Here is a 57,230-nt window from a genome sequence, read left to right as displayed (position 1 = left end):
GGTGGAGACAAAGATTCTCAGGAAATCTTCGGGCATGATCAAGTACTGAAAACCGGTCAGGAATGCTGCGGCAAACAAAGTGATATAGAGCGGCAGTCTCATCGCGAGTAGCACAATGAACAGAAGCAGGATTAATCCGATTTTCAGCATTACCACGGGTATGAGTTTATTAGAATTACCAGGTTTATTCAAACTTGACCATGTGTCTCTTTATGATTATCATGTCCATATGTGCAGAAAATGCATTTATTACGAGCGGCTTGATGAACAATACGGTCATTGCAACTGCGAAAAAGCGGGTGGATTCAAACCCATAGTCGAAGCTGCTTCGGTTTGTGAATTTTACAAAGCAAGAGATGATAAGGATGACGGGAAAAAGTAGAAAAAAAGGTGCAGCCTTACGGACTGCACCTCCAAAGAGAGGGTAAAACTTAGAGTTTTACAATAAAGTTATCGGATCTCCGGAGAAATAAATTTAATGGATGGAGACGGGAAAAACAAAAAACTAGGGCAGATCCTCCTGGAGTCAGGGGCGATCAATTCCGAAGTTCTGGCCAAGGTGTTGAAATTGCAGCCCGGCTCGGACGAACTGATCGGGCAACTCCTGGTGCAGGAAGGAGCGATCAATTTAGATGACCTGGCTAAAGGGCTCGCCACCCAGTTTCACATGCCTTTTTTCGACATCACCAGTTATCCACCCCCTGAATCGCTGCTTTCAGAAACCCCGCCTGAACTTATGGTTACCTATAATTTTCTCCCGCTCAAAAAGCTTCCGGATAAAATCATTGTGATCATAGATGACCCGACAGACCAGTCAATGCTCGCGGATCTCAAACTGCATTATGCCGACAAGGTGGAATTCTTTCTTGGGAACAGGGAAAAAATTTCCGCCAAACGCAAAAAATACCTTTCCAGGATCGGAAAAATAGAAGAAACCGGAACAGAAGCCGATGAAAACCTCAGTTTTCTCAAGCGCTTTCTGAAAACCGGATCTCTCGAAGCCGCGCTTTCGGATGGCAGGGGGGAAATCCGCCTGCCAGAGGCTCCTCGTGCCGATGTGGCCAGAATGGGAAAAGAAGCAGGCATCCAGGAATTCCTGGAAATGCTTAAAGATCCCGACAGGCATTTCATAGTTGCCATGCAGAACGGCGAAAAATTTGCGGGATCTGTGCTGGATAGTTCTGAAAAATTCATCCTGATCTCCACCTCCACCGGGAAAAAACTTTTAAATTTTACACAAATCAGCTATATTGAAGAAAAAGAAATCAAGAGAGGAGGTGAAGTATGAAAAAGTTGATCGTTCTGCTTATCAAGACCGTGGTCACTTTGATCCTCGCATTCCTTGGCGTGATCGGCATCATCATCGCCGCCGCCTTCATCATGGAAAAATTCGAAGATGATGATGATTTTGATTTCGACGAAGACGATTTCGAAGAAGATAATTCTTCGGAAGAAAAGAAGAGTTGAAATCGATCAGGAAAACATTAATCGTCAGTGTAGAGGGCAGGGGGTAACCCTGCCCTCTACTTTTGATCATCACCTTCAATTCATCAACTGCGAAATAAATTAAACCTATCCGAAAAAAAAAACGATATGTTTTGAAAACCAGTCGCGTGTCTGTGGAAGGATCGAATCCGAAACAGGAGATTTCTGATTAAAGGAATATGGAAAACAAAGAAATAGTTTTTTACCTCAAAGAAATCTCCAGATTCAGTTTTCTGGATAAGGTTGAGGAGCGTCAATATCTTGCCAAAGCAAAAAACGGCGATAAGGAAGCACGGAGGATTCTTGTCTGTGCCCACCTGCCTCTGGTCGTGAACATTGCTAAAAACTACCTGAATCATGGGATCGGACTTTCAGACCTGATTCAGGAAGGAAACCTGGCTCTGCTCCAGGCCATTAAGAAATTCGATCTCAAGTGGAAGAATCGATTCAACACTTATGCCACTTATTGTGTGCGGCAGAATATCCTGCGTGCCATATACAACCAGAGCAGAACAATCCGCCTGCCAGTGCACTTGTATGAGAAATTCCTGAAAATCAGGAAGTTCTCAGAACAATTCTATCAGAAGTACCAAACCTGGCCCACTGACAGGGAAATTTCCGAAAAAACCGGAATCTCTTTTCAGAGAGTGGAACGGATCAATGGATATTTCGAAAAAGTTCTGTCGCTGGAAAATTATCATGCTGCACTTGAAGGAGACTGCACTCCGGAAGAGACTGCAGTAAACAATTCCTATCAGAATGAGCTGACTTCAGTAATCAATGACGCCCTCTGCGACCTATCAGAAAAGGAACGGGAAATCATCAAGTCATATTTCGGGATCGGCAGCGATCAGCCCAAGACGTTGAGGGAACTTTCCGGCATCTACCGCCTCACTAAGGAAAGAATCAGACAGATCAAGAACTTTGCGCTGCAGAAGCTTGCCAATTCATCGCTGCTTTCTTTTTACTCAAGCGTAGAATGAACTGAGATAGGTTTTTTAAGTTTATAAGATCGTAAGAGGGTAAGTTTCAAGAGGTGTCGAAAACTTACAAACTTATAATCTTACCAACTTACAAACTTCATTCTGATTTCAAGCGATTAAATGAATATCGTTTATGATGTACGGTTTTGATTACAATCCCGAAATCAACTCATGAATCAGCTTTGGGACAGTGCTGATTTCCTTGACCCTGTAAACATTTGAACCACAGAAAGCGAATCCTTCCTCCAGCTTGCCCAGATTGGCATTGATCAGGGCAAAGGCGATGCAGTATGGAGATTGTGTTGGATTGCAGGTTTTGATGCAGTGATATGGGCAGCGGAAAGGTTTTTTTTCACCTCTTCCCACGGCATTCAGGAACTCATTCCTGATCGCCCGGCCAGGCATCCCTACCGGACTCTTGATGATGATCACGTCTTCCTTTTTTGTCCTTACATACAATTCCTTGACTGCCTGCGAAACATCAGCCTCTTCGGTGGCTACAAAGCGGGTTCCTATCTGCGCCGCTACAGCACCCAGATCAAGGTATTCTTTTATATCCTTGCCTGTGAAAATACCGCCCGCTGCAATCACTGGTATTGTTTTCTTGAATTGCTGTCTGATCTTCTCAGCCGAAGCTTTCACGTCCAGGAAAATATCTTTCAGTTTGGGCGGTGTTCCGGTGAGTTCCTCGTATTTGTAACCCAGGTGGCCGCCTGCCTTTGGTCCTTCTACGACTGTGGCGTCAGGAAAATAGTTATAGTTTTTGACCCAGGTCTTGGTGATCAGTTCAAGGGCGCGCCCGGAACTGACAATCGGGACCAGTTTGGTCTTTGCATTGGGGACTTTATGCAGCAGGGCAGGCAGGTGCAGCGGCAGACCTGCTCCGGAAAAAATGAAATCAATGCCTTCCTCGATCGCAGCGGATACCATGTCGTCGTAATTGGTAAGGGCGACCATGATGTTGGTGCCCAGCAGTCCGCCCCTGGCCAATTCCCTGGCTTTGCGTATTTCCTGGCGCAAAGCGCGGTTGTTGGCATCAGGGTAATGGGTGGCGAAATCCGGTTCCGCAAAGCCTACTCCGGCGGTTGCGATGATCCCGATCCCACCTTCGCGTGCCACGGCTGAAGCTAGTTTATGTAGAGAGTAGCCTACTCCCATCCCGCCCTGAATAATCGGCAGCTCGACTTTGGCATCCCCGATTTTGAACTGATATTTCGGCATAGACTCGATTGCCCCTGTGGCTTAATTAATGGCCTAACACATACTAAGTGCCAACCCGGTTTCCTGTCAAGATAATTTTACCAGAAAAGGTCACTTCCTGGAAACGGTGAGTGGTATTTTAGCGTAAATTATCCCTGCTCTTGAAAAATGGGATCTGATTTTTTAACATTGGTAATTGACACCAGAGGTTCCTGAGTAGCTCAGTTGGCAGAGCAAGTGGCTGTTAACCACTGGGTCGGGGGTTCGAGTCCCTCCTCAGGAGCCAGAAAATCCAAGGGGCTGCCCAATAAGGCAACCCCTTTTTTATTGATCACAATTGTTACTGAAAAATCTTCAGTGTTTGTCGATTTTACTGCCCAGCGGCGCTTTCAGTCCGTCCTTTTTAGCGTGTTTCGATTTCAGCCCGGTTTTTTTCAGCTGCTTCTGCTGGAATTTTGGATTCGGCTTGATCTTGGTTTCGCCGACTTTTTTCAGTCTGGCGTCGAATTTCACCAGCCTGTTGCCGGTGAGGATCACAATTCCTCCGTCCTTCAGGGAAACAACTTTCCTCCCGGGGTTCTGCTGACCGAGAAACGGCGGTCGAATTCCCGCGCCTGGGGTAAAGGCAGTCTTGTTCACAAACTGGGGGTTCCTTTTCTCCTGCATCAGGAGCCGGTCGTGTCCGACTGCTTTCTGCTGATTCTTAAAAAGCTTATCCAGCGGCTTCTGGCGGTCGAGATTGGCAAGGTACAGTTTCTTCCAGGTGTCGTTTTTTCCGGGAACCTTTCTTTGCAGGCTTTTACCGGCTGCCAGGGCTTTCCGGTTTTCCCGCTGCTGTGCGAAAAATTTCGGATTCTGCTTTCCTGCAGGCCGTTCACGATTCAGGTTATTGAGATGGTTCTGTTTCCAGGCGGCAGCCTGCACCTGTCGGAAATGCTGGTCTTTAAGAATCTTCCGGCGTTCCGGAGCGTTTTTTTTCAGGCCGGCTGACTGCAGATTCTTCCCATGCCTGGCGATCTTCTGCATATCTCCGCGACACTGGCGTGAAAGCCTTTCACAGCATGCCTGGAATGCATCTCTTTTTATCGGTTTATCAGCTGTTACTTTCTGATTCTTTGCTTTCACTTTCCTGTTCAGAAGACCTGGCTTGATATCGGTCTGGGCGACAGGTTTCAGGTTTTTATCGAATTTGAAAAGCAGGTTACCCTGCAGCACCACTATCCCGCCATCATTTGTTTCGATAATCTGGCGGTCCATCTGAACCTTCTCCCGCATTCCAGCAGCCTTATCCTGACCGGCAAAGCAGACTGTACCCATTAACAGAAACAAAACCGCCAAAACCAGACCCGTGATTTTTCTCATGCGCTTCCTCCAGAAATGAATTTTACGACGGTTTTGTTATTGCAATTTTCATGCCAGTAATTATAATTCTGGTAAAAGCCTGCTGTTGAAAGCTTTCTCTTTTCGCTTCCTGGGGAAACCGGAGGATGGTACGTCACTTTTCTGGCAGCATTGTCAGATTTTTTACATCAGTTCGGATCCGGTGTTTTATCCGGCTTTTCTCCCCGTTTCCGCCGTTCCACAGCCATTTTCAGCAGATATTCGATCTGGCCGTTGATGCTCCTGAATTCAGCCTGAGCCCAAGCTTCAAGGTCAGCATAAAGCACAGGGTCGATCCGCAGGGCAAATGATTTTTTTTCACTCATGTCAGCCACCATAAATATAAGGGCGAACAGCCGTTCGCCCTTACGAAGAGATTATTGATACAATGTCCCGGTATTAATCACAGGCTTTGTTTCGGACTCGCCGCAAAGGACGACAAGCAGATTGCTGACCATTGCCGCTTTCCGCTCCTCATCCAGGATCAGCACCTTCTTTTCTGACAATTCACGCAGAGCCATCTCCACCATGCTCACAGCTCCGTGCACTATTTTCTGCCGGGCTGCAATCACAGCTTCCGCCTGCTGACGCCGCAACATGGTCTGGGCGATTTCAGGGGAGTAAGCAAGATGGGTAAGCCTGGCTTCCTCTACATGCACTCCAGCTTTACTCAGACGATCCTGCAATTCTTTCTGAAGTGCATTAGCGATTTCGTCCCCTCCGCCACGCAGGGTTACTTCCTCACCATCGTCCATGTGATCGTATGGATATGAATTAGCCAGATGCCTGACTGCAGATTCGCTCTGCACCCGCACATAGTTCTCGTAATCGTCCACATCGAACACAGCCATGGCAGTGTCCTCGATCTTCCAGACGACTACAGCCGCGATCTCGATCGGATTGCCGCGCTTGTCATTGACCTTCAGTCGTTCACACTCGAAGTTGCGGGTCCTTAGCGAGAGCTTCATGCTTTTCGAAGTGGTAAACCCGGTGTAAGTCGCTCCGTGTGAGCTTCTGAGGGTTTCAGGCTGATTTAGCGGGACTTCCCTTCTGGTCAGTTTGAAAGGATTGACCCAGTGAAAACCTGATTCCCTCACTGTTCCACAGTAAGAACCGAACAGAATCAGAATCTGCGCCTCATTGGGCTGAAGGGTGAAAAAACCTGTGCAGAAAAACAGTGCGGCCACCAGACTGAGTACCAAAACAGCGACCAGCATCCCGGAATCGGTTTGAGAGGCATAATAACCCCAGAGCGGAACACTTAAAAACAGAGCCAGAGTGAGCAGGAGCATACCCCAGCCGCTCAATGCCTGTACATTTTTCTCTCTTGTCATGACACACCTCCTTGACATCTTCTAATTTAATATTACAGTGATATCATCTTAATGTCAAGATGGCATCTCCAGTTACCAGTGACCAGAAAAAAGGCCGGGATTTCCCGGCCTTTCCGCGTACAGTTCGTGATTTTGTTTTACTTCACTTCGATCAATTTGGCCTCTTTTTTGGGAATCTCTTTGAGCGGAACCAGCACTTTCAAGATACCGTTGTCGAATTTAGCCTGGATTCCGGTTTCATCGACTCCATCGCCCAGTGTGAATGTGCGTTTGAATGTGCCGTATCTGCGCTCAGTCCTGAAATAGTTCTTGTCTTTCTCTTCAGTTTCCGCTTTCGTTTCCCCTGAGATCGAGAGAATTCCTTCTTCCAGTTCAACTTTGATGTCTTCTTTGTCAAGTCCCGGGACTTCGGCATCAATGTGCACGATTTTGTCCTTTTCATAGATGTCCACAGCCGGATACCTGTAACCTGTCTCCCAGAGATCTGTGTTGAAAAATTCCCTGGCCAGCTGATCAAAGGCAGGCAGATCGTTCTTTTTTTCTCTCCTGATGATTCCAAACATTTTGCACCTCCGTTTTGAATTTATTTCTGTAAATTAATTTAACAACGTTCATGCCAATATCTGGTCTCAGGATAAAATTCCTTGATTTTCAGGGTTTTTAAGGCATACCGGCATTTTTCAGGCTGGCTTTTCTGTGGATATTTTCCCTGGAGATTGCCGAAAAAAACCACAAAGCTGTTTAAAAAATCTGAGCTGTTAAGCGCACGAGCCTGCGCAAGGCGAAACGTATTTAATCATACGGTGAGCCGCGCATGGTGAGGGCAACAAAGCAGATCAGAGTTTTTCAACAGCTTTAACCTTTTTTCTCGATCTTGGCCCATGTATCTGTCAGCTGTACTGTTCTGTTGAACACCAGTTTCCCGTCCGCGCGCTCAGGATCCACGCAGAAATAGCCCTGCCTCATGAACTGGAAGCGATCTCCCGGTTTAGCATCCTTCAAGCCCGGCTCCAGCATGCATTGTTTAAGCCTGATCAGTGATTCGGGATTCAGACTGGCTTTATATTCACCTGCGTCCGGATCAGGCACCAGGAAAAGGTTGTCATAGAGATTGACTTCAGCAGAGATGGCATGGCCGGCAGAGACCCAGTGCAGTGTGCCTTTGACCCTGCGGCCATCCGGCGTGCCGCCTCCGCGCGATTCCGGGTCATATGTGCAGCGCAGTTCAGTGATCATGCCGCTGCCGTCTTTGATTACGCTTACGCATTTGATGTAATAGGCATGCTTGAGCCGCACTTCAGCACCCGGAGAAAGCCGGAAATATTTCTTAGGCGGATCTTCCCTGAAATCATCTTCTTCGATATAGATCACTCTGGAAAACGGTACTTTCCTGGTACCTGCGGACGGATCTTCAGGATTATTCTCTGCGTCCAGCATTTCCATCTTGTCTTCGGGATAGTTTTCAATTACTACCTTGATGGGTTTGAGCACAGCCATCACACGGGGGGCACTCTTATTCAGGTCCTCCCGCAGACAGTGCTCGAGCAGGGCATAATCCACTACACTGTTGTTCTTGGCCACACCGATGCGGTCCAGAAAATCACGGATGGCGGCTGGAGTATAACCGCGGCGGCGCAATCCGCAGAGAGTCGGCATGCGCGGGTCGTCCCAGCCGTCCACTATCTTTTCGCGCACCAGTTCCAGAAGTTTTCTCTTGCTCATCACTGTGTAATTGAGATTCAGCCTGGCAAACTCGATCTGCCTGGGATGGTAGATTCCCAGTTCATCCAGGAACCAGTCGTAAAGCGGCCTGTGATCCTCGTATTCCAGCGAACAGAGAGAATGGGTGACTCCCTCGATGGAGTCTTCCAGTCCGTGTGCCCAGTCGTACATGGGATAGATGCACCACTTGCCGCCTGTACGATGATGTTCCTTGTGCAGAATGCGGTACATTACCGGATCGCGCATGTTCAGATTGGGATGCGCCATGTCTATCTTGGCCCGCAGGGTACGGGTTCCATCCTGGAATTCCCCTTCGCGCATGCGGCGGAACAGGTCCAGATTTTCTTCCACAGGCCTGTTGCGCCAAGGGCTGTCTTTGCCCGGCTGGGTCAATGTACCTCGATTCGCGCAGTCTTTGAGTTCCTCAGCGGATAGATCGCAGACATAGGCTTTCCCTTTTTGGATCATCTGCAGAGCCCATTCATACATCTGCTCAAAATAACCGGAAGCGAAATACAGCCTGTCTCCCCAGTCAAATCCCATCCAGCGGATGTCCTGCTGAATGGCATCTACATATTCGGTTTCTTCTTTGGCAGGATTTGTATCGTCAAAGCGCAGGCTGCAGACACCGCCGAATTCTTCGGCAACACCGAAATCGATGCTGAGGGCCTTGGCATGTCCGATGTGGAGGTAACCGTTAGGTTCTGGAGGGAATCTGGTGATTATCTTCTTGTGTTTCCCTGACTCCATGTCCTGCGTCACAATCTCCCGGATAAAATCCTTGGCTCTTTCCCTCTCCATCTCCGCCATGAAAGCCTCCTGCAGCGAAAAACAGCGATTTTTCCATTAATATACCATAACCTTCAAGATCTTCCCAGACCGGTAGTTGCCCTGGAAGAAGAAATGGGCAATATGTAATTGGAAATCGGGGGAGAGAATAAAAGGGGGTTATTAACATGAGCGAGGGGATTCCAAAAGCCTGTCAGTTGAGTGAAGCCGGAAAATTCCTGGGAATACCGGGAAAAACAGTTTCAACTATTATCAAAGCCCATTTCAGGGAATTCTTAGGTAAAATCCTGCAAGATAAAAAAGGACATCAGCTTCTGACTGCTGACGGCATCCGGCTCCTGCGGAAACTACTCCATCACTGCAACCATGCCTGCAATCCGAAATTTTTCAAGCATTACCCAAGGCTCACACCGGCATATTATAAATAACAAAAGCAAAATTTCCCTTGCTCGAATATAATGGAATGATGCCTGTGTTCCTGTTTTTTTTTCTGATTTTCTCCAGCCTGGTCTCAGCCAATGCGGTTATTTCTGATAAATTGACTTCAGTAGAGATCGATTACTTCGGTACAGCAGATTTTGTCCTGTCTCAAACTCCTGTCCCTCATTGGACGGTGTTAAAAAAGGGCTTTTTCAAGCGCGAACTGGGAATACTCCTGGAGAGCAGTGAGTTATGCCCTGAAATCAAGGGCTTTGCCGGACATGTCCCACTGATTGTATTAATAGCCGACAACAGGGTGGAACGTGTTTTTGTTCTGCCTAACAATGAGACTCCTGAATATTTTTCCCGGTTGCTGGCTGAGAGTTATCCGAGTAAATTTTCGGGGAAAACGACTGATTCATTGGAAATGGGGGACCTCGACACTGTAGCAGGAGCAACATTTTCCTCAAAAGGGGTCAGAGACGAAATCGCTGCAGTCTGCAGGATTTATCGTGAAAAATTCGCAGGCGGCGCTTTCAGGCCGCTGAGACATCCCAAAATGAAATGGGCTGATCTCAAGCCAATACTTACCTGGATTGTCCTCTGGATCAGCCTTTATTCGTTTTTTAAAAGGCCTGGTCCGGACAGACGGCTGCTTCTCGCTGCCAACACCCTGGTCCTTGGTTTATGGGGTAATCTTCAGCTTTCAATGCCCGGCATCCTGCTGCTGATCCCGCTTCTGAAGCAAGGCCCGGGTTTTCCCTGGATTTTTTTCCTGCTGAGCCTGCTCGCCTCAATTCCGGCCGGCAGATTTTACTGCGGGTATCTCTGCCCGTTTGGCATGACCCAGGAACTTATTTTCAATTTCAGCCCCTTTAAAACAGCTGTTAAGATTCCAGCCGGAATTGATCGTCAGGCAAGATTGATCCGTTTCGGCCTGCTGATTGCCTCAATCTTAGCTTATTTCAGACTGGCAAATCCGTTTTTTCTCAACTGGGAGCCGCTTAACTTTTTCTTCACCTTCAATTTTCCCGGCAGACTGTCTCTGGCCCTGAGCCTGCTGCTCCTCTGCTGCGGGCTTTTTATCAGCAGGGTTTACTGTCGATGGCTGTGCCCTACCGGCGCTTTAATCTCGCTGCTCAAGTTATTCTGCATCAACAAAATCCGGATTACTTCTCCCTGCAGAACATGCAATGCCTGCAGCAAGACCTGCCCCACGAATGCGATAGAGTGCGGGATGGATTATAAAATTCATCAGCTGGACTGCATAGACTGCAACCAGTGCCTTGATAAATGCGGAAAATTATCCAGAAGATTTCAGGAAACCATTTCCCCGTCTTTGAGTGTAATCGTCCTGTCAGCCAGTTCCCTGATTTTGTCGTCTCTGTGACTGATGTAGATGATTGTTTTGTGCTGTTCTCTTTTCAGGTGGGCCACAATCCTGTTAAGCACGGCTACGCTGTCGTTATCCAGCATATGAGTGGGTTCGTCGAAAAAAAGTATCTCCGGGTCAACTGCAAGGGTTCTCGCCAGTGCCAGTTTCTGACGCTCCCCTCCAGACAGGAGAGCAACATTCGTCCGTGACAGGAGATCCCGAAGCTCGATCAGATTATCGAGGAATGCAATTTTTTCATCGATTTCCCGTTTCCCTTTATGCTGAATCCTCAACCCGTAACAGATATTTTCCCTGGCCGAGAGATGGGGGAAAAGCCAGAGATCCTGGTAAACAAATCCGATTCCCCGCATTTCCGGTTGCTGATCAAGCATATCCCTGCCATTGATGCAAATTCTTCCCTCATCCGGTTTCCAGAATCCGGCAATCGTTTCCAGAAGCAGGGTCTTCCCGGCACCATTATGACCGGACAGAAGCAGAAATTCCCCGCTCTGGAGTTCGAAATTTATCCTCTTCAGGCTGAATTTGCCGAAACTGCGGGAAAGATTCTCGATTCTGATCAAAAGCAGGCACCTCCGCTAATACCAGCTGTTCTTTTCAAAATATTCACTCAAGTCTTTTTTGAGCTGCACTTTCATCTTTTCTTTCCATTCGATGAATTCTTTCCGGTGAGTATCGTCGAAATTGTTGTAAAGTTCACTGATCCGCTTCTGAAATTCCTGTACAGAGGGAGGCAGATTTTTCAGCCAGGTGATGTCTGAGATGGTTTCTTTCAGTAACGCCTTGTCACCATTCACGGCTGAGTTTTTAGCGGCATCCAGGAAATTGTAGTGGAAAAACAGCAGAAGTTCAATCTTGATCTCAGCCATGTCTGAAAGGGCCACTTCAACACTTCCCGAGCGGATCTGTTTCCTCACATCGCTGATCCGTCTTTGAAAATCGTTCAATGCCTTGATCCATTCTTCCCTGCCGAGGTTCGCAGGAATCATGTTCAGCCAATTCTCCAGCCTGGTCTGGAACTGGACCCAGATCAGTGAAATACCGTCCCAGCGGGTTTTCAGAGTTTCTGTTTCCCCTGTGCCGGTATCCTCGAACTTGTTGATCTCAGCCACGAGCCCGAAAAAGAGTTTTGACGAGGCCCGTTTGATATCATTGTATGTGGAATCCTTGAGAGTAAAGGCCGGACAGGCGAAAACTGCACTGAATCCTAAAAGGCAGATCAGGACCGATAATTTCATCAATACCTCCTGAGTATCTATTACCCGGCATCCTGCCTTTTGTTGCACAACCGGATGAGCGGACCTTCAGCTGGATCCGAAGTGTCAGATAAAATGAATCGCTTCATCCGGGAACTGCACGAAAACCTTGCCTGAACAATATTCAGCAGGGTCATGGTACAGTCTGACTGTCAATTCCATCCCAAGATCGATCTTGACTATCCATTGCTTGCCGCTTTTTCTGATTGCTTTTACAGTTCCCGGATATCTGGATCCGTCAGTACTCTGCTCCCGATAGAGCCTCGGCAATTCTGAATGAATGCAGCAATACTTGAAGTTTCTGTCCGGGAAATCAACCAAAAAGGCAAATCCCTCACTGAGAGCTACCCCGCCTCCTCCTTTTCCTGTGACCCGGTAGATGTTTTCAATGCCGAAAAACTGAGCTGCCTCAATGGTGGCAGGTTTGAGAACCACTGCACCGGTTTCGCCTGTCTGGACCAGTTTCCCGTTCAGCAGGAGTCCGATCCTGTCGCCAAGATACAAAGCTTCTTCCAGATCGTGACTGACGTGAAGCGTCACATGATTGAACTCACTCTTCAGCGAAAGCAGCAGGTCCATCATTCCACGCTTGGACATGATATCCAGCGAATTCAGCGGTTCATCCATGATCAGCAACTTTGGTTTCACCGCGACTGCCCTGGCCAGGGCCACTCTCTGGCGCTCACCTCCGGAAAGCTCTTCCATCCTGCGCCTGGCTAATTGCGGGATCCCGATTTTTTCCAGTATCCCGTTGACGGTCCTGTTAATTTCCGCTTGAGAGACTCTTCTGCAGCGGAGTCCGTAAGCCACATTTTCAAAAACATCCAGATGGCGGAACAGGCAGTGTTCCTGATGGACTAGAGAAATTCCTCTTTCTTCGGGCTTCAGGCAGGTGATTTCACGCTGATACAGTTCAACCCTGCCGGCATCCATTGCCCTGAATCCTGTCAGGCATTCGCAGAGCAGAGTTTTTCCGGCTCCGGACGGACCCATCAGCACAAAATATGTGGAGCCCTGGATTTCAAGCTCATCCACTGCCAGGCTGAAATCAGAGAGAGAAGAAGTCAGGCCGCTTACTCTAAGCATATCATTTCCCGCCGATCGTCAATCTTCTCATCGCATAGAACACGAAAGAGAGCAGGACCAGGATGACGGCAGGAGTCTTGGCTGATTCCATGCCTGAGGAGAGAAAACGGTCGTAAGCCAGAACCGGAATTGTTTTAGGATTATACGCTATCAATACCACTGTCCCGAAGATCCCGATGCTCCTGCCCAGCATCAGTATGAATCCTGTAAACACCTGTGGTGCGGAAAGCGGAAGTATTACGGTCATGAATGCTCTAAAACCTGACGCTCCAAGGCATCTCGCAGTTTTAACCACTCTGGAGTCGATCTCCTGGAAGGCAGCCAGACTTGTTTTTACGATGAAAGGCACACCGACGAAGTACATGCCTGCGATGATGCCGTAAATCGAACTGATGAAATGGATCCCGATTCTGGAAAAGGCATTTCCGACAACGAAGTCTGGAGAAAGAAAACAGACCAGAGAAATTCCTGCAATCACTGGCGGAAGTATGATTGGAATTTCAATCAAAGGTTCAACGATCGTCCTGACTTTCCGGGAGGATATCGAGAGGACATAAGCCATGGGAATGCCAGTCAGCACTCCAAAAATCGACGAAACAAACCCTGAAAACAAGGTGAGTCTCAAGGACTCCCAGATTTCAGGATCAAAGGCGTCCTGATAGAAAAAAGCAGGTTTTAAGGAGACAAACAGAGCCATCACCGGACCGGCCAGAAAAAAAATCGCCAGAAAGGTGAAAAACCAGCAGAAAACTTCAAAACGGTCCAGATCTGAGATTGCCTTCATATCTTATATATCGCAGATCTGTAATGAAATGACAAGGTAAAAGGAAAAGAGATCAGCTTGAATTTACTGGGGATAATATTTGACAGCAGTTGCCTTGATGCTTACCCAGACTTTCGCCCCATTGGAAAGATGCATTTCTTCTCTGGCGCTCCTTGTGATCAGAGCAGAAATCCTGAATCCCGCCTCCACCATCACTTCGATTCCTGACAGAACCGGAGCGATGTCGATGATCACACCTTCAAAGACATTTCTGGCGCTGGAGTCAGGTCTGTTACTGGAAAGCGTGACCTCACTGGAAGCGATCATGATAAAACCAGGCCCATCACATTCCACTGTGGTAAGATGAATTGTCTTTCCGCAGGTCTGGAATTCCCTTATTTCACTGCTTTGGCCCTTAAGCTCCCCGTGATAAAAATTCCTGATTCCCACGAATCTGGCTACAAAGGCGGATCTGGGATGCAGGAAAACCTCTTCCGGCAGATCGGTCTGGATGATTCTCCCTTCATCCATCACTGCGATCCTCTGAGCCAGAGAAACTGCTTCCTCATAATCATGTGTGACATGCACGATTGTATTACCAGCCTGATGAATTTTCCGCAGAATCCGCCGCAGCTCGCTGCGGGAGCCGGGGTCAAGCGCTGACAGGGGTTCATCCAGCAGCAGGCAGCGGGGCTTTATCGCCAGGACTCTCGCTAAAGCCACTCTCTGGCGTTCGCCGCCTGATAATGACTCAGGCAGGCGGTCCAGCAGAGTTGAAACACCCAGCTGATCAGCGAGTTCTGCCACTGTTCTGCCTGTCTCTTCACGGGGCTGGTGACGGCTGTTCAAACCATAGGCAATATTCTGCTTCACAGTCAGATGCGGAAACAGCATCTGATCCTGATATACCATTCCGATCCTGCGCTCCTGGATTCCAGTGTTTGTGATTTCGCAATCATCCAGGAAAATCCGTCCGGAATCAGGGGTGCTGAGTCCTGTGATCAATTCCAGCAGGACAGTTTTTCCTACCCCTGACGGTCCGAGAAGAATGAAATATTCACCTTCCTGTATTTCAAAGGAAACATTGTCCAGAAAAAAATCCGGGAATTTTTTAGAAAGCTTTTCAACCTTCAGCAGGGCGCATTTTGCACAATGATTTGGATTAAGTGTCTCCATCTTTTTCCCTCGAAATCAGTCTCAGCAGTATGAAGAATACCAGGCAGATCATGATAAAAAGCACAGCCACAGGCCGGGCGTATTTCAGGCCGAAAGCTCCAAATCTTTCGTAGATCAGGATCGGAGTGATCATGGGGTGATAGGTGATGATCACTACCGCGCCGAATTCGCTCATGCCGCGGCCGAACATCAGAATCAGGCCGGAAATGATGGACCTCAGCGCCAGTGGCAGTGCGATGGTAAAAAACACTCGAAGCCTCGATGCGCCAAGGTTTAGAGCAGCTTTTTCCAGCCGCTCCGGAACAGCCGCAAAACCGTCGCGTGCCGCATTGATTAGAAAAGGAAGGCTCACAAAAGCCATCGCCATCATAATTCCAAGCGCTCCGCCCACGAACTGCAGGCCGAAAAACCCGGCGGTTTTCCCAAGCAGAGTGTCCCGCGTGAGCATGCCGAGCAGGGCGATACCTGCAGCTGAATGGGGTATCACTACAGGCATTTCAATGATTCCAGTCACCAGCCGTTTCAACGGAAATTTGAATCTGGCCAGCAGATAGGCGAGCGGGATCGCCGGAATCGCAAAGATCAGGGTAGCTGCCATGGATGAAAATACCGTCAGAAAGATGCTGCTCTGCACTTCAGAATCGATCAGCGCTCCATTTAAATCTGCAGGAGATACATTCCAGAACATCCCTGCGAGCGGTGCCACGACGAACAGCAGTACAATCCCTCCCAGCAGGGAAAACATCAGGTAAAAAGGATCGATTGTTTTAGGCCGCATTTCGTTTTTCTCCATGCTAATTATAGCACTTCAGGTTTTAGGTCTTCACGGTGTATAGGTAAAGTGAGCGATTGGGGGAAGCTTATCCCAGCCAAGAGTCAGAGCAGAGAGATTCACTGCCAGCAGGAACAGGATCAGAGTCAGATTCCATTTGTCAGGTGTAAGCGGTTTTCGCTTGATCGGAAAACCATGCTGAAATCCGCGGGCATAGGCTGATTTATAAATATCCTCGGCATGGACAAGGCTGTAGGTCAAAAGAACATAGGGAAATCGAACAATCATTCTCATGATCTCAAATTTACCGAAAGCATTGGTCTTCAGATACCAGTAAAATTCCTCGAATGTGGATTGCAGCACAGGCAGCAGGTTGAATGCGACTCCGAACATCAGCCCGGATTTCTGAGGCCCGAATTTCAGCATCAGATTCATCCAGTCAGTGCGGTCGCTTTTTTGAATCATGGTCAGCACCATCACCAGAAATGTCAGCATCCTCACTGTCATCATGAAAGCCTGAACAATTGCTGTCCGTCCGACTCTGAGCCAGCCGGACTGAAACAAATAGGGCGGTTCAGATGTCAGCAGAATATAGAACAGGGAAAAAATCAACAATGGAATAATCAGACCTTTATTGAGCACTTTCCAGATTCTTTCCCTGATCAGGTACCAGGAAAAAAACCAGTAAATGCCTGACAGGCAGAGAGCGTGCATGACATTCTCAAATCTTCCCAGCAGGATCAGGGAAAAAATCAGAGCCAGAGAGCTAAATGGATGCAGCTTTTTCATGAGAGCCTCTTACAAAATGTTGATATCATGCTCTGTCTCGGGTGAACATTTTGTTAGAGGCACACCTGAGAACCTCGTAAAGCGTTTGATCAGCCGGTCGCTTGAGCGCACGGCTATGCTTACAAAAACCAGAGCCAGCATCGATTCAAAGATCAGATAGACCACCACAGGGTCCATGCCTTGAGGCATGTAGGAGGTAAAAAATTCAGCCTGACTTCTGTACATTTTATACACCTGTTCCCACTTCATGCCTGAAAACAGCATCATCCCTATAATAAAAAAAGAGGAACAGACAAAGCCAGTGTAAATTCCTCCGAAAATAGTTAACAGCAAGCTCCGCTTCCGCAGAAAATGGCAGATGAATTCCCAGCCGATGGCTTCCAGATAAATCGCCAGCATGATGTTGGCGATCATGGCATTGGCTGCCAGCAGCTTGATGGCTACTGCTATCAGACCGGCCAGCAGAATGCTGCCAAAGCGAGGCACCAGGCGCTTCAGAGTCAGCATCACGAAAAATCCCAGCGAAGCGAGGAGAATCCCCCGGTAAGGGACCCGGAAATTATGCAACACCATGCCCAGGGTCAGTTCCAGAAAACCCCAGACTCCGCCCATTACACCGATCAGGACAGTTTCTCTCAGCGTGAATCTGAACATATTTTTTTCTCCTTTATCTCCCAGACCGTATCCGCGTATGAACCAAGCCAGTCTTCATGGCTCACCAGTATCAGCGCCATTCCTTGGGCTACCATTCTATCCAGAACGCCCATCATGGCGGTCAGGCTTTGAAAATCCTGGCCTGAGGCAGGCTCATCCAGGATCAGCACATCAGGCCGCGAAAGCAGCGCCAGAAATAGAAAAACCCTTTGAGATTCACCCCTTGACAGGTACAAGGGATCCCGCTCAAGCAGATGTTTCAGCCCGAGCGTTTCAATCAGATCATCACTGTTCAGGCTGTTGATGTTCCTTTTTTTTATAAACTCAATTTCCTCAGCGAATGTGTCACACTGAGCGAAATAACGGAAATTCTGCGGAAGATAACCGAATTTTAATCCGGGTTTCCTGCAAATCGTGCCGGCGGATTGCTTTATCCGACCCAGAATCAGGTTGATCAGGGTAGTCTTGCCTGTCCCATTCAGTCCGGAGAGATGAATCCATTGTCCCCTTTTCAGCTCAAGATTGACATCCTGAAAAAGCTGATTGCCGTTTTCAAAACAGATCCCGAAAGACTCAAGCTTGATTACAGATTCTCCCTGCTCACGATTGCCAGCCGAACCCGCATGCTGATCAGGATAAAGCCCGAATCGCTCAATCAGAGCGGAATTGATCGTATTTCCATTCCAGACGCAAGAAGATACTACCCCACCTTTTTCCAGTCCCAGAAAATGACCTTGCTGACCCTTGATTTCGCGTGTTTTATGGTCTGTGATCATCATCGTTCCGCCCTGGATTTGGAATTCCCTGAAAATTCCGAGCGCCAGATCGCTGCCCAGCGAATCCAGATGAGCGGTAGGTTCATCCAGCAGTAAAAGGTCAGGCCGTGAAATAAGAGCAATGCCAAGGATCAGTCTCTGTTTTTCACCAGCCGAGAGTGTGCGCACCGGAAGCTCCAGTTTATCTTTCAGTCCGATTTTCTCAGCCCAAGTCGTGAGAGCCTGAGTGGAATCTTCACCGCCCTGCTGGATCAGGCTGTGGGAAAGTTCATTGGCAACTGTGTCATAGAAAAAAGGAGAATCAATGTTCTGCAATACTACAAAGCTCTTTTTATAGCTGTTTTCCGTTGATTCCGCTTCAAAGCGTGCCTGTGGATAGCAAGTCGAAAGGCCACCCAGATATTCCAGCAACGTGGTTTTGCCGCTGCCGTTCCTGCCTGCCAGATACCAGAAATCACCTGGTTGGACTTCCAGTTCAGAAATCTCCAGATTCCTGGTTTTTCCATCAAGATAAAGAGATAAATTTTTTAACTTGATCATCTTTGTCCATTTCAGATTATTAAGTATTCAAACCGGATTTTCATTTCTAATTAAGGCTGCTCAATGGTTTTCCTGCTGAATTTCAGCTGTCCTGTGGATCACGCCCATGCACCCTTGATTGTAAAGATTGCGGGCAAAGCATTCCACGCAGATGTCAGCTCCAAATACCATATGCGTATGCATGCTGTGATTTCCCACAGCAATGCTTCTGAAGCCGGAGTCTTCAGCAATCGTGCCGGCCGGGATTTTCTTGAAGTAGCCGGAAAATGGAAATTCCTTGTTATCGTTTTCTTCCAGATAATTGTATCCATTGGGAAAAGCAAAGACCTGCTGTGTGCCTGTAGACATTGTGAGCAGCTGATTTTCACCTGGTTCATAATAATACCAGCCCATCGAGTTTTTAGATGCTGAATATGGCGTCCTGAAATCCTGCTCCCCGATTCCCTCCAGAATGATCAAAGCTATTTTATGGTCTTTCAGATTGTCCCTTACCAGTTTGCGCAGACCGGTAATTGTTTCAACATTTCCAAGCGGGGTTGCCACAGGAATCTGATAAGAGATGCCCGGTACTCGGTAAATTTTACGTCCAGGAGTGCCTGAAGTTCTGAAAGTAAAACCTTCTTTTGCCACCAGAAGATACTCAGGAATACGCTCCAGAATGCATTCGGCTCCGGGGAAAAGATCAATCAATTCCTGTCTGGCTGCAATGCGTTCAATCTCAGGTAGAGTTGACAAGTATGCCAGATCTTTTGGAGTCGGTTTATGCAGGCCTGCATAACGCGCAGACCAGTTGCCGGAAATAGCCAGCCCATCCAGTCCGTTGAGGTCCAGTTCGGCTATGTGCTCAGTCAGATTGCCTGTGCCGACTATGACAGGTGTGTATCCGGATTGTGCGAGCATAAATTCAACTTCACTGAAAACTTCTTCCAGCAGGCGGATTCTTTCCGTTTCAGACAAGGGATTGAAGCGGCTGATAAAATACTGCCTGCTGTACATCAGGCAGACCAGCTGCGGATGATATTGTCCGATCAGGTCCAGAGCAGTTTCGCTGACCCAGCGGTTGCTCAATTGATCCACATCCCCTGGATAATGGTGCCTCTGCAGCACCCCGCGCAATATTTCCGTAGAATAGTTTTCCACCTGAATTTTTTCCCCTGTCTTCAGGTCAAGCATGTTCTGCCATTCTCTTGCATCAACAATCACTATGCTCATGTTGCCTCCTTAACATCAGTTTGATACGGCCTGCCGTGAATTTTTATCCTGCGTCCGCAGGATGGGCATTGATTGCCTTCTTTGCACAAAAACTTGTCCATCCTGTCGCCTCCGCAACCCAAACTGAAGCGTTCAATCACTCTGGTGCCACAATCCGGACAAACCGTATTGACCCAGTCCGAACCTACAAAATTGTGGAAATACACATATGACAGTTTTTTACGTGCTGTCTGAAGCAACTGATTGATCCTTTCAATACTGGGATATGCAACACTTTTCATCTCATGTTCAGGCAGGAGTCGGAAAACATGCCATGGAATATCCGGATCAATGCCTGCTATAAATTCTGAAATTGCACCCAGCTCAGAATCATTGACACCCTCAATCACGGGTGTAGTTACTTCAATGTGCCTGATTTTTGCAAGCCTGCTGATGTTTCGCAGGATGGGATCAATGCTTCCAATTCCAATGTAATTGCGATGAAATTCCGCAGAAAAGCCTTTAAGGCCTATATTGAGAAAGGAAAAAATCGCTGCCAGTATCTCAGTCGACTCCTCAGTGGTATAGGCATTGGTGAGGCAACCCATCGGCAGGCCGGCCTGGTCTGCATTTTGTTTCAGCTTCAACAAGCTCTGCAGCGACATTGCCGGCTCATTCACATTAAAGACGATGTTCTGGCACCCGTGTTTCAAGGCCATGCGGATCAGTTCTTCAGGAGCCATTCCGTTCATTTCAGCTTTGAATTCTAAAGGGTCACGACGGGCGACATGGGCATTTGAACAATAACGGCAGCTGAAATTGCAGCCATATGTTCCGATGGTCAGAGTCCGGCTGTCAGGATGGGCGTGATAAAAAGGCATGGACTCCATCCTTGAAACCGAACAAGCGCTCCACTGCATGGGAAAACGCTCTTTGACTGCTCCCTGTTCTTCGCGGTACATCCTGCACACGCCGGCTTGCCCTGCGCTGAGATCACAACGCCATTCGCAATAATTACATCTCATCCATTCACTCCGTTCAGCGGCTGTTCCATGAACATCTTAAATTTATCGTTATCGAGTTTCACAGCAAACCGTTCTATAATATATTATATAACGAAGGGCCGATAATTGTTACAATGACTTATTCCCTCAGCGAGCATGGTTGCTGTAACAGATAATTTCCGAGCGCAGTATAATAGGATATAATAAGAGGCTCAGACAAAACGAATGAAACATCTGCACACCCGTTTTTTGACTTTCCTGATTCTTGCGCTGCTCACCGGCTGCGGCAGTCCAGAACCGTCTCTGACCATTTTCTATGCCGGAAGTCTGGCCAGGCCGATGAAAGACCTTGTCGAGAAGTTCCAGCTGGAAAACCCAGGTCTCAAAGTCAACACTGAAGCTTCCGGCAGCCGCGCCTGCTGCTGGAAAGTGCTTCAACTCAAAAGGAAGGCAGATCTCATCCTCTCCGCCGATTACCTGGTGATCGAAGATCTGCTGATGCCGAACGAATCTGACTGGTACGTTATTTTTGCCGGCAACCGGATGGTGATCGCATATACCGAACATTCAAAATTCGGTTCAGAGATAACTGAGCAAAACTGGCTGTCAGTTCTCACATCTGCGGAAATCAAAGTCGGACACTCGGATCAGAATCTTGACCCTGACGGATATAGAGCTATTCTCTGCTGGAAGCTTGCGGACAATTACTATAAAGAACAGGTCAAAGGAAAACTATCAGAAGCGCTTTCCCGGAACTGTCCTGCCGCCAATATCAGACCGATGAGTATCGAACTTGTAGCGCTTCTTCAGAATTACGCATTGGATTATGCCTTCTTGTATGAATCAATAGCCATGCAGCACAAGCTGAAATATCTGAATCTGCCGGATGAGATCAATCTTGGTTCTTCTAAATTCAATGAATTCTATGCCTGCGCAACGATTGAAATCACCGGAAAAACTCCAGACACAATTTCAATCATGAAAGGTACTGAGATCAGCTATGCCGCCACAATTCCCAAAAGTGCCTCCAACCCAAAACTGGCCCTGATGTTCATGGAATTTTTATTGTCTGATGAGGGAAAACAGATCATCGAACGCAATCATCAGAACCCTTTCAGACCCTGCATTCCAAGCGATAAAACGAAAATCCCGGCTGAACTTCTGAAATACTGCGGAGACTGATGGAACCGGAAGGGGCCGTCCGGATCATTCCCCGAATGCATAAACCTTTCCGTCATACCAGGGAACTACCAGCAGACCCCTGCCGTTAGTTCTGCAGACAAGAGGTGATGGCCAGAGAGTCTGCCCCCTGGTATCGTATGACCAGAGCTTGCCCCCGAGGCTGAATTCCCATAGTTTATCTCCTGTTTTCAGGTCCAGCAGGTAGAGCAGGTTGTCTAAAGATGCGACCAGCACAACCTGCCTGTTTTTGTATTTGAAAATCACCGGGGAAGAGGAATTGTACTTTCCGCAGCGGAATTTCCAGAGAATTTTTCCGCCGTCCGTCTCGATGGCATAGATGTTTCTGTCGAAATCAGGAACTATCACTGTTTTGCTGCTTTGATCCAGACTGCCGGGATAGACGATGTTCATGCCCAGCTTGTCTTTCCACTTTTCCTTCCCTTTGACTGCGTCGATCGCATAATAAACCCCGAACATTGTGCCGAAATAAACCTTAGTCCCCAGTTCCGAAACTACCGGTGCAGAGGTTATCTGCAATGATGTAGTGAATTTCCAGAGGACTTCTCCGGAATCCTGCGACAGGCAGAAAAGGTTTCCATCCGCTGAAGTCACAAAAAGTTTGTCCTGTCCATTGATTACAGCTGAAACAGGGGAAAAAACATTCATCATTCCCAGAGTCTTTCTCCAGATTATTACACCTGTTGAAGGTTCCAGGCTGAGAACTTCGCTTTTCTGCACTGGTTTGAACATCTTTTTGTCCGAATACCAGATAGTCAGGATGATTCTTTGCATTCCTCCGGACTCCGCCAATACCGGTGAAGATGTCACTGCGTCATATACTGTAAAACTCCAGGGATAAATCTCGCGAGTCCAGGCCGGTTTTCCGCTTAAAGCATCCAGGCAGTAAACCACCCTGTCTGTAGACACGGCCAGCACAAAAGCTTTGCCGTTTAACCTGAAATAAAGCGGACTGGAATTGATCGCAGCTCCGGTAGTATAGCGCCAGATTTCCCTGCCGTCTTTTGCATCAATGCAATAGAGATTATGATCATAGGAGCCGATGAATATCCGCAGGTTTCCATCCGGATTGCCTGCAACTGCCGACTCGGACCAGACGCTCATTTTCTGCCTGTATTCCCAGACATGGGAATCGAGGGTGAAAGTCCAGAGCTGATTGAGGCTGTTCAAATTGAGGTCTGAACAATAGCTCCGCCCTGAGTCTCCGCCGGCCATCACCCATTCCAGATTGGTCTCTGAAGTCGCAAAGGCGGTGTGATCTGCCGTGATCAAAAAGAAAAGCAATGAAAAAAGACAGCAAAGCGGCTTCATCGCGAAGCACCAAAAGAAGATCCGCAGGTAGCCTTGCAAGTGCCGCAGTTGATGCAGAGTAATCGGTCGATACAGTCTCTGCTGATCGCGGCTTCCGGGCAGGAACTGCGACCGGCAGCTGAAAGCCCGGCTGGATTCAATTCAATCTGAAATAAGGCCTGGCGGCCGATCAGGGCCAGAAACAGTCCGGTCGGGCACATGAATCTGCACCAGGGGGCTGTCACCAGGAAAGAGCTGAAAATCACGATGTTGATGGAAATGATCGAAGAAGCATCAATTTCAAATCCATAAAGAGGGCACCAGGCATCGCTGAAATAAACGCTGGAAGCGCTTAAAAGTCCGTATATGATCAGGGATACGAATCTGAATTTCAAAAGTGCCGGCTCCCATTCAGGTTTCAGCAAAGCCAGGAGAATGTTGAAGAGCATGATCAGTGCAAAGATAGCTGTTACATATTCCACAGCGAATTCATTGCTGGGCAAAGTTTTGTACAGGATGCAAAGAGCTGAAACAAGAAGCAGTCCCAGCAGACAGCGCTTTGCCCGATTCGTTTTTACCGGTGTGATCCGGTTGCCGATCTCCTGAAGAAATCCAAGCGGGCAGACGAAGCTGCAGAAAAGCCGTCCGGATAAAAAGGCGAAACCGCCGACAACTGCGAATATACTGAGATGCGCGAATGAAAGCAGATCATCACGTCCGATCTCAGTCAACCCGAACATGGCGAGACGCATCACGCAGAGGCACTCGTAGACAAAAAAAACGAACACCAGTAGAGACGCAGCCTGAATGTACCTCCTCATGCGCAGGAGTTTGGAAGGCTTAAGCTGAAGAAGACATTGCATTCCGATCAGCATGATCAGAAAAACAAGCACTACAGGCAGGCCGTCGATCCAGCTTCCCATCACAGGCAGGAAAGGTTCGTTAAATAATTTGTGAAACAAAGTGTCCTCCAGAATCAAGCTCTGGAAAGCCTTTTTTTATGGCTCTCGTAAAACCATTTCAAAGAAATGAACCCCCAGAAGCAGATGCCCACAAACACTACTGTGATCGGGGCTGCCTCCCGCATGCCGAACTGATTGAATGTGTCATCGATCATGATCGGGATCGTGCTCGGCCTGTAAGCTACTATCATCAGGCTGCCTGCTTCGGAGAGAGCCCTGGAAAAACTCAGGATGCAGCCGTTGAAAATCCCAGGCGCGGCAAGCGGCAGGGTGATCCGGAAAAAAGTCAGGGCTGCAGATGCACCCAGCGAGCGGCTGGCATTTTCGAATTTCACGTCCACCGCTTCAAAGGCATTGATCGCAGACCGAACCAGAAACGGGAAACTGACAAAGATCTGGCAGCAGATAATGCCGATGGCTGTTCCGGCAAAAGACACTCCGAATTGCTGAGCTAAAAAGTCTCCCAGAGGTGTTTTAGGACCGACCAGGACCAGAATGGCGATTCCTGCCGCTGTCTGGGGAACCATGATCGGCAGGTCGATCAAAGCATCGACTGCGGCTTTCAGCCTGAAATCGTTCCTGGCCATGATATAGCCAAGCGGGACACCCATCACGAAAATCATCAGGGTTGAGACCAGCGCTGTGACTGCACTCAGCTGCATGGCATTCCATATTTCCGGACCGCAGGCATTGATCAGGGTCTGGGGCTGGTACTGGAAAAGCAGGTTAAGCAGCGGGAAAATCACCAGCAGCAGAATCAGTCCGCCCGACAAGGCCAGCACTTTTTCAAACCCGCTGCTCAGGCGTTCCCATAACCCGCTTAAAACAGCGTAGATGAAAGCCAGGATCAGGAATCCTGAAATCCAGTATGCACTCACCGCAATCAGCGAAAACAGGAAAAGATAGAGATAGACAGTAAGCCTTTTATTGTGGTACATCCCTGCATACAGAAAAATGGCCATCAGGAAAAGCAATTCTCTTTTGTTGATCAGATATACGAATAAAAGAAGAAGCAGATACCCTGCCAGATAATTTTTCCAGCTGAATGCAGGAAGGGCTTGCTTGTATTTCAGACCACAGAAAACCAGCCAGAAATTTCCGCAGAGGAACATGAGATTAGTAGGCCAGTCATAGCTGGAAACACCGTTAAGACTTGGAACTTTTTTAAGAAGCATGGAAAAAATGAGCAGATGTGCAGCGCAGAAGATCATAAACATTAAAGTCCGCTTGACAGCCGAAGAACCCAAATTGTCACCCGTTTTCGTTTTATATATTAATATATAGCGCACAACTGGGAAATTGTTACAAAAATCATCCAAACAGCTCTGTACTCAGATAACGCTCCCCTGAATCCGGGAGAATGGCCACAACGCATTTCCCCTTATGAACAGAAGATCCGGCGATGCGCATGGCTGCTGCTACAGCCGCTCCGCTCGAGATGCCGCAAGTAACCCCTTCTTCACGGTGCAGTCTCTTGGCGAATTCGAGGGCTTCATCATCGGAAACAGTCTGAATCTCATCCACCAGGCTCAGGTCGAGAATCTCAGGTTTGAAGCCGGCACCGATCCCCTGGATTTTATGAGGGCCAGGTTTGGGGATTTTTCCGTTTCTGATTGCCGTCAGTACCGGTGAATTCAATGGTTCCACAGCTACGGAGAGGATCGCTTTGTTCTGAATCTGCTTGATGTATCGGCTGACTCCTGTGATAGTGCCGCCTGTCCCTATACCGGCCACGAAAATATCGATCTGCCCGTCTGTATCGTTCCAGATTTCAGGGCCAGTGGTCTTGAAATGGATCTCAGGATTGGCTGGATTTTTGAATTGCTGCGGCAGGAAATATCGGTCAGGTTCCAGTGCGCAAATTTCCTCGGCCCTGTCGATTGCTCCCTTCATCCCTTTCGTTCCTTCAGTAAGTATCAGTCTGGCGCCAAAGGCCTGCAGCATCTTACGCCGTTCCATGGACATGGTTTCAGGCATTGTGAGCATCAGCGGATATCCCCTGGCCGCGCAGACGTAAGCCAGGCCGATTCCCGTATTGCCGCTGGTGGGTTCGATCACAGTGACATCGCTTTTTCCAGGCTTCAGGATTCCTCTTTTCTCAGCGTCCCAGATCATGGAAGCTCCAACCCTGCATTTAACAGAATACGAAGGGTTGCGGCCTTCGATTTTGACCAGCAGGAATGCTCCAAGGCCTTTTGCAATCCGGTTGAGCCTGATCAGCGGTGTATTTCCAATGCTCATGCTGTTGTCTTCAAAAATCCTGGACATTCAGTCCTCCACTTTAAGTTACTTCCAAAGATATGATATGCTTTGCCAAGAAGGTTTGCATCAATTCAACATGCATGGCTTATATTGGAGGTATGGCATGTGGCTTTCCAGACTCAACCACTGGCTGTCAGAAAAAATTCCCTGCGCGCTCGTGACGATCATCAGCATTGAAGGCTCGACTCCCAGGGAACCCGGCGCTAAAATGACTGTGAACGTAAAGGGAGAAATTGCAGGCACTGTGGGCGGTGGCGCGCTGGAACACGACTGCATCGCCAGGGCAATCGAGTCGATCAAAAGCGGCAAAACCCTGATCCATGAATACAAACTTGACGGCGGAGAATGGGTCAGCACGGCAGACGGAAAGGAAAAGAAGGCCCTCTGCGGCGGCAGAACCACTGTCTTCATCGAGCCCGTGTATCCTGATAAAGCTCTGGAAGTGCTGATCTTCGGTGCAGGCCACATAGGCGAGCAGCTTGCCAAGTACTGCGCTATCCTCTCCTGGCCCTGTAAGGTCTTTGACGACAGGCCGGAGTTTCTCACAAAAGAAAAATACCCCGAAGCTGAACTGATTCTGGGAGAATTTACTAAGATTTCCGATAAGATCAAGCCTGAAGCCCAGTCCTATTGCGTGATCATGACATACGGCCATGTCCATGATCAGGAGGTACTGGAGCAGCTTTTGAGAATCCCGGAAATTCCTTACATCGGCATGATCGGCAGCAGAGCCAAGGTAGCAGTATCCTTACAGATGATGGAGAAAAAAGGTCTGAAAATCGGTCCCCGCGTATACACCCCGATCGGCTTCAATCTTGGAGTGAGGGAGCCTGCGGAGATTGCCCTGGCCATCAGCGCCGAGATCAAGGCTGTGCAGGAAGGCGTGCAGATCAGACACATGCGGGACCCTGAATAATAACTAAGGAATTATTCCTGCTCCGGTCGTTCCGCTGGCACTTCTTGTGCCAGCTACACTTATCGGCGGCTGTGACCACCTCAGCAACTTGCTTCGGTGTGATTCTACCAATAGCAAGGCTTCAGCGACGCCTTGAACTCCTCCGCAGGAACAATTCCTTAGTTTAATTGAATCATCATATGGCCAGTTGGCTTAACCGGTCACTTAAACGCTTTTTCCAGCACTGTCCCTGCATTAAAACTCTGTTTACAGTCCACTGGCTTTGTGATATAAATCATTATATAACGCTAAATGGAGAATATCATGGACAGTAAATTGCGCGACGCCCTGCTCAGCCGGATCGACCCTAAAATCAAACTCAAGGAATTTTATACATTCGTAAATGCAGTGCTCGCAAAGTCGAAACGCCTGGGCATGGCGATCATGATCACAGGCATGCCCGGACTGGATGATGACTCGCAGACACATCACCGCTGTTATCTGAAGGAACTGGTGGGAAGGAAAGTGCGGGATGTGGCAGTGGAAATGCTTGAGAGCAGAAATTGCCTGAAGGCCTCACTGGGCATGGCCTGCATCAGCAGCGCGCTTCCTCTGCCGGATCTCTACTTTGAAGGCGATGCCATCGATGCCTTTGAAAAGCTTGCCGCAAGCCATAAAACCGCTTTTATCGGCCACTTTCCCCTGGCTGAGCGCTGGCGCGACCAGGGCCTGCCTGTCGACATAGTCGAACTGTCTCCAGGCCCAGGCGACATTCTGTGGAGCGATTCGCATCAACTGCTTTCCAAAACCGAACTGCTCTTTTTGACCGGCCTGACCCTGGTCAACGGTACTTTCGAAGAAGTGATCAGGCGGACTCCGAATGCAAAGTACCGGATCCTGCTTGGTCCGACTGTTCCTTTTTCCGATGTTTTTTTTGATTTCGGGATTGACTTGGTCGGCTCAGTGCTGCTTCCCGACGAGCGCCAGGTGCTGGATTATTATCAGCACGGGGGCGGCGGCCTGCCCGGAGCTCCGGCAGGCACATTTCAGACAGTCTGCCTGACCCGGACTCCGCAACTGCAGAAATTCCTGAAAAAAATTTAGGGGATAATTCAATGCAGATGACATTCCTTGATTATCTGAAAATGGGGGCTGTTTTCATGTACCCCATGCTCGCGCTCTCGGTTTTAACAGTCTGTGTAATGATCGAGCGCTATTTCTATTTCAGGGGACTGGAAACCAGTTACCACGATCTTGACGAGTCCCTTAAAAAAGGACATCTAGAAACAAGGCAGAAGAGATATCAGGATTTCGCTGCAGGAGGATGTAAGAACAGTGAACAGGAGGAGATTTTCTGGGAAGATGAATACCGCCAGAATACCCGTTATTTCGGAGTGCTTTATTTTGCGGCCAGTACCGCTCCCTTGATCGGTCTTCTGGGCACCATCTCCGGAATCATCAAAATGTTCCGCGCCATTTCAGTCACAGGCTATCATACTGATCCGTCCTTTCTTGCCACAGGCATCTGGGAAGCACTGGTCACCACCTTCACCGGCATCCTGATCGCAATCCCTGCTACAGCCATGCTGCAGTATTTTGACCTGAAAAACAGGGATGCTCTGCTCAGACTCCGAAAAATTTTCTCTAACCGGAACTGAAATGAAAAGACTCAGCTACCTGGACCGACATCCGCTTTTAACCATGTACCTCACCCCTTTGATTGATGTGCTGCTTGTGCTGATCATTTTTCTGGTACTCTCCACCTCATTCGCCAAATTTAATTACCTGGACATTGTCCCGCCCGCAGCAGCCGAAAAGCGGGACCAGATCAGCGGTCCTCCCCAGAAGCTCGTCGAACTGGGTGCTGACGGATCGATCCTGGTAGACAAACAACCAGCATCACTTGAAGATCTGAAGACAATCCCGCTTCCGGACGATACTGTGACACTGGCTGTGGACAGGAAATGCAGATTCAACGATTTTGCCCGCGTTTTTGATGTTTTGAGTTATCGTAACCCGAAGATAAATCTGGTTTATAACCTTGAGTGACCTGATATACAATGAATTTTAAAGCGGCAATGGCTATCTCTTTATCCCTGCATGCCCTGGCCCTGCAGTATCCAATCTGCGAAGGATCATCCAGTCTTCCGCTGCAATCCAGAATCTCCCTGATGGTGGCAAGAGTTCCAGTTCCCGCGCCACTTCCGGCAGTGATTGCACCTCCTCCACCCCCGCCACTTCCGAAACCCGAACTTAAGCCCGAGCCGAAACCACCTGAACCAAAACCGGTGATCCATGAACCTGAAAAACTGCCAGTCAGGAAAAAATCTGATGCACAGGTCAGAAAACCTGAGAAGCACTCAGAGCCTGCCACTCCTGTTGCATCAATTTTCAGCTCAGTCCCGCCTCCTGCTGATAAACCGGCGCAGGCAGGTATCGCTATTCTTTCAACTACCCCTCAGGCCGATCGTCACGATTCAAATGCTGAATACTTGAGCTTCAAGGAAAGTTACCTCACCTATGTGCAGGGGGAGATAGCCAGGACAGTGCAGGAACTCAACTATGAGTTTTCAGTACGCAGCGACCAGCGCCTGGAAGTTGAATTCGAAGTCCGTTCAGACGGAACGCTCGGTAACCTGCATTTCATCAGAAATTCAAGCCGGTCCGAACTGGATCAGGCAGTAGCTGATAAGATCAGATCGCTGTCAGGCAGACTTCGAAAATTCGAAGGAAAGCCACTGGATTTTCTTACGCTCAGACTGCCGGTTTTGATCAAAAAAATCGAATGAGGATAGACAATGAAGCGGAAAACGGATCATGAAATCTCTCTTAAGACATCTCTGCAGCTGAAAAAAGATAATCATGAATTTCTGGGTAATCCCTCTGTACTGCTCCTGGAAAAAATCGCAGAATGTGGCTCGATTACCAAGGCAGCTAAAGCTGCCGGCATCAGTTATAAAACCGCCTGGGACACCATCGACAGGGTCAATAATCTATCAGACGAACCACTGGTGGAAAGTTCCAGCGGAGGTTCAGGCGGTGGTGGAACCAGGCTCACGGGAAAGGGGCTTAAAATGGTCACCATGTTCCGCCAGATTGAAACCGAACAGCAGAAACTACTGGATTTTCTGCGCCTCGCTCTCGACGATTTCGACGAATCTTATCAGTTTTTCAGAAAAATGCTTTTAAAGACCAGTGCGCGGAATCTTTTTTACGGCACTGTTTCCCTGATCAAGCAGGGCACTTTGAATGCAGAGGTAGTCCTCTCACTCAAGGGCGGGGACAGCATCGCAGCCACTATCACCAATCAGAGCCTGGAAAATCTGAGGCTTAAAATCGGAGATGAGGCCTGCGGCCTGGTGAAAGCATCCTGGGTGATCCTGACTGTTGAAGAAGACTTCCAAACCAGTGCCAGAAATATCTATCGGGGCATAGTAGAGAAAATCATGTCAGACGGGGTCAATTCAGAGGTGATTTTAAAGCTGCCTGGTGGAAATACACTCACCGCAGCGATCACTGACGAGAGCGTAAAAAACCTTGGGATCAGGACCGGCTCTGCCGTAACCGCCATGTTCAAGGCTTCCAGCGTGATAATAGGAAGCTTCTAACAATATTAATTGTAAGAAGCTCGAAGGATTAGGAGCCTATACTAATTCACCATTTCCTGAAAATGAAAAAAGCAGCCACTACCAGGAAGAAAAAACCCACCAGATAGTTCCAGCGGAACTGTTCTTTCAGATATAACACTGAAAAGATCGAAAATACCACCAGAGTGATCACTTCCTGGATCGTCTTGAGCTGGGCAGTAGTGAACTTTGCTGAACCGTATCGATTCGCAGGCACCTGGAAGCAGTATTCCACAAAAGCGATCAGCCAGCTCACCAGAATCGCCAGCCAGAGCGCGGAACTTTTGTAACGCAGATGCCCGTACCAGGCAAAAGTCATGAAAACATTGGAAATGATCAAGAGAACTATGGTCAGCATGAAGGAATTGTATTACCGTGACCGAAATGATTCAAGTAGGGGTGAACGGCCGTTCACCCCTACTTAAGAATAGGTTGTGCCAGCACCAGCACATTCCCGTCAGGGTCTGCGAAATATGCTGCCTCATCACCCCAGTCGCGTGTCTTTCTCTCTGAAAGAATCCTGGCCCCGGCCTTTTTCAGATTCCGGATGGCCTGATCCAGATCGTCACAATGAAAATAAATCTCGCAGCCGGAAATAGCGCTTGAAGGGGGCAGAAAAGGTTTTTCACCGGTGTTGATTGCAAACGAATCCTTCTTGTAGATCCCGAAGCTGATTCCGTTGGGCAGCTCGTATTCAATGTAAACCGGTACATTCACCCTGGTTTTGAATCCAAAGGCTTCGTTGTAAAATTTCTCAGCACGTTTAAGGTCTGAAACAGCCAATATTGTAAGGACATGACGGATTTCAGCCATTGCTTTTCTCCAGCAGTTCACCGTTGATTCCGATCTTGATCAAAGTGATGGAGATTCTCTGACCAGACTGCTCAAGCGCCTGCCTCACCAGCCTTGCCAGTCCATGGCAGCAGGGGACTTCCATGAAGGCGATCGTGATGGAATGAATATCATTGGCATTGAAAATTTCCGATAACTTCATCATGTAATGCTGGGCGTCATCCAGTTTGGGACATCCGATCAATAATATTTTTCCGGCCAGCAGCTGGGAATGGAATGAGGCATAGGCAAAAGGAACACAGTCAGCCGCGATCAGAAGGCCCGCTTGCTTGAAGTAGGGAGCGTTCACTGGCATCAGATTCAACTGCACAGGCCAGTTTTTGAGTTGGGATGGGCCGCATTTTTCAGCCGGAGTTTTTCTGGGAGCAGGCTTCAATTCCCGGGCTGCTGAAGAGGGACAGCCGCAAGCCAACTTCTTCTCCTTCTTAATTACAGCCAGCTCATCAAAGGGCTTAGCTTCCCTCTCTTCAATAAAAATAGCACCCTGAGGGCACTCTGCGAGACATGTTCCAAGACCGTCGCAATATGTTTCAGACAGCAGCTTGGCTTTTCCCTTCACGATCCCGATCGCACCCTCATTGCAGGCTTCGACGCAAAGCCCGCAGCCGTTGCATTTATTTTTGTCTATCTTGACTATTTTTCTTTGCACTTTGGTCCTCCTATTTAAGCAGGTTCCGGATGAATTCCACCACTTTATTCAGCCAAATCCGCCAGTGTGGTTTTTTTCAGAAATTTCTGGAAGTTTTTAGCCAGTCTGGTCATGGCAGCACCAAGCAGACAATTTCCAAATGGACATTCGGACTTGCCGAACGGGCAATCTTCAGGAGTGAGTTTTCCTTCAATCATTTCATAGACTGAAAGCAGAGTTATTTGTTGGGGTTCCACAGACAGGGTAAAACCACCTTTCGGACCGCGCACCGACTTAACAAGACGTCCTTTTTCCAACAACTGCATTACTTTGGAGAGATGGAATTCAGATGATCCGGTCATTTCCGCCATTTTTTTAACATTCAGCAATTGCCTGCTGCGGACAAGTAATGCCAGTGAGTGGATAGCGAGATACGTTGCTTCTGACAACTGGATAAATTTAGCCATGCTGTCTCCTCAATGCTAATTTTAGTACCTAAATACTTGTTTGTCAAGGAGCAGTGAAAATTGTGCACTGCAAAAAGAACTTATCTTCATAATAGAAGTTGGTAAGATTGTATGAGTGTAAGTTTGTAAGTCGGAAAAAGATTTTCTTCTCCTCTTACAAACTTATAAACTTATTAACTCAATCACCTGTTGTCTTGAAAAACCCGACCAGATCCTGATAGACCTGGAATCTCAGCGGCAGTCCGGCGATGATCGTGACATGCCCGCCGTCATAAATTGTTTCCCGGTCTTTGGGATGACCATTTTTGCGCCAGCCTGCTGAAGCTTCTACAGGCATCACATGATCGTATCTGGCAATCAGGTTGTGCACAGGTATATTGATAAAGGATGGACCGGTTTTCTGCCCCCCGATTTCCATCTGTTCATGGTAAAAGCTGTTTTTCTGGTAGATTTCACGGATAAACTTCCTCAATACTTCGCAGGGGAAGGGTACGTTGTCCCGTGACCAGAAGTCCAGGGCTCGATAAAGCTGCACAAAAGCCGCGTTATCGGAAAAATTGAACAGATTCCTGTATTTATCAAACATCATTTTCACGTCCAGAAAGGGAAACCCTGAGTGCAGGACTTCAGGCGGAACAAATCCCTGCCGCTTGAAGGAATTGATTGTCAAGTCCAGGTTGAAATGTCTCGGATCCATCCAGAGCGAGAGTTTGCCTCCATGTTCCATGTTTATAGGTGTTGTCAGCAGAGTCAGGGAAGCCAGCAGGCTGTCTTTACTATACTTGGCTGCATAAATTGAAGCCATGATCCCGCCGATGCATTGTCCCATCAGATGCAGCCTGGACTTGCCCGAATGCCTCAAAACCCTTTTCACTGCCCTGTGGATATATGTGTCGAGATAGTCGTCAAGCGTGATTTCAGCATGTTCCACTCCTGGAGTGCCCCAGTCGATCAGGTAGCAGGAAACTCCCGAATTGACCAGGGCCTGAATCACGCTGTGCCCGGACAGCAGGTCCAGAATATAGTTTCGGTTGATGAGCGACGGTACGATCAAGAGCGGAAGCCCGGTGGGATTAAGAGATTCATAATGATACACGCAGAGGCTGTTTTCCTGATAGAGAGTTTTCCTGGGTGTCGGGCTGATCCCGAGCTCACAGAAAGCTTTCTCCTTTTCGGCATCGTTTGAATAATTGCAGGCAGCCAGCACTTTCCAGAAATCATTGCATTTTTTCTGCAGTTCTTCCAGCTGGATTTCAGGCATTTTTTCGGCTCGCTTTCCTGGTCTTGGCTGATGTTTTAGAATTTCCGGCGGATCTGGCCGGACAGGGTTGCTTTTCCGGTCTCACCAATCTTTTCACTTCCACAAGATCCTGCTTCAGTTCTTCCAGTCTGTCCTCGAGATCCAGAAGCTTTGAATCCATCCGCAAAATGTATGTTCCCAGCTTGCCGATTGATTCTTCGCTGGGCAGGGACATGGATTTCAGCATCCTGGCCTTGCATTCATCAAGTACTGCCTTGGAATTGAACGCCCCTTCGAATGAATTTCCCATGGATTTCAGGAATTCAGGGCTGTTCATGGTCTTCTCAAACCACTCCAGCATCATTTTTTCCCATTGCTTCTGGAATTCATCTAACATCGGATTGAACATCGATTTTTCCTTTTTTAATTCAATTCTATCATTTTTTGTTTTTCTCAGAAAGCCACATAAACTATGGACTGAATCCTGCTGTGGCTGTCTTCGGCTGCGAACTTGATTCTGCCTCATACAGGATATTCAGCAACGCCTTTGAACGCCTCCGCAGGAATCAGTCCATAGCTTATATTCATTACTAAAAAGCAGGTACACTCGGTCGAGTGTACCTGTATCAAAATCGTTCTGAATTACAGTGTCAGCCCGCCGTTTACTGAAAGAACGTGCCCGGTAATATAGTTCGACTCGTCGGATGCCAAGAATAAAAAGGCGTTGGCGATCTCGTCCGGCTCTGCCAGACGACCCATCGGAGTTTTATCCCTGATCCCTGAGAGAACCTTCTCAGGAACAGTCTTCATCATTTCAGTGTTGGTGTAGCCAGGAGCCACCACGTTCACACAGACATTCTTCCTGGCCAGTTCCTTGGCCATGGATTTGGCCATGCCGATGATCCCGGCTTTGCTTGCCGCGTAATTGGCCTGTCCGACATTGCCGTATTCGCCGACCACGGATGAAGTGAAAATGATCTTGCCGCGATTCTGATCTCTCATCTTGTCCACGACTGACCTCGCGGAATTATAGGCTCCCTTGAGATTCACGTCCACTACCAGGTCAAACTGATCTTCGGTCATCTTATGGGTCATGGCGTCCCTGGTGATACCTGCATTGCAGATCATCACGTCGACTGCCCCGTATTTGCTGATCACGCGCCCAACCGCCTGTTCCATTAACGGATATTCCGTAACATTCACCTGCTCGAAATGAATCCTGTCCGCATACTGCGGGAATTCCTGTTTGAAGGCATTAGCATCGGCCTCATTAAGGTCGAAGATGGCAACTTTCGCGCCTTCGCGCAGAAATGTGGCAGCAATCGCTTTTCCGATTCCGCGGGCTCCTCCTGTGATGATGGCGGTCTTGTCTTTCAATCTCATGTTATCCTCCTGGATGTTTTGGTTTGGTTATGCACAGGTCCGACATTCGTCGGACGGGCAAGGGCGAGCCTTGCCCCTATGGATCATTTATCCTGGATTGTACCTCGAACCTTTCTCCCAGGCTTTTGTCAGCCACATCGTCATTCCCATCCACGCTTCCTTCGCCTTCCTGCCCATCACGATCCCGATATGGCCGGCGTCGATCTCGATGGTTTCGGCAGTGCCTGAAACAGCTTCGTTCAAAGCAAGCGAAGCCTTAGCCGGCACTATGGAATCGCGGGTCGCGATCACGGAAAGCACTGGGGCTTTAATGTCCGACAATTTGATTTTCCTGCCATTCAGGCTGAATTTCCCGGAAATCAGATTGTTTTCCCGGTAAAATTCCCTTATATACTGACGGTAGGCTTCCTTGGGAAAAGGCACATTGTCCGACAGCCAGCGCTCCAGGTGCAGGAATACATCATTTTTCCTGGCATCGTCATTGTTGTCATAGAGCGATCTGGCTTTCTGCAGCGGAGATAGAGGCTGAGCCATCAGAAACCCGGCCTGCAGAAGTTCGGCCGGAATGTATCCTCTGCTATCCACGAGTTTGTCCAGATCCATGTTCCTCGCCAGCAGGGAAAGCGGATCGTCGCCGGAGAAATCATAGGGCGCTGCCAGTGAGATCAGGGCATTGATGCGCTTCTGGTCTGCTGCCGCGTAACAGGCAGCCATGGTGCCTCCCATGCAGTATCCAAGCAAAGCGCAGGACGGCTCGCCGGAATCTCTGAGCACCTGGGTGACTGCCCTTCTGATCCATTTATTGATGTAATGCTCGAAACTGAGATGATCCTGTTCTCTGCCCGGGATTCCCCAGTCCAGAAGATAGACGGAGAATCCAGCCTGTGTCAGGTACTCGATCAGCGAATTACCCTGCATCAGATCCAGGATGTAATATCTGTTAATCAGGGAAGGGACAATTAGAAGGGGGGTAGAGAGTCTGGGGTTTGGGTTGTATTTGAGAAGACGGAAAGTCCCTTCCCTGTAAATTGTCGAATTCGGTGTTTCATAAAGCAGTCCAGTACCGGTGTGTGGGTCATTTCCGGCAGATTTTGTGCAGCAGTCCTTAATTTCAGACAGATTGTCGATCTTCCATTTTGCGATGTGCTCCAGCAGCCCTTTGCCTGCCAGAAAACACTGGTCCAGGTGCGCTTCAAGATTTTTTTCTTTTGGATCCATCTGGTCCTTCTTTCTGGAGGTGTCAGCAGAGGCTGGGAGATCCCGGCCTCCGCTTTCACCTGATTTTTTACTTCTCGTTCTTCTGGGGCGGCTCTGTGGCCTTTTTTGTCATTTCCCATACTTTGTTGAGATTCTCGCGGTAGATGGTGGCGATTTCCTGATTGGTTTTCAGGGCTTCCTGGTAGTTTTTTGTCACGAAGTCGATGTTGCCGGTCAGATAGCTGAAATACTCCTCAAGCATTTTCTTGGCGTTCTTCTGATTGCTCTCTGCTCCGTTCTTCATCAGGTCAAGGGTGAAATCCAGGTTCTTTCTGCTCAGCTCAATGAATTCGTTGTTGAAGAAAAAGTTTTTCATGGTTCCTCCTATGATTTCAGGCTTTCTGCCTGCTGGTTCCTGCGGTCTTGGTGCTCTTCACTGTTTTCGGGGTTCTGTCCGTCTTTTCGATTCTGACTATTTTCTCCTCTATGCTGTCCAGTTTCTCGCAGACATCAGAGATCTTTGTTTCAACATCCTGGAGTTTCTGCATCACTCTGAAGATATCCTCTCTGGAAGGAATTCCAGTCAGTTCATAAAACTTCTCCTGGGTCTCCCTGAAATTTTTGGAAACCGTCAGAGCCGGTTCGTAAGTCTTCAGATAGTTCTTCACAAAGTTCTGGCTCTTAGTCAGTTCGTCCACCCAGGCTGCCGTATTTTTTTCCCAGGTTTCCATCCAGTCTTTCATCATTTCCATTTTTCCTCCGTGCTGCATCGCAGCATTTCATTTTCTCCATTATTATCGGAATTAAATCGTTTGTCAAGAATATTTTATTGCATTGCGACATTTTACCAGATACCGCATCGCAGCATAATCCAAAAAGGCCCGTGGTTAGGGCCTTTGCGTGTCTCAATACAAGGTTAAATTATGCTCCGAAAAATGGATTTGCCTGAAAATTACTTCCAGTTATACATGCTCGCAGAACTGCTCCTTCTCCGGTCGTTTCGTCCTGCAGCCAGCCCCGGCTGCAGGACTTCACTTATCTTCGGTTGCGAATGCCTCGGCCAGCCTCAGCGGGTTGGTGCTTCTAGCAAAGTTTTCGACAACGCCTTTGAACTCCTCCGAAGGAGCCAGTTCCGTGAGCATGATGATTTGGCTTATTTCCGATTCTTATCGCTTCTTCTTCTTTTCCAGCTTGTCCACTTTTTTGGAAAGCTTTTTAAGCATATCCCGCAACTCGTTCACATCGTCGTCATCATCAACGTCATCGGCTGGCAGCGGCTCTGCGGGAGGTTCTGGCTTTTTCTCAGGCTCAGGTTTAGATTTTTTCCCTGTAGTGAAAAATGGATTCTGGTTCATCAGGGAAGCGAAGGGATTGGGGAACGCGCCAGGGTTGAAGTTCAGGAATGACTCGGAAAACTGGTTCAGAAACCTCTGATATTCCTCGCGGTTCCCCTGATAAAGAGAAAGCTGGTTTTCGAAGAAGCTCCCGAAATAGTCTGTCAGCATGGCAGGCGAAGATGAAATCAGGAACTTGAGAAAAAACACCGGCAGCGTGGAAATCTTATCGCTCTCTGTCTCAAGCAGCACCTGGAACAGGATCTGATGCGTGATGTCTTCCCCGCTTTTATGGTCAATCACTTCCACATCATGCCCTGCAGCCACTAGCTTCCGGATCTCCTCCAGCGATACATAGCGCTTTTCCGCCACGCTGTATAACCTGCGGTTTTCGTATTTCTTGATCAGGATTTTTTCAGACATGTGCCTCTCCTATTTTTTCTTCAACAGTTTCTTATCTTCCGCCTTCACTCTTCTCTCAAGTTTTTTTACATCCTCTTCTGGCGGCAACTCTTCGGGTTTGATCCCGCTTTTAGCAAGAAGATCCCGGACATCACTGTTGTTTTTAACGTGTTCATCGGTTATTTGAATTTCACCCTGAAGATTATCTTTTTTGACATTGAATGGGCTATCAAATAGCAGGCATAGCGGCTTAAAACTAAATCATCTACTTCCTTTTCCGCTCCCTTGGGCATCTGGATCGTTTTGTTGACGTCAACAAAATGATCAGACACCGCCTGGTTGGAGGTTTTACAAGCAGTCTTCGCTTTTTCGATTACCTGCTGGAAATTTCTCCATTCAGTGTACTCAAGCAATATCTGAAGTTCACGCGCCAGCCAGTATTCTGTGCCATTCTCTTCATACGCAGCACTTTCAAAGGACTTCATTAATTTTACGATAATATCTTTTTTCATAAATCCGCCTGCCTGTTTTTCCCTATTTTATCACAAGTTAAGCTGCTTACTCGTTTTGAGCAAATTAGATGATTAGTGCACAATGGTTTGCTAACACTAATTGGCTAGACATTCATTTTTTTAAGCATCCAACCTTACATAGCCCCAATACTTATAACTTTCAATGATCTGGGCGATAAACCAAAAAAGAAACGTGCTAAACATTGGAATTACGAAAGAAGAGAAAATTAAGCATTGAAAAAAATAAATCTGCTTTACCCTGAAAACTTGTAATTTCAGCCATAAGCCTTGAATGCCTGCTCCACATGCTGCCAGAAAAAATGGAATAAAGATTATTGAAAATGATGCAAAGCTCACCCAATCAACATCTCCACTCTCGTAAATTTGGAATGCAAAGGGCCATATTACAGAAAGAACAAGTATAAAAAATGAGGATCGAAATAGTAAAAGAGAAAAGGGTTGGCCTGACAGACATGAACTTAATGATTTTAAAGCTCCAAGGATTGTCAAAAATGCTCCAGAAATTAGATACATAATGCCAAAGATTGATCTAGTAATGTCGGGTTGCCAATGATATTGCTTACCAATAAGCCCTAATTTTTTGCATGATAGAATAAGAAGAATCAAGGTTGCTCCCGCATTGTTGGAATAATTATTTTGCTAAACGAAAAATATGTTCTTCGCTGACAATTTCGGAAGCGTATAACAGAACTGCCTGGATGTCTTCCTTTTCAAGCTCAGGATAATCATCGAGCAACTCTTCTGCTTTAACTCCGGATGCCAGAGCTTTGAGAATCTGATCTACTGTGATTCTAAGTCCCCGGATAATGGGTTTTCCAACCATTACCTTTGGATCCACCGTGATCCTGGCTAAAAGATCGGCATTGTTCATTCTTGACCTTCTTATGTTTTAATAAATCATACAACGATTCCGGCAAATTTTCCATGTTAAACGCTCCATTCATGTGGGGTGGCCGGTGGTAACTTTTTGTCATCTGAGCTACTGCGAAGAAGAGAAAAAGTTGCCGCAGGACAGGACCCGCCACAAATCAAAGCCATCGTAAAGCATCTGGCTGCACACCACAAATTTGCTCAGGCTGAAAAGCAATTACTTTCATAGGTCAGTAAATCAGGCAATTGACAGGAATGATCGTTCTGATTACTCGCTCAGCGCTTCTTTTACATAGCCTTTGACTGTGTCGTGGAAAGAGATATTGAGATGATTGAGATAAAGAACTTTCTTCATGATCAGGGGCGCGCCGCGGCGGCAGATGCCGTCAGTGTATTCGCCGCTCTGCTGATAGACCACTCCGTCTGACGGGATCAGTTCTCCGAGCGGCATGTTCTGGCTGCAGTATTCCATGTCAGGGTCGAACAGATTGTTGGTGCCGCAAAGCACTGTGATCTTGACGCTCGGATCTGCTCCGGTTTTGTTGAGCTTTTGGACCAGGTTGCCTCCGGCTATGATCGCCTTGTCGATCCCGTCTGAGCTCAGGAAAGCGCTGGTGCCGCCGAAATATAAGGCATTCATGGTCAGATTCATGTCAGTGGTGGCTGAAGCCGGGGTAAATGGGATCGGATCTTCATCATTGAAAAAGTTATGCAGCACCTGCAGCTGGCCTGTGAACATCCTGTTGTATGTCCTGAAATCCAGGTTCTGCATCATGTAAACCATGGATTTTGGAGCTAGAGGAGCTGCAGAGCCTGTTTCAACCACACTCAGGTTATACATATAATACCTGAACATCATGTCTGTACCCTTGAACGGGCAGGCCAGAGCTATGTAGCGGCCGACATCGCCGCGGAATGGAGTCAGCCACTGATAGCCTGCGCACTGTTTCCCGATGCTCGAGAGATAGCAGAATACCGGAAACCCGCCTTTACTGTGAGAGATCAGGTCCACCTTGAAACTGGAGTCGCTTTCCCTGTTCAGGACTTTCCTGATTCTCTGGATGGCGTCAGCGAGCACTTCTGCCTGATAAAGGTTGTCGCCGTGAGGATGGGCAAAAGTAATGGCAAACACCTGGAACCCTTCGCCTGATAAATACTGCATCAGGCCCGGATATTTGATGGTATCTTCAGGCCCCAGCTCGTTTGAGCAGGGATGCACCCAGGCCCGGTAGGCGTTGTCGCCTGCGCCGTGCACTAAAAGGATCGGGTTGCGTCCTGAATCATTGTTCCAGCCCGGCGCAAAATGCAGGGCAAAAGTTCCGGAGCTTGGTGTTTCATCTTCGAAAACTTTTAAAAGCACTTTATGAGTGAGATGGGACTTTTCGTGGAATGCCTCGACTTTAAAATTGGAAGATTTGTCCTGCAGGCACTCGATCCTTTCCCAGGGCAGTACATCATGGCCGTCCAGGGTCCTGACAGGAGTAATGCTGAATCGTCCTGAGCCGGAAACACTGATTGAAACAATCAGCAGAGCCAGGACAATAAAATTGAACGGACGGAATGCGTGCTTCATTAATATCCAGTTATTTTGATCGGTCCCCAAACTTGAAATTCAGTATACCCGGAAACAGTAATTTTGTCCAGAAAAATCACTTTCAGGATGTCAATGACGGCATCTGCATTCTTAATCAATCAGCGGAACATCTGTATTGGTGGATCCGTATTTTTCCGATAGGTCAGGCATGATTTTTCAGACAGCATTCTGTATTTTTCTGGTTGCAGCTTTCACAGCTTGCGCCGCAGATCAGCCCCAGCGCTATTTCTGGCTTGATTCATTTGAACTGAAGGACACGATTCCCAAAAGGCTTCAGACTCCGCCTGGGTTCAACCGTGTCCAGTCACCGGAAAACTCTTTTGCCGACTGGCTGCGCAATCTGCCCCTGAAGCCGGGAAAATCTCAAGTCATGATCCGGCACAATCAGATCAAGACGATTCAGGAGTCCCATTGGGCAGCTGTCGATATAGATCAGGGCTGGCGCAATGGCCAGCAAGGCATGGGCGCTATTTTCAGACTCTGGTCAGAATACCTGTTTTTTCAGAAACGCTATCAGGAAATCAGCTACATCGCTGAAAACAATTGCCGGATGAGTTATTTCTGGTGGTGCTATGGATACAGGCCTGACCTGAGATATGAGAATCGCTATTATTCAGACAAATTCTGGATCAAAAACTATGATCACAAAAGTCTGGTTTCTTTTTTCCCTGAATATCTGAAAAATCAGTCAGCAGTTTTCAATTTAAAAAAATACAGGGGGATTCAGGGTTTCGAAGAACTGAAGATCGGAGACATCTTTTCCACAGGCAAGTTCAGGGAGCGCTCATTGATAGTTGTAGATGAGGCTGAGAATCCCTATACTGGAGCCAGGATTTTTCTGCTGGCACAAGGTGGGGATCCGAATCAGGATCTGCAGATTCTTGTCAATCCGGTGGATCATGAGTATTCGCCCTGGTATAAGATAAATCGGGAAACAAAAAAAATAGAAACTCCTGAGCATACTTATTATGTAGGGGATGTAATGAGGATCTGGGGTGACAAGGACTATCTCTTTTACCCGGAAGTCTGGATCGATGAATACATAGATCCTATTTCAAGATAATCCCACTTTTAGAGCTTCTTACAATTACTGTTGTTAGAAGCTCTTGTCCTGCTGCGGAAGCAGCAGGGCGCTGAGCTAAAAAAGGGGTGCTGTCCGCACCCCTGATAACGCCGTTTGAATTCAATATTGTTTAGAAGAGTTGTAAGTCCCGAGCGCAGCGAGGGACTTATTACAGCTGCTAAATTTCCTCATCAATAATCGGGATTATGTCCGGGCCGGTCACTGTGTAGCGGGTTTCACCGCGCCGAAGTTCCAGGCTGCACCGTCCGTCGCTGTCTGGCCGCAGAACGCGGGAATTATTGAGGTTGTCATCGTAGACTGTGATCAGGCAATCCTCTGAGCCTTCACCCACTATGCTGAACCTGACCCTGCTGCCCACTATTTCCTTCTGCACTCTGACAGCCCTGGAATTTACGGTTCTCAACTGGACAGTGCCGTCACCGAAATAATGGATCTGTTCATTGAGCTGATTGCCGTCTGAACTGTCGTCAGTGCCGTTCTCTTCCATGCACTTTAAAACCCCGTAAAGATTCTGTACAGATGCTATAGCATGAAGCTTTTTGCAGGTTTCTTCGCAGACAATCTGTTTCTGCCAGACGCAGGGCGGGACCCAGGACATGTTGGTGGAGGCCGCGGCTATGCCTATGCATCCTGCGGGATTATTCCTGTTTCCTGACCTGAGCCAGGCTTCGGCAAAGCAGGTCTGCCCGACAAAAGCGCCATTCACGCAGGCTACGGACCAGATCACAGGCAGCTTCATGCCGTTCTTGAGCTGGCCGCAATCAGAAACGTTGAAATCGCTGGTCACCCAGCAATCGTCTCCGCCATGGCCGATATAGTTGATGATGCTGACTCCGCTGTTTACAGCATCGAAAATGACGCTCTTGTCGCTGGAAATGGTTTCACCTGTGTCTCGCGATTTGGCCATATAAGGAGGATGATTCCATTGCCAGGGATTCACATCAGGGTAATCGTAGGGAGGAGGATAATCATTGCCGCCGCCATCATTGCTTCCGCCTGAATCGTAACATTTCCAGATCTTTGTGAATCCGAGTTTCTCGGTAAGGTCCTTGTTGAGCAGATCAACCCGCTCGTAATCAGTGGGGCTTCCCTCTGCGGAGGCGATCGCCAGAGCCTGCCTGTACCAGGCTCCGTCTGAACCCTGGGACGGAAACTGCTCGTAATTGATCGATTTCATCACAATGTACTCTACCTGTTCAGCTGATTCAGCTGAAATTCTGGAGATGAAAGCATCTGGAACATTGTCATTTCCCGCAAGCTTTACATAGCAGGGGTCTGAATTGGCGTTTTCATTTTTACCCTTGAGAGTTGGAATCTGCTCAGCATCTCCGACCAGAATTACAAAACAAAGTTTGCCTTCATCATAGCGCTTCTGCAGATATGCCTTGATTTCTTCTGCGGTCTTTCCTGCTTCAGACAGTTTCACGAGGTCAACATTGTAACCCTGCTTGGTTTTCCATTCTTTAAGAGGAGCCGCTGCCTGCATGAAATCGTCAGCAGCGATGATCAACAGATTTTTTTTCACCTCCGGAGCATTCAGCGCCTTGGAGACAGTTGCGTTGTAATTGATGAAAAGATTCTGATATAGCCTGCCGAAATCTGTGGAAGTCACTGCCGAGATCGCTCTGGATTTCGTTGCTCCTACTGGAATCACGCTGACTGTGAGATCAGTATAAACCCTCAGCAGTTTCTTCTCGTGATTATACTGAAACGGCACCACGCATAAGCGGACGCCATTGATGTCTCTCATCCGGAAAGGTTCCGAGACAGTTACCAGCTGATCATCAGCAGGAAACCAGCCCTTTGTTTTATAAGCCTCCCCGAATTCATAGGCCACGCTCGCCGGATTTACATTTCTCATGATCCTGCCTTTAGACGGAGCCAATGCTGAGACAGGCCTTTCGATGTAATTTTTCGAGGTGATCACTGCCTGGGCTCTCTCGCAATCAGGTATCGCCACAAACGAAGTGATCTTTCTAAGTTCAGGTAAACCCTTCTGGTCAAACAGCGAGGATTCAGGCATCCAGATTGTGGAATATTCACACCCGTTGATCTGGACCTGGCCGAGGTAGAAACAAGGTACAGTGAATTTGATCGCAATCGCTGCCTGTGATTCACCAACCAGGGTTTTAACAGGTGAGATTCCATTCTTAGCAATAGAAATCCACTCGCCCGCATAAATTTGAAATGATAAAAAACAGATAACTAAAAAGACACACGCCCTACTCATGCTCTTCCTCCTGAAACTCTTTTCTATATTTTTTTCATGCGGTGAATCACCGCTGGATACCATGAGCCCCCCCTGCACTCATAGCTGGAAGTAGTTTATTATGTCTCCTGCGTCAAGTGCAATCATCAAAACATACGACCAGCTGACCAAGGTTAAAGACTGAAGGTGAAAGCCTTGGAAAACACGCTTCATCCTTTCAGATTCGACTTTTAGCCTTTAGTCTTCCCTTGGTCAGTGGTCAGCAAAACATTTTATTGACATTTAAGTACTTTATTACTAATATAAAAATAATAAAAAACGCTCCAGGAGGTATTCATGTTCTGTTATCAGTGTGAGCAAACCGCCAAAGGTACGGGCTGTACTCAGTCAGGAGTCTGCGGGAAAGATCATCAAACCGCTTCATTACAGGACCTGCTTGTTTACGCCTGCCGCGGGATTTCAGCCTATGCCACCCGGGCCAGGATTTTCGGCATTAAAGATCGCGAAATTGACGTTTTTATCACAGAAGCCCTGTTCACAACAGTCACGAATGTGAATTTTGATCCTCAGCGGATGGCAGAGCTCCTGAAAAAAGCCTCAGGTTTAAAATCCAAAGCCATGCATTTATACCAAAGTGCGGCTGCCTTGAATAATAAATCCGTAGAAAAACTCACCGGTGCCGCAGAATGGCAGCCTGCCTCTGATTTAGCCGGATTGATCAAACAGGGGGAGAATGCCACCCTGGAAGCGGACATAAAAAAACATGGCGATGTAATTGCCGGCCTGATCCACATGGTTCTTTATGGCCTGAAGGGAATGGCAGCTTATGCGGATCATGCCCATGTGTTGAACCAGGACGATGACAGTGTCTATGCCTTTTTTCATACAACCCTCGATTTTCTGAACAGGGACAAGTTTACAGTTGATGAACTGGTAGGCCTGGCAATGAAAGTTGGGGAGACCAATATCAGGGTGATGGAGCTGCTGGACACGGCCAATACCAGCACTTACGGGCATCCGGTTCCAACCAGAGTCCGCATCACTCCCAGAAAAGGGAAGGCCATCGTTGTTTCAGGTCATGACCTGAAAGATCTGGAAGAACTTCTGAAACAGACCCTGGGAAAAGGCATCAACATTTATACTCATGGCGAGATGCTGCCTACGCATGGATATCCCGGATTTAAAAAATATCCGCATTTCATCGGCAACTATGGCAGTGCCTGGCAGAATCAGCAGAAAGAATTCGACCAATTCCCGGGCGCGATTCTGATGACCACCAACTGCATCCAGAAGCCGAAAGATTCCTATAAGAACAGGATTTTCACTTCCGGCCTGGTGGCCTACCCCGGCGTCCGTCACATTTCAGACCGCAACTTTTCTCCTGCGATCGAAGCCGCACTGGCAGCCGAAGGTTTCAAGGCCGACGAGCCGGAAAAGACAATAACCGTCGGTTTTGGCCGAAATGCGGTCCTGGGTGTCGCACCAGCTGTGATTGATGCCGTGAAAAATGGAAAGATCAGGCATTTTTTTCTCGTGGGCGGCTGCGACGGCGCCAAGCCCGGCCGCAATTATTACACTGAATTCGCTCAGAAAGTGCCTAAAGATTGCGTGATCCTGACCCTGGCCTGTGGCAAGTATCGCTTCAACAAGCTGGAATTCGGGGACATCGGAGGCATACCGAGGCTGCTCGATGTCGGGCAGTGCAATGACGCATATTCTGCAGTCAAAATTGCCCTGGCCCTGGCTGACGCTTTCAAGACTGACGTGAACAGCCTGCCGCTTTCGCTGGTGCTTTCCTGGTATGAGCAGAAGGCTGTAGTGATCCTCCTGTCTCTTTTGCATCTCGGCATCCGCAGCATGCGCCTCGGGCCGACAGTTCCGGCTTTCGTAAAACCAGCAGTACTGAAAGTTCTGAACGAAAAATTCAATCTGATGACTATCACGACACCTGAAGAGGATCTGAAAGCAATCCTGAAAACTGATGCAATCAACCAGGAAGCAACGGCATAATTTTTTAAAAAATAAAACAGTGAAAAAAGAGGCCCAATAGGCCTCTTTTGCTTAACGACGGGAATTCATGCGTTCAAGACTCAACAGCCCCTGCGTTAAGGGCCGACTACCAGGCGTACCCCGTTGTAAAAGCCGGCTCCCTGATCTGGAGAGTGGCCTCGAGTTGCGGACCGGCTGTATGTGCTGTATGAGTCATAACCACTACCCCGATAAACATATTCTGAGCCTGAAGACGGCCCTGCCGGGTCATCTTCTTCCTCGTCTGAATACGGCCCGTACAAGTCGCTGCACCATTCCCAGACATTACCCGGCATGTCATGAAGCCCCCAGGCATTAGGCTGCAACAGGCCCACAGCATGAGACTCGCCGCCGCTGTTGGCTTCATACCACATGCAGTTCACATCAGCAGTATCCCCCCAATAATAAGCTGTCTGTGTACCTGCGCGGCAGGCGTATTCCCATTCCGCCTCAGTGGGCAATCTGAATGTACCAATACCCCTGCGATTCAGCATTTCAATGAAGTACTGGCAGAAACTAAAGGACACCACCTCGACCGGTCTGACGCCGGAATTCGGATAACCGGCTCCCTGGCAGTGGCTTGGGTTGTCCATGGGGACCACTTCCTGCCACTGGTCCTGAGTCACTTCATATTTACCCAGCCAGAATCCTTTACTGATGTTCACGGTATGCCGCGGACCTTCGTCCGAATGCCGGCCCAGCTCAGTATCCGGGCTGCCCATCACAAAGCTGCCCGCAGGTACCCAGACGAAATCCATTGACAGCACACCAGTCAGATTCACACTCATCGTCTCCCCGGTTGAAGGTATGTTCCGGACGGTAATTCTCAGATCCGTACTCACTGTCGAGCCGCCTTCCGTGTAGCTCGCTGTCAGGACGACGCTTCCGGTATCAGCCGGAGCTGTATAGACATTGTGCTCGATCGTACCGCAGCCTGAACTTTTGCTCCAGACTTCGCCGGTAGCGGTGGATTGCGCTGTGTTCAGATAATGCGCTGTCACTGTGATTTTTCCCAGATCATATGAGTCGCCGGAGTTCAGTGTGATTACACCGGGACAGAGGCTGATGCTGGAAACTGTCCTTATTTCCGGGGTCACCTGCTTCCATCTGGCTTCGCGATTCACTGCCAGCCGCAGCCCGTTGTACCAGTACCAGTCGATGATGTCGTCGTAGAAACGCTTCGCAGAGCGGCAATAATTGACCGGAGTGCAGAACGACCCTCCCCTCAGGGCATGGTAGAAATCAGGCGCTGCTCCGGGTGGATCGTCTGCCGGAGAGATGCAGTAATAATCCTGATTATACCAGTCCTGGCACAGCTCATCGATGCCACCGATCATGTCATACAGGCCCCAGGCATTGGGGAGTTTCATTCCCACCTCATGGAAGGTGCCCCCGCTGTTCCCTTGATACCAGAAGTATGCATCCTCGATCGTGCTGCCCCAGTAATATGTCGTAGTGGTACCTGCCCTGCAGGCGTATTCCCATTCCGCTTCTGTCGGCAGCCGGAATGTGCCGGTTCCCCTGCCGTTCAGAGCTGCAGCGAAAGACTGGCAATCATCCCAGGTAATGCCTTCAAGAGGGTAAAAATCCGAGTCTGGGTAATCAGCCCCTTGGGCATTGCTGGGATTGCTTCCTGTCACTGCCCTCCATTGATACTGTGCCACTTCATATTTTCCAAGATAAAAGCCTTTTGTGATGTTCACGGTATGCTGCGGGCCTTCGTCAGGTTCCCTGTCCGGTTCATCAGGCGGACTGCCCATCGTAAAACTGCCGGCAGGGATCCAGACGAAGTCCATAGTCACTTCTCCGGTCAGGGGCAGGGTAATGCATTCTCCTGTGACAGGGATGGCCCACACTGTAATTCTCAACTCAGCAGTTTCAGTCACCCCTCCTTCAGTGTATCTCGCGTTCAGGACCACAATGCCGGCATCAGTTGAAGCGGTATAGACGTTGTTTTGAATCGTACCTCCGCCTGAGGACAGACTCCAGATTTCCCCGTAGACTTCTGCGCTGCTGCCGTCCGAATATGCTGCAAATGTCCTGATCAGAGACAGATCAAACGCCTGCCCGGCATCCAGGTTGATCACTGCCGGATCAAGCTTCAGTGAATTCATTGTCACTATTGAATCTGCTTCAGCCACCAGCCTCAATCCGAGATGCATGGTCATATGATAATCAGGATTGAAATAGACGCGGGAAGCTGATCTGCAGTACTGGGAGAAACTGAGCCACGAGCCTCCCCGCAGGACATGGGCAGGGCCGGATTCCGATCCGGCAGGGTCGACTGCAGGAGAAGCTGTATAATCTCCATACCAGTCGTTGCACCATTCCCAGACATTTCCGCTCATGTCATACAGACCCCAGGGATTAGGGAGTTTCTGACCCACGTCATGTGTATGTCCACTGCTCATGCCGAAATACCACATGTGATTTCCATCAATGTAGTCTCCCCAGTAATATGGCGTCACAGTCCCAGCCCGGCAGGCATATTCCCACTCTGCTTCATAGGGAAGCCGGAAAGTGGCTTTGCCCTTATCATTCAGCAGTTTGATGAAATCCTGGCAGTCTGCCCAGGAAACCTGCTCCACCGGATAATTGGGATTACCGGAAAAATGGCTTGGATTGCTGCCAGTCACTGCCTGCCACTGAGCCTGGGTAACCTCGTATTTTCCAAGATAAAAATCCTTTGTGATGCTTACTGTGTGCTGCACTTCATCGGTATCCCGAAGTGGCTCATTCTCAGGGCTGCCCATGGTAAGGCTGCCGGACGGGATCCTGACAAACTCCATGCTCACCTCTCCGGTCAGTGAAACAGTAATGCATTCCCCGGTGTTATGCAGGTCCTTTACTGTCACTAAAAGCTCAGCAGTCCTGGTCACTGTGCCTTCCGTGTAACTTGCAGTCAGAATCACACTGCCTGTATCCAGTGGAACTGAATATAATTTGCCTTCAATTGTTCCGCCGCCTGAGGTCAGACTCCAGATTTCACTATTGACCTCCGTGCTGCTGCCAACCGTATACTCTGCCAAGACTCTGATGTAGGAAAGATCATATTTATAGCCTTTATCCAGAAGAATTACTGACGGCTGGAGTGCAAGAGAAGCCAGATCTCCATTTTTCACTTTAAACATGCCCGATTCTCCAGCCAGGCCGACTTTCAATCCATCGTCAGGGACTATTTTAATCCTGACTCTGGTGTGATTCCCTGTGATGTCTGATCTGGAACTCCAGGTAACAGCTCCGATACCTGGAGTGATTCCGGTAAGTGTCCCGCTGATATTCGCTGATCTGGTGTAGCTGTAACCATCATCAAGAGAGTAAAAGACCTGCACGCTGCAGGTATCATTGTCCGGGTCAAACAAAGTGTAGAAAAAAGTGATTTCACCAGAATCACCAAGAACTTCCACGCTCGTAATAAAAGGGGTGTTATTGTCACCGGATAAAGCTGAGTATCCTGAATCGCAAGCGCTGAGTTGACTTGCCTCGCCAGTATTGTTTACCGACATGACCTTGTAGTAATACAAAACCCCGGCCGACACTCCTGAATCTTCATAGGCAGTTTCAGCTATTTGAGACGAAACGGCCGAATATGCACCTGTAATCGAATCAGCACGGAAAACCTGATAACAAGCTGCATCAACGACAGTGCCCCAGGTCACTCTCACTCTGTCAGTGAAGGAAGCATCGCTGGCAGATATCCAGTGCGGTGGATTCAGAGAGGCGATGGCAGGAACATACTGCAGCAGGCCTTCGTTCTTTAGATATATCCAGTAGCCCATGTTCGGGGTTAATTCCCTCAGTGTGCTGAAGTTTAGAGCACTGTTGTTCATAAAAGTGCGGAATCCTTCCATTCCGGCATCAGGCGGAAACCGATAGAATCCCATGATGTACTCCACTTCTCCACTGATGGCTGTATCGCCAAAGATGGAAGCAATAGAAGTGTTCAGCTGATTCTGAGCTGTCGGCAGGATGTGTGAGGACTCCAGCCAGTAACCGGCCAGATTCCACCCCTGGCCAAGCGAAATCGAATGGTTACCAGGCATTCTGTTACCGCTCACCTCCAGCGTATCGTCACCGGTCATGTAAACCCAGTAGCCATGATCAGGATCAAGAGCTGTCAAAGTGCTGAAGGATTTCACTTCCGGCAGATTCAGATAGGTTCTGAATCCTTCGCTTCCTTTGTCTGGAGGATTGCGGAAAAAACCCAAAATGTATCTCATATTGTCAATGCCGGAAAAAATAGTTTCGATTGAATCAGAATCCGGAATCAATCCCAGGCTCACCAGATTCCAGCCTGATTTCAAAGATATCCGCCTGGCAGTTCCTCTGGCAGAAAGACTCAAGGTCTGTGTTGCATGATTAGTGAAACTGAGACTGGCTGCAGCATGCGCTCCATTAATAAACAGATTCAATTTTTCACCGGCCAGGTATCCTTCGTCTATCGAAACAGTCGCGGGATCATCTCCATAAATCGTCATTGCACCATATTCTCCCGATTGTTCAACGACTGACTGTCCGCAGATATCACCATCTCTGGCTGTAATAAGGTCACCAGGGATTACGGCTTCCAGCGTGCCGTCCCCGTCATGATCCACTTCTGCAGTACCGGAAATACACATACTGAGATTCGACAGACTGATTTCAGGAATCGGGGATAATTTGATCTCAATGCCGTCCAGCTTTTTATCTGTTGCTTTGATCTGCATCGTTCCAGGAAAATACCCTCCTTTATATGCAGTCAGTGCATAAGCAGCCGGGGAAATACCGTTAAAAGTAAAATTCCCGCTGGTATCAGCTGTCGTTTCCCTGATGATTGAACTCGCTTTCCAGAGCGTGATTCTTGCTCCGGAAATGCCGCAGGATCCTGAAACAGACACATCAGCAGTCGCGGAAGTTAGCATCCCAACAAGAATTAATGCATCTATAACTTTAGCCGCCGCATTCATGCTTTGCCTCCAGTTTGCATTGCTTGACTACTCTTATTCATTGGCGGCACTTGTCTTAAGACAAGATGCTCATTGTACGGAGTCTTTTCGAAAATGATATCATGAAAATTATTACCCGCCAGCACGAATGGAGAAAATAATGTTCAAAATCCCAATCCACGGCAATGAGAAACTCCAGAAAATCTACGATATCGCAGCTGCAGACATTGAGCTTCAGACTTACTGGGAAGCCGCAAATGTGGTAGCCATAGACCGGCTGCACCTGAATGACCATGGCAGAGTACATGTCACCATAGTCACAAACATCGCCATGAAGCTGCTGAGAATGCTGCACGAAAACGGCGTCCAGACCAGTATTGAGAAAGACCATGGTCTGACTTATCAGGACTCAGAGGTTGTGCTGTTTCTCGCCTGCATTCTCCATGATATCGGGCACATCGTCCATAGAGATCATCATTCCTTCTTCGGAGCTGCGATGGCTCCGATGTTTCTGGAACGCATGATCACAGGACTTTATCCGCCTGAACATAAAGCCAGGATCATCGCAGACGTCTGTCACGCGATTTTCACACACCGCGAAGAGGCAGTTCCTCTGACCATTGAAGCCGGCGCGCTGCGGGTTGCCGACGCTCTGGACATGAAACGCGGCAGAGCCAGAATCTCCTTCTCTGAGATCGGTTCCACCTCTATCCACACGGTTTCCGCATACGCCATCAAGGAAGTTTCCATCGAAAAAGGCGACGAAAAACCGATCAAGATCAAGATCCTGATGGCCAATTCTTCAGGCATTTTCCAGATCGACAGTTTGTTGAAGCATAAGCTCAAGAACAGCGGCATCGAACAATGGGTAGAAGTTTACGCCTTCATTGAAGGCGAAGTGGAAGAAAAGATCATCAACATTGTCAGGTATTAAAATGCGGGGCTAAAACCGATATCCTACGCTGAACTTTGAACTCTCAAAAAAGTTCGTTCTGAGTACATCCCCGATATCTTCAGGTCTGACTTCCACCTTTTTTCCAAGGCGGTGGTTGATTTCCTTGATTCTTTTCATAATGGACATAGCATGCCTCCTGATAATAAGATTAATATCGGAATTATCTCCAAAAATCTTAGATAATTTGATGTCCCTTTCTCTATGATTGCAAACCACCTGCGGGTAAAATAAACTGTGCAGATGGGTAAAAGCGGTCCGAGTTTTTTCAGAAGATTATTACCTTATTTCGCCATGCAGAAAAAAAGGCTCCTGATTTCACTGTTCACTGTCACCATCATTACTGGAGTTCATTTGATCAGACCCTTCATTTTGCGCTGGATCATCGATAAATACATTCCTGCCGGAGATATCCATGGCGCGGTTGTCTGCGGGCTCTTTTTCATCCTCTGCCTCGCTGTCGGAGCCGGAATGAGCTATCTGCAGGTTGTAGTGCTGGCGCGGGCCGGGGCCGAGATCATCCGCACTCTCAAGCACAGAGTGTTCACGCATGTCGTCTCCCAGGGCATGCGCTTTTTCGATAAGAACCAGACCGGCAAACTCCTCTCGCGCACAGAATCCGACGTGGACAAGCTGGAAGCCCTGTTCACCAATATGACGGGCATGCTGATCTCCACGGGATTCATGCTGTTTGGAATTGTCGGAGTGATTTTCTGGGAACAGCCTGTACTCGGCATCTGGATTCTGTTCCTCGCACCAGTTCTGATCGTTCTCTTTTATATCTACCTGTCCTACATGGTGAAGCTTTTCACCAGAGTCAGGGAAAAGAACGCTGAACTTACCGGTTACATCGCGGAATATGTGCAGGGCGTGCCGCTTCTTCAGCTTTACTCGAAAAAAGATGTGGCAGGCAGACTGCTCATGGATAAACAGAAGGACAAATATGATCTGGAAGTCAAATCCCAGTTTCTGGAATACGGGATTTTCTGGGCCTGCTTCGACATGATCTCAGAAGTACTGGTGCTGATCGGGCTGTTCGCATACAGCCTGAAGAGAATATACGCCGGGCAGATGAGCGTGGGCACAATGGTCATGTATCTGGAACTGATGCGGCAGTTCTTCGGTCCGCTCAGGGGCCTGATGCACACCTTGTCCCAGCTCCAGAGCAGCGTGGCCGCAGGCAGAAGGCTTTTCGACCTGCTGGACAATCCGCCGGACGTGATCGATGATCTTACATGCGGCGATAAAATCAAGCTCACCGACCGCATCGACTTTCAGAACGTCACCTTCGCCTATGACAAGGAAGCAGTGCTGAAAAACGTAAATTTTTCAGTCAAAAAAGGTGAACACATCGCGATTGTAGGGGCATCTGGTTCAGGCAAGACTACCTGCATCAACCTGCTGCTGCGCTTCTACGACAGTCAAAGCGGCACCATCACCATCGACGGGCAGGATCACAGAAAATTCCAACTCTGCGAGCTCAGGCGTGACATCAGCCTCGTATTGCAGGAGATCTACCTCTTCCCAGGCACGATCATGGAAAACCTCAGATTTTTCGATCAGTCACTGCCTGAAGAACGTGTGATTGATGCTGCCAAGCTTCTCGGAGCTCATGAATTCATCATGAAAAAGCCGGACGGCTATAAGACATATCTTTCTGAGCGCGGCGGAAATCTTTCCCAGGGAGAGCGCCAGCTTTTGTCTTTCACCAGAGCCCTTGTCAAGGACCCTGACATCTTGATTCTGGATGAAGCCACTTCGTCTGTGGACGTGATCACAGAGCATTTCCTCCAGGAGTCGCTCAAAAAACTCATGGAAGGCCGCACAGCCATAATCATTGCCCATCGGCTTTCCACAGTGAAGAGCGCTGACAAGATCCTGGTGTTCGAAAACGGCGGGATTGTGGAATCAGGCAGGCATGACGAACTGATGGGAAAAGACGGCGTATACCGCAGACTCTCCCTGATCCAGGCTGTGGAGGGTCAATGATCGACAAGGTCAGAAGCCTCAAAAAACCCAAGCTCTATTACTTGAAATGGGTCTGGAACAATTACAAACCCAGGCTGCCCATGGTACTCCTGCTCGTGCTGATGACAGTGCTTTCCACCACAGTCAGCGTACTTTATCCGATTGTCTATAAGTACATCCTGGACGGCCTGGTCGGCAACCTGAAACTATTCGAACAGGGAAAATTGAGCATGGACGCGGTGATGGCTGACAGGCTGCGGGTGATCAAACTTTTACTGTGCTTGGGCGTAGGGCTGATGATCTCGAATTTCTATCCCTTCCTGCGTGGCCGGATGAATCTGGTATTCGAGATGGCTTTCCGCGAAAAATTCTTCGCAGAGATCCTGCAGAAGAACTACCGCTTCTTCCTGCGCTACAGGACAGGCGATATCGTGACGCGTCTCACTGAAGACCTGCGCTCGCATCAGCCGGGCATTGCCTGGTTCATCTGCTCCGGGATTTTCCGCGGCTTCAATTCAGCCTGCATCATCCTGTTCTGCCTGATCAGCATGATGACACTTTCGGTCAAGCTGGCCCTGCTTTCGATAGTCCCGATCCCCTTCATGTTCCTGTTCTTCATCAAACTCGAAACAGTGATCGAGTCCAGGTATAAAAAATACCAGGAATGCATGTCTGAAACTAATGACTTTCTGGAGTCTGCCTATGCGGGCATCAAGATCGTCAAGTCATTCAATGCAGAGGCCTCGCAGGCGGATTATTTCGCCGGTATACTCGGACGGCGGATGGACCTGCAGATGAAGCTGATCAGGATCAACGGTTTATTCATGGTCTATTTCGAGTTCATGAATTATCTGGGCCAGGTGATGGTGCTCCTGTTCGGCGGCATGATGGTGATCAGAGGCGAGATCAGCGTAGGCACCTATTACGCTTTTTACAGCTATCTGGGGATGATTGTCTGGCCCCTCCTCGACATACCGACGCTCTTCGTAACTGCAGCCCAGTCTTTTGTGGCAATCGACAGACTGGACGACATGGAGGAGTTTGAAGCAGACCACCCAGATTATCTTTGCGGTGAACGCAAGATCGACCGGATTGAATCCCTGGAATTCAGGAATGTTGGATTCGCTTATCCTGCAAAGCTTGAGAGTTCAGATCCGAAGAAAAAAGGGTTCGGGCTGAAATCAGTCAGCTTTGAGGTGAAAAAGGGTGAAAAAGTTGCGATAGTGGGAAAAATAGGCTCGGGCAAGACTACGGTACTGAATCTATTCTGCGGATTTCTGAATCCTGACTCAGGTGAAATTTTAATCAACGGAATCCCTGTATCAGCCCTGGAAAAAGAAAATTTCCGCTCCCTGCTCGGATACGTGCAGCAGGAGCCGAACATCTTTTCGGAAAGCATCAGAACAAACATCGATTTCTGGAGGAACAAGACAGAGCAGGAAATCAAAGGCTGCGCGGGAATTGCCCAGTTCCATGAAGAAGTGGAGAAATTTCCAGGAAAATATGACGAACTGATCGGGCAGCGCGGCACAACTCTGTCAGGAGGCCAGCGGCAGCGCCTGTCCATAGCCAGGGCTCTGGCCGGGAAGCCGCAGCTTTTCCTGATGGACGACGTCACCTCGAGCCTGGACGCGGAGAACGAGCAGCAGTTCTGGCGCAGCATGAGCCAGGAATTTCCAGAGATCACTTCGCTGATCGTCACGCACAGGCTTTCCACAGCCCAGCGCGCAGACAGGATCGTGGTGCTCACTGACGGCGCAGTGGAAGCGATCGGCAATCACGCCGAACTGATCGAGAAAAGCGCGACTTACAGGGAACTGATCAGCAAGTAGCTGCAGTCTCGAAGTAAAACACTCTGTTGTCCCGCCTGGCTTGCAGGGCATTTTTCACTCTTTCCCATAGGGTCGGGGAAAGCAAGGATTTTGATTCATCCAATGTCATGAACCTGGACTCGATTAATTCTTCGCTGCCCAGATGAAGATTTGAGATCTGTTTACGATTGAGAAATCCTCCATTAAATATGAACATCAGCGATTCGGTGCGGATGGAGTCTCCTATCGAATACTGGAGACAGAGCAAGGGCAGGTTTGCGGGGTCAAGTACTAAATCTAATTCTTCTTTCACTTCCCTGACGCATGCCTGGATGGGTGATTCGTCTTTTTCCACCACTCCACCTGGAATCTCCCAGGTTTTTTTATAATTCGGCCTCAGAATCAGGAAGCGCTCCGCTGCATCGAAAAACAGGGCACCTGAGGCCATCCGTTTGGCAGGGAGCTGCCTGTAATAAATGTAATCGTCCATTTTCTTCATAGTCCCAAAATAAACAACCTGCAGAGTATAAGTCAAACTTGCCTATCCTATAATCCAGTTCTCCAGCCTGTCCATCTCACACTATAAAAAAGTATTGGATTTTATTTTTCTCTTCTGTAAAATGTTAAAGCTTCAAAAATACTGGGGCAAAGTAAGTCTAGAATGATTTGCTTAACTATAATTCAGGGGGAAAGCGTGAGTAAAACATGGGGAAACTTAATTTTGATCCTGGGCTTCATTGCAGTTTTTCTGGCAGCCACAGGCTGCTTCAGAACCCACAACATTGGTCCTGGTGTGAATATGCCC

Annotated in this window: 59 protein-coding genes, 1 tRNA gene and 1 pseudogene (1 of these 61 running past the window's edge); 20 read left to right on the top strand and 41 right to left on the bottom strand. The window is 48.3% G+C overall.

Features of this window, described 5'->3' with window-relative positions; genetic code table 11:
* A protein-coding gene (locus PHW04_04315; GenBank protein ID MDD2715104.1) for a DUF401 family protein crosses the window boundary here: on the bottom strand, positions 1–150 show its start. 1,056 nt of this gene lie to the left of the window's left edge; the window shows 150 of its 1,206 coding nt (coding positions 1–150); its start codon is at positions 148–150; the stop codon falls past the left edge of the window.
* A gap of 79 nt (positions 151–229) precedes the next feature.
* Here PHW04_04315 and PHW04_04310 point away from each other — a divergent pair, with 79 nt between their 5' ends.
* From PHW04_04310 to PHW04_04295, 4 genes are all read left to right on the top strand, one after another.
* Positions 230–382 carry a hypothetical protein gene (locus PHW04_04310; protein MDD2715103.1) on the top strand — a complete coding sequence of 51 codons (153 nt, stop codon included), beginning with the start codon at positions 230–232 and terminating at the stop codon, positions 380–382.
* Positions 383–478: 96 nt separating this feature from the next.
* Positions 479–1,288 carry a hypothetical protein gene (locus PHW04_04305; GenBank protein MDD2715102.1) on the top strand — a complete coding sequence of 270 codons (810 nt, stop codon included), beginning with the start codon at positions 479–481 and terminating at the stop codon, positions 1,286–1,288.
* Positions 1,285–1,467: a hypothetical protein gene (locus tag PHW04_04300; GenBank protein ID MDD2715101.1), complete on the top strand. Its 183-nt coding sequence runs from the start codon at positions 1,285–1,287 to the stop codon at positions 1,465–1,467. The genes PHW04_04305 and PHW04_04300 overlap by 4 nt, the downstream gene beginning before the upstream one ends.
* Before the next feature lie 197 nt (positions 1,468–1,664).
* Positions 1,665–2,468, top strand: a complete 804-nt coding sequence (locus PHW04_04295) for an RNA polymerase sigma factor RpoD/SigA (GenBank protein MDD2715100.1) — start codon at positions 1,665–1,667, stop codon at positions 2,466–2,468.
* A 150-nt stretch (positions 2,469–2,618) separates the two neighbouring features.
* On the opposite strand, the gene PHW04_04290 is transcribed toward PHW04_04295, so the two are convergent.
* Positions 2,619–3,689: a nitronate monooxygenase gene (locus PHW04_04290; GenBank protein ID MDD2715099.1), complete on the bottom strand. Its 1,071-nt coding sequence runs from the start codon at positions 3,687–3,689 to the stop codon at positions 2,619–2,621.
* A 189-nt stretch (positions 3,690–3,878) separates the two neighbouring features.
* On the opposite strand from PHW04_04290, the gene PHW04_04285 reads away from it, so the two are divergent.
* A tRNA-Asn gene (locus PHW04_04285) sits at positions 3,879–3,954 on the top strand.
* 68 nt (positions 3,955–4,022) lie between these two features.
* Here the strand turns inward: PHW04_04285 and PHW04_04280 are convergent.
* The 5 genes from PHW04_04280 to PHW04_04260 form a co-directional block, all read right to left on the bottom strand.
* Entirely contained in the window at positions 4,023–5,030 is a 1,008-nt protein-coding gene (locus PHW04_04280) for a hypothetical protein (protein MDD2715098.1), read from the bottom strand.
* 167 nt (positions 5,031–5,197) lie between these two features.
* Positions 5,198–5,374: a hypothetical protein gene (locus PHW04_04275; GenBank protein ID MDD2715097.1), complete on the bottom strand. Its 177-nt coding sequence runs from the start codon at positions 5,372–5,374 to the stop codon at positions 5,198–5,200.
* A 51-nt stretch (positions 5,375–5,425) separates the two neighbouring features.
* Positions 5,426–6,382, bottom strand: a complete 957-nt coding sequence (locus PHW04_04270; protein MDD2715096.1) for an SPFH domain-containing protein — start codon at positions 6,380–6,382, stop codon at positions 5,426–5,428.
* Between the two features lie 137 nt (positions 6,383–6,519).
* Entirely contained in the window at positions 6,520–6,945 is a 426-nt protein-coding gene (locus PHW04_04265) for an Hsp20/alpha crystallin family protein (GenBank protein ID MDD2715095.1), read from the bottom strand.
* Between the two features lie 292 nt (positions 6,946–7,237).
* On the bottom strand, positions 7,238–8,914 hold the full coding sequence (locus tag PHW04_04260; GenBank protein MDD2715094.1) for a glutamine--tRNA ligase/YqeY domain fusion protein: 1,677 nt from the start codon (positions 8,912–8,914) through the stop codon (positions 7,238–7,240).
* Between the two features lie 146 nt (positions 8,915–9,060).
* On the opposite strand from PHW04_04260, the gene PHW04_04255 reads away from it, so the two are divergent.
* Together PHW04_04255 and PHW04_04250 are read left to right on the top strand one after the other, a co-directional pair.
* Positions 9,061–9,321: a hypothetical protein gene (locus PHW04_04255; protein MDD2715093.1), complete on the top strand. Its 261-nt coding sequence runs from the start codon at positions 9,061–9,063 to the stop codon at positions 9,319–9,321.
* A 38-nt stretch (positions 9,322–9,359) separates the two neighbouring features.
* Positions 9,360–10,703 carry a 4Fe-4S binding protein gene (locus PHW04_04250; protein MDD2715092.1) on the top strand — a complete coding sequence of 448 codons (1,344 nt, stop codon included), beginning with the start codon at positions 9,360–9,362 and terminating at the stop codon, positions 10,701–10,703.
* Here the strand turns inward: PHW04_04250 and PHW04_04245 are convergent.
* The 11 genes from PHW04_04245 to PHW04_04195 form a co-directional block, all read right to left on the bottom strand.
* Positions 10,631–11,269 carry an ATP-binding cassette domain-containing protein gene (locus PHW04_04245; GenBank protein MDD2715091.1) on the bottom strand — a complete coding sequence of 213 codons (639 nt, stop codon included), beginning with the start codon at positions 11,267–11,269 and terminating at the stop codon, positions 10,631–10,633. The genes PHW04_04250 and PHW04_04245 overlap by 73 nt on opposite strands.
* 15 nt (positions 11,270–11,284) lie before the next feature.
* Entirely contained in the window at positions 11,285–11,944 is a 660-nt protein-coding gene (locus tag PHW04_04240) for a hypothetical protein (protein MDD2715090.1), read from the bottom strand.
* Positions 11,945–12,028: 84 nt separating this feature from the next.
* The gene (locus PHW04_04235) at positions 12,029–13,048 is read right to left on the bottom strand and encodes an ATP-binding cassette domain-containing protein (GenBank protein MDD2715089.1); all 1,020 of its coding nucleotides are present in this window, start codon (positions 13,046–13,048) and stop codon (positions 12,029–12,031) included.
* Position 13,049: 1 nt separating this feature from the next.
* Positions 13,050–13,832 carry an ABC transporter permease gene (locus tag PHW04_04230; protein ID MDD2715088.1) on the bottom strand — a complete coding sequence of 261 codons (783 nt, stop codon included), beginning with the start codon at positions 13,830–13,832 and terminating at the stop codon, positions 13,050–13,052.
* Between the two features lie 63 nt (positions 13,833–13,895).
* Positions 13,896–14,987: an ABC transporter ATP-binding protein gene (locus tag PHW04_04225; GenBank protein ID MDD2715087.1), complete on the bottom strand. Its 1,092-nt coding sequence runs from the start codon at positions 14,985–14,987 to the stop codon at positions 13,896–13,898.
* Positions 14,974–15,780, bottom strand: coding sequence for an ABC transporter permease (locus tag PHW04_04220; protein ID MDD2715086.1), 807 nt, complete (start codon positions 15,778–15,780; stop codon positions 14,974–14,976). Before PHW04_04220 ends, PHW04_04225 begins: the two co-directional genes overlap by 14 nt.
* 30 nt (positions 15,781–15,810) lie before the next feature.
* On the bottom strand, positions 15,811–16,548 hold the full coding sequence (locus tag PHW04_04215; protein MDD2715085.1) for an energy-coupling factor transporter transmembrane component T: 738 nt from the start codon (positions 16,546–16,548) through the stop codon (positions 15,811–15,813).
* Between the two features lie 9 nt (positions 16,549–16,557).
* Entirely contained in the window at positions 16,558–17,202 is a 645-nt protein-coding gene (locus PHW04_04210) for a hypothetical protein (protein MDD2715084.1), read from the bottom strand.
* Positions 17,184–18,518: an ATP-binding cassette domain-containing protein gene (locus PHW04_04205; protein MDD2715083.1), complete on the bottom strand. Its 1,335-nt coding sequence runs from the start codon at positions 18,516–18,518 to the stop codon at positions 17,184–17,186. Before PHW04_04205 ends, PHW04_04210 begins: the two co-directional genes overlap by 19 nt.
* A 60-nt stretch (positions 18,519–18,578) precedes the next feature.
* Positions 18,579–19,730 (bottom strand): hypothetical protein, encoded by a 1,152-nt coding sequence (locus PHW04_04200; GenBank protein ID MDD2715082.1) that lies wholly within the window; start codon positions 19,728–19,730, stop codon positions 18,579–18,581.
* On the bottom strand, positions 19,727–20,734 hold the full coding sequence (locus PHW04_04195; protein ID MDD2715081.1) for a radical SAM protein: 1,008 nt from the start codon (positions 20,732–20,734) through the stop codon (positions 19,727–19,729). Before PHW04_04195 ends, PHW04_04200 begins: the two co-directional genes overlap by 4 nt.
* A 204-nt stretch (positions 20,735–20,938) precedes the next feature.
* Here PHW04_04195 and PHW04_04190 point away from each other — a divergent pair, with 204 nt between their 5' ends.
* Positions 20,939–21,895 (top strand): extracellular solute-binding protein, encoded by a 957-nt coding sequence (locus tag PHW04_04190; GenBank protein MDD2715080.1) that lies wholly within the window; start codon positions 20,939–20,941, stop codon positions 21,893–21,895.
* Positions 21,896–21,919: 24 nt separating this feature from the next.
* Here PHW04_04190 and PHW04_04185 read toward each other — a convergent pair whose 3' ends face one another.
* The 4 genes from PHW04_04185 to cysK form a co-directional block, all read right to left on the bottom strand.
* Positions 21,920–23,197: a PQQ-binding-like beta-propeller repeat protein gene (locus tag PHW04_04185; GenBank protein ID MDD2715079.1), complete on the bottom strand. Its 1,278-nt coding sequence runs from the start codon at positions 23,195–23,197 to the stop codon at positions 21,920–21,922.
* 23 nt (positions 23,198–23,220) lie between these two features.
* Complete coding sequence (locus tag PHW04_04180; GenBank protein ID MDD2715078.1) at positions 23,221–24,165, bottom strand: 4Fe-4S binding protein; 945 nt, start codon at positions 24,163–24,165, stop codon at positions 23,221–23,223.
* Between the two features lie 14 nt (positions 24,166–24,179).
* Positions 24,180–25,376 (bottom strand): ABC transporter permease, encoded by a 1,197-nt coding sequence (locus tag PHW04_04175; protein MDD2715077.1) that lies wholly within the window; start codon positions 25,374–25,376, stop codon positions 24,180–24,182.
* A gap of 100 nt (positions 25,377–25,476) precedes the next feature.
* Positions 25,477–26,433, bottom strand: coding sequence for a cysteine synthase A (gene cysK, locus PHW04_04170; GenBank protein ID MDD2715076.1), 957 nt, complete (start codon positions 26,431–26,433; stop codon positions 25,477–25,479).
* A 97-nt stretch (positions 26,434–26,530) separates the two neighbouring features.
* Here cysK and PHW04_04165 point away from each other — a divergent pair, with 97 nt between their 5' ends.
* From PHW04_04165 to PHW04_04140, 6 genes are all read left to right on the top strand, one after another.
* Entirely contained in the window at positions 26,531–27,343 is an 813-nt protein-coding gene (locus PHW04_04165) for an XdhC family protein (protein MDD2715075.1), read from the top strand.
* Positions 27,344–27,646: 303 nt separating this feature from the next.
* Positions 27,647–28,426, top strand: coding sequence for a DUF364 domain-containing protein (locus PHW04_04160; protein MDD2715074.1), 780 nt, complete (start codon positions 27,647–27,649; stop codon positions 28,424–28,426).
* 11 nt (positions 28,427–28,437) lie between these two features.
* Positions 28,438–28,980 (top strand): MotA/TolQ/ExbB proton channel family protein, encoded by a 543-nt coding sequence (locus PHW04_04155; protein ID MDD2715073.1) that lies wholly within the window; start codon positions 28,438–28,440, stop codon positions 28,978–28,980.
* A gap of 1 nt (position 28,981) precedes the next feature.
* On the top strand, positions 28,982–29,371 hold the full coding sequence (locus PHW04_04150) for a biopolymer transporter ExbD (protein MDD2715072.1): 390 nt from the start codon (positions 28,982–28,984) through the stop codon (positions 29,369–29,371).
* Between the two features lie 29 nt (positions 29,372–29,400).
* Positions 29,401–30,111 (top strand): hypothetical protein, encoded by a 711-nt coding sequence (locus PHW04_04145; GenBank protein ID MDD2715071.1) that lies wholly within the window; start codon positions 29,401–29,403, stop codon positions 30,109–30,111.
* A 9-nt stretch (positions 30,112–30,120) separates the two neighbouring features.
* Entirely contained in the window at positions 30,121–30,930 is an 810-nt protein-coding gene (locus tag PHW04_04140; GenBank protein MDD2715070.1) for a TOBE domain-containing protein, read from the top strand.
* 46 nt (positions 30,931–30,976) lie between these two features.
* On the opposite strand, the gene PHW04_04135 is transcribed toward PHW04_04140, so the two are convergent.
* The 6 genes from PHW04_04135 to PHW04_04110 form a co-directional block, all read right to left on the bottom strand.
* Entirely contained in the window at positions 30,977–31,306 is a 330-nt protein-coding gene (locus PHW04_04135) for a DMT family protein (protein MDD2715069.1), read from the bottom strand.
* Between the two features lie 59 nt (positions 31,307–31,365).
* Positions 31,366–31,761, bottom strand: a complete 396-nt coding sequence (locus tag PHW04_04130) for a VOC family protein (GenBank protein ID MDD2715068.1) — start codon at positions 31,759–31,761, stop codon at positions 31,366–31,368.
* Entirely contained in the window at positions 31,754–32,449 is a 696-nt protein-coding gene (locus PHW04_04125) for a 4Fe-4S binding protein (protein MDD2715067.1), read from the bottom strand. Before PHW04_04125 ends, PHW04_04130 begins: the two co-directional genes overlap by 8 nt.
* Positions 32,450–32,493: 44 nt before the next feature.
* Positions 32,494–32,895 carry an Rrf2 family transcriptional regulator gene (locus tag PHW04_04120; protein MDD2715066.1) on the bottom strand — a complete coding sequence of 134 codons (402 nt, stop codon included), beginning with the start codon at positions 32,893–32,895 and terminating at the stop codon, positions 32,494–32,496.
* 178 nt (positions 32,896–33,073) lie between these two features.
* Positions 33,074–34,156, bottom strand: coding sequence for an alpha/beta fold hydrolase (locus PHW04_04115; GenBank protein ID MDD2715065.1), 1,083 nt, complete (start codon positions 34,154–34,156; stop codon positions 33,074–33,076).
* Positions 34,149–34,544, bottom strand: a complete 396-nt coding sequence (locus tag PHW04_04110; protein ID MDD2715064.1) for a hypothetical protein — start codon at positions 34,542–34,544, stop codon at positions 34,149–34,151. Before PHW04_04110 ends, PHW04_04115 begins: the two co-directional genes overlap by 8 nt.
* Before the next feature lie 35 nt (positions 34,545–34,579).
* Here PHW04_04110 and PHW04_04105 point away from each other — a divergent pair, with 35 nt between their 5' ends.
* Complete coding sequence (locus PHW04_04105) at positions 34,580–34,729, top strand: hypothetical protein (protein MDD2715063.1); 150 nt, start codon at positions 34,580–34,582, stop codon at positions 34,727–34,729.
* 48 nt (positions 34,730–34,777) lie between these two features.
* Here PHW04_04105 and fabG read toward each other — a convergent pair whose 3' ends face one another.
* The 9 genes and pseudogenes from fabG to PHW04_04060 form a co-directional block, all read right to left on the bottom strand.
* The gene (fabG, locus tag PHW04_04100; protein MDD2715062.1) at positions 34,778–35,518 is read right to left on the bottom strand and encodes a 3-oxoacyl-ACP reductase FabG; all 741 of its coding nucleotides are present in this window, start codon (positions 35,516–35,518) and stop codon (positions 34,778–34,780) included.
* A gap of 87 nt (positions 35,519–35,605) precedes the next feature.
* Complete coding sequence (locus tag PHW04_04095) at positions 35,606–36,736, bottom strand: alpha/beta fold hydrolase (protein ID MDD2715061.1); 1,131 nt, start codon at positions 36,734–36,736, stop codon at positions 35,606–35,608.
* Between the two features lie 67 nt (positions 36,737–36,803).
* Positions 36,804–37,091 (bottom strand): hypothetical protein, encoded by a 288-nt coding sequence (locus PHW04_04090; protein ID MDD2715060.1) that lies wholly within the window; start codon positions 37,089–37,091, stop codon positions 36,804–36,806.
* 16 nt (positions 37,092–37,107) lie between these two features.
* Positions 37,108–37,467 (bottom strand): hypothetical protein, encoded by a 360-nt coding sequence (locus tag PHW04_04085; GenBank protein MDD2715059.1) that lies wholly within the window; start codon positions 37,465–37,467, stop codon positions 37,108–37,110.
* 414 nt (positions 37,468–37,881) lie between these two features.
* Positions 37,882–38,472 carry a polyhydroxyalkanoate synthesis regulator DNA-binding domain-containing protein gene (locus PHW04_04080; GenBank protein ID MDD2715058.1) on the bottom strand — a complete coding sequence of 197 codons (591 nt, stop codon included), beginning with the start codon at positions 38,470–38,472 and terminating at the stop codon, positions 37,882–37,884.
* A gap of 9 nt (positions 38,473–38,481) precedes the next feature.
* A pseudogene (locus tag PHW04_04075) lies at positions 38,482–38,963 on the bottom strand (damage-inducible protein D).
* Between the two features lie 120 nt (positions 38,964–39,083).
* Positions 39,084–39,590 carry a hypothetical protein gene (locus PHW04_04070; protein MDD2715057.1) on the bottom strand — a complete coding sequence of 169 codons (507 nt, stop codon included), beginning with the start codon at positions 39,588–39,590 and terminating at the stop codon, positions 39,084–39,086.
* Between the two features lie 25 nt (positions 39,591–39,615).
* Entirely contained in the window at positions 39,616–39,855 is a 240-nt protein-coding gene (locus tag PHW04_04065) for a DUF433 domain-containing protein (protein ID MDD2715056.1), read from the bottom strand.
* Positions 39,856–40,122: 267 nt separating this feature from the next.
* Positions 40,123–41,427, bottom strand: coding sequence for a hypothetical protein (locus tag PHW04_04060; protein ID MDD2715055.1), 1,305 nt, complete (start codon positions 41,425–41,427; stop codon positions 40,123–40,125).
* A gap of 169 nt (positions 41,428–41,596) precedes the next feature.
* Between PHW04_04060 and PHW04_04055 the strand changes: the two genes are divergently transcribed.
* Positions 41,597–42,511, top strand: coding sequence for a DUF4846 domain-containing protein (locus PHW04_04055; protein ID MDD2715054.1), 915 nt, complete (start codon positions 41,597–41,599; stop codon positions 42,509–42,511).
* 178 nt (positions 42,512–42,689) lie between these two features.
* Here PHW04_04055 and PHW04_04050 read toward each other — a convergent pair whose 3' ends face one another.
* Positions 42,690–44,762: a C25 family cysteine peptidase gene (locus PHW04_04050; GenBank protein MDD2715053.1), complete on the bottom strand. Its 2,073-nt coding sequence runs from the start codon at positions 44,760–44,762 to the stop codon at positions 42,690–42,692.
* 315 nt (positions 44,763–45,077) lie between these two features.
* Here PHW04_04050 and hcp point away from each other — a divergent pair, with 315 nt between their 5' ends.
* Positions 45,078–46,751, top strand: a complete 1,674-nt coding sequence (hcp, locus tag PHW04_04045; GenBank protein MDD2715052.1) for a hydroxylamine reductase — start codon at positions 45,078–45,080, stop codon at positions 46,749–46,751.
* A gap of 95 nt (positions 46,752–46,846) precedes the next feature.
* On the opposite strand, the gene PHW04_04040 is transcribed toward hcp, so the two are convergent.
* Complete coding sequence (locus tag PHW04_04040; protein MDD2715051.1) at positions 46,847–51,670, bottom strand: SUMF1/EgtB/PvdO family nonheme iron enzyme; 4,824 nt, start codon at positions 51,668–51,670, stop codon at positions 46,847–46,849.
* A gap of 184 nt (positions 51,671–51,854) precedes the next feature.
* On the opposite strand from PHW04_04040, the gene PHW04_04035 reads away from it, so the two are divergent.
* Positions 51,855–52,628: an HD domain-containing protein gene (locus tag PHW04_04035; protein ID MDD2715050.1), complete on the top strand. Its 774-nt coding sequence runs from the start codon at positions 51,855–51,857 to the stop codon at positions 52,626–52,628.
* A 9-nt stretch (positions 52,629–52,637) separates the two neighbouring features.
* Here the strand turns inward: PHW04_04035 and PHW04_04030 are convergent, their stop codons facing one another.
* The gene (locus PHW04_04030; protein MDD2715049.1) at positions 52,638–52,766 is read right to left on the bottom strand and encodes a hypothetical protein; all 129 of its coding nucleotides are present in this window, start codon (positions 52,764–52,766) and stop codon (positions 52,638–52,640) included.
* A gap of 123 nt (positions 52,767–52,889) precedes the next feature.
* Between PHW04_04030 and PHW04_04025 the strand changes: the two genes are divergently transcribed.
* Positions 52,890–54,635, top strand: coding sequence for an ABC transporter ATP-binding protein (locus tag PHW04_04025; GenBank protein MDD2715048.1), 1,746 nt, complete (start codon positions 52,890–52,892; stop codon positions 54,633–54,635).
* Positions 54,632–56,446 (top strand): ABC transporter ATP-binding protein, encoded by a 1,815-nt coding sequence (locus PHW04_04020; GenBank protein ID MDD2715047.1) that lies wholly within the window; start codon positions 54,632–54,634, stop codon positions 56,444–56,446. Before PHW04_04025 ends, PHW04_04020 begins: the two co-directional genes overlap by 4 nt.
* Here PHW04_04020 and PHW04_04015 read toward each other — a convergent pair.
* Positions 56,436–56,924 carry an NUDIX hydrolase gene (locus tag PHW04_04015; protein ID MDD2715046.1) on the bottom strand — a complete coding sequence of 163 codons (489 nt, stop codon included), beginning with the start codon at positions 56,922–56,924 and terminating at the stop codon, positions 56,436–56,438. The genes PHW04_04020 and PHW04_04015 overlap by 11 nt on opposite strands.
* Positions 56,925–57,230 lie beyond the last annotated feature (306 nt).

The organism is Candidatus Wallbacteria bacterium (assembly GCA_028687545.1).
Classification (GTDB): domain Bacteria; phylum Muiribacteriota; class JAQTZZ01; order JAQTZZ01; family JAQTZZ01; genus JAQTZZ01.
Note: the sequence above shows the minus strand (reverse complement) of the source record. Positions and strands in the feature narration are given on the sequence as shown.

Coding starts and splice junctions, on each gene's coding strand:
- PHW04_04310 (MDD2715103.1), top strand. CDS start 230: ATGTGCAGAAAATGCATTTATTACGAGCGGCTTGATGAACAATACGGT.
- PHW04_04305 (MDD2715102.1), top strand. CDS start 479: ATGGATGGAGACGGGAAAAACAAAAAACTAGGGCAGATCCTCCTGGAG.
- PHW04_04300 (MDD2715101.1), top strand. CDS start 1,285: ATGAAAAAGTTGATCGTTCTGCTTATCAAGACCGTGGTCACTTTGATC.
- PHW04_04295 (MDD2715100.1), top strand. CDS start 1,665: ATGGAAAACAAAGAAATAGTTTTTTACCTCAAAGAAATCTCCAGATTC.
- PHW04_04290 (MDD2715099.1), bottom strand. CDS start 3,689: ATGCCGAAATATCAGTTCAAAATCGGGGATGCCAAAGTCGAGCTGCCG.
- PHW04_04280 (MDD2715098.1), bottom strand. CDS start 5,030: ATGAGAAAAATCACGGGTCTGGTTTTGGCGGTTTTGTTTCTGTTAATG.
- PHW04_04275 (MDD2715097.1), bottom strand. CDS start 5,374: ATGAGTGAAAAAAAATCATTTGCCCTGCGGATCGACCCTGTGCTTTAT.
- PHW04_04270 (MDD2715096.1), bottom strand. CDS start 6,382: ATGACAAGAGAGAAAAATGTACAGGCATTGAGCGGCTGGGGTATGCTC.
- PHW04_04265 (MDD2715095.1), bottom strand. CDS start 6,945: ATGTTTGGAATCATCAGGAGAGAAAAAAAGAACGATCTGCCTGCCTTT.
- PHW04_04260 (MDD2715094.1), bottom strand. CDS start 8,914: ATGGCGGAGATGGAGAGGGAAAGAGCCAAGGATTTTATCCGGGAGATT.
- PHW04_04255 (MDD2715093.1), top strand. CDS start 9,061: ATGAGCGAGGGGATTCCAAAAGCCTGTCAGTTGAGTGAAGCCGGAAAA.
- PHW04_04250 (MDD2715092.1), top strand. CDS start 9,360: ATGCCTGTGTTCCTGTTTTTTTTTCTGATTTTCTCCAGCCTGGTCTCA.
- PHW04_04240 (MDD2715090.1), bottom strand. CDS start 11,944: ATGAAATTATCGGTCCTGATCTGCCTTTTAGGATTCAGTGCAGTTTTC.
- PHW04_04235 (MDD2715089.1), bottom strand. CDS start 13,048: ATGCTTAGAGTAAGCGGCCTGACTTCTTCTCTCTCTGATTTCAGCCTG.
- PHW04_04230 (MDD2715088.1), bottom strand. CDS start 13,832: ATGAAGGCAATCTCAGATCTGGACCGTTTTGAAGTTTTCTGCTGGTTT.
- PHW04_04225 (MDD2715087.1), bottom strand. CDS start 14,987: ATGGAGACACTTAATCCAAATCATTGTGCAAAATGCGCCCTGCTGAAG.
- PHW04_04220 (MDD2715086.1), bottom strand. CDS start 15,780: ATGGAGAAAAACGAAATGCGGCCTAAAACAATCGATCCTTTTTACCTG.
- PHW04_04215 (MDD2715085.1), bottom strand. CDS start 16,548: ATGAAAAAGCTGCATCCATTTAGCTCTCTGGCTCTGATTTTTTCCCTG.
- PHW04_04210 (MDD2715084.1), bottom strand. CDS start 17,202: ATGTTCAGATTCACGCTGAGAGAAACTGTCCTGATCGGTGTAATGGGC.
- PHW04_04205 (MDD2715083.1), bottom strand. CDS start 18,518: ATGATCAAGTTAAAAAATTTATCTCTTTATCTTGATGGAAAAACCAGG.
- PHW04_04200 (MDD2715082.1), bottom strand. CDS start 19,730: ATGAGCATAGTGATTGTTGATGCAAGAGAATGGCAGAACATGCTTGAC.
- PHW04_04195 (MDD2715081.1), bottom strand. CDS start 20,734: ATGAGATGTAATTATTGCGAATGGCGTTGTGATCTCAGCGCAGGGCAA.
- PHW04_04190 (MDD2715080.1), top strand. CDS start 20,939: ATGAAACATCTGCACACCCGTTTTTTGACTTTCCTGATTCTTGCGCTG.
- PHW04_04175 (MDD2715077.1), bottom strand. CDS start 25,376: ATGATCTTCTGCGCTGCACATCTGCTCATTTTTTCCATGCTTCTTAAA.
- cysK (MDD2715076.1), bottom strand. CDS start 26,433: ATGTCCAGGATTTTTGAAGACAACAGCATGAGCATTGGAAATACACCG.
- PHW04_04165 (MDD2715075.1), top strand. CDS start 26,531: ATGTGGCTTTCCAGACTCAACCACTGGCTGTCAGAAAAAATTCCCTGC.
- PHW04_04160 (MDD2715074.1), top strand. CDS start 27,647: ATGGACAGTAAATTGCGCGACGCCCTGCTCAGCCGGATCGACCCTAAA.
- PHW04_04155 (MDD2715073.1), top strand. CDS start 28,438: ATGCAGATGACATTCCTTGATTATCTGAAAATGGGGGCTGTTTTCATG.
- PHW04_04150 (MDD2715072.1), top strand. CDS start 28,982: ATGAAAAGACTCAGCTACCTGGACCGACATCCGCTTTTAACCATGTAC.
- PHW04_04145 (MDD2715071.1), top strand. CDS start 29,401: ATGGCTATCTCTTTATCCCTGCATGCCCTGGCCCTGCAGTATCCAATC.
- PHW04_04140 (MDD2715070.1), top strand. CDS start 30,121: ATGAAGCGGAAAACGGATCATGAAATCTCTCTTAAGACATCTCTGCAG.
- PHW04_04135 (MDD2715069.1), bottom strand. CDS start 31,306: ATGCTGACCATAGTTCTCTTGATCATTTCCAATGTTTTCATGACTTTT.
- PHW04_04130 (MDD2715068.1), bottom strand. CDS start 31,761: ATGGCTGAAATCCGTCATGTCCTTACAATATTGGCTGTTTCAGACCTT.
- PHW04_04120 (MDD2715066.1), bottom strand. CDS start 32,895: ATGGCTAAATTTATCCAGTTGTCAGAAGCAACGTATCTCGCTATCCAC.
- PHW04_04115 (MDD2715065.1), bottom strand. CDS start 34,156: ATGCCTGAAATCCAGCTGGAAGAACTGCAGAAAAAATGCAATGATTTC.
- PHW04_04110 (MDD2715064.1), bottom strand. CDS start 34,544: ATGTTCAATCCGATGTTAGATGAATTCCAGAAGCAATGGGAAAAAATG.
- fabG (MDD2715062.1), bottom strand. CDS start 35,518: ATGAGATTGAAAGACAAGACCGCCATCATCACAGGAGGAGCCCGCGGA.
- PHW04_04095 (MDD2715061.1), bottom strand. CDS start 36,736: ATGGATCCAAAAGAAAAAAATCTTGAAGCGCACCTGGACCAGTGTTTT.
- PHW04_04090 (MDD2715060.1), bottom strand. CDS start 37,091: ATGAAAAACTTTTTCTTCAACAACGAATTCATTGAGCTGAGCAGAAAG.
- PHW04_04085 (MDD2715059.1), bottom strand. CDS start 37,467: ATGGAAATGATGAAAGACTGGATGGAAACCTGGGAAAAAAATACGGCA.
- PHW04_04080 (MDD2715058.1), bottom strand. CDS start 38,472: ATGTCTGAAAAAATCCTGATCAAGAAATACGAAAACCGCAGGTTATAC.
- PHW04_04065 (MDD2715056.1), bottom strand. CDS start 39,855: ATGAACAATGCCGATCTTTTAGCCAGGATCACGGTGGATCCAAAGGTA.
- PHW04_04060 (MDD2715055.1), bottom strand. CDS start 41,427: ATGAAGCACGCATTCCGTCCGTTCAATTTTATTGTCCTGGCTCTGCTG.
- PHW04_04055 (MDD2715054.1), top strand. CDS start 41,597: ATGATTTTTCAGACAGCATTCTGTATTTTTCTGGTTGCAGCTTTCACA.
- PHW04_04050 (MDD2715053.1), bottom strand. CDS start 44,762: ATGAGTAGGGCGTGTGTCTTTTTAGTTATCTGTTTTTTATCATTTCAA.
- hcp (MDD2715052.1), top strand. CDS start 45,078: ATGTTCTGTTATCAGTGTGAGCAAACCGCCAAAGGTACGGGCTGTACT.
- PHW04_04040 (MDD2715051.1), bottom strand. CDS start 51,670: ATGCTAACTTCCGCGACTGCTGATGTGTCTGTTTCAGGATCCTGCGGC.
- PHW04_04035 (MDD2715050.1), top strand. CDS start 51,855: ATGTTCAAAATCCCAATCCACGGCAATGAGAAACTCCAGAAAATCTAC.
- PHW04_04030 (MDD2715049.1), bottom strand. CDS start 52,766: ATGAAAAGAATCAAGGAAATCAACCACCGCCTTGGAAAAAAGGTGGAA.
- PHW04_04025 (MDD2715048.1), top strand. CDS start 52,890: ATGGGTAAAAGCGGTCCGAGTTTTTTCAGAAGATTATTACCTTATTTC.
- PHW04_04020 (MDD2715047.1), top strand. CDS start 54,632: ATGATCGACAAGGTCAGAAGCCTCAAAAAACCCAAGCTCTATTACTTG.
- PHW04_04015 (MDD2715046.1), bottom strand. CDS start 56,924: ATGAAGAAAATGGACGATTACATTTATTACAGGCAGCTCCCTGCCAAA.